This is a genomic window from Rathayibacter sp. AY1H3 (assembly GCF_002932015.1).
The window spans coordinates 1-55,829 of record NZ_PSUU01000008.1 but is presented as its reverse complement, the minus strand read 5'-3'; the positions used below and the strand labels follow the sequence as shown (position 1 = coordinate 55,829).

Genomic DNA, 55,829 nt, shown 5'->3' with positions numbered 1-55,829 from the left:
AGCAGCGGCTTCCGGCCGACCTTGTCGACCAGGAAGATCGCCACGAAGGTGACGACGACGTTCACGACCGAGGTGAAGACCGAGATCGCGAAGGAGTTGGACTCGTCGAATCCGACCGCGCTCCAGAGCGAGGTGGAGTAGTAGAAGATCACGTTGATGCCCACGAACTGCTGGAACACCGACAGCAGGATGCCGACCCAGACCACGGGGAGCAGGCCGAGGGCGGGACCGCGGAGGCTGGAGCGCTTCGCGTTCTCGGAGTCCTCGTCGATCTTCTTCTGGATGTCCGCGAGCGCCTCGTCGACCTCGTCGCGCGGCGTGACCGTCGCGAGCACCGCGCGGGCGTCCTCGGAGCGGCCGCGGGTCGCGAGGTAGCGGGGCGACTCCGGCAGGGTCAGGGCCAGGAGGCCGTAGATGACGGCCGGCACAGCGCAGGCGATGAACATCCAGCGCCAGGCGGCGACGCCGAACCAGAAGGGCTCGGAGGCGCCGTCCGCGCCGTTCGCGATGAGGGTGTCCGAGAGCAGGGCGGCGAAGATGCCGAGCGTGATCGCCAGCTGCTGCAGCGACGCGAGGGCTCCGCGGATGGCCTTGGGCGCGATCTCCGAGATGTAGGTCGGAGCGATCACGGAGGCGATGCCGATGCCGAGGCCGCCGACCACGCGCCAGAGCACGAGGTCCCAGACCGCGAACGCCGCGCCGGCGCCGATGGAGGAGATGAAGAAGAGCCCGGCGCCGAGCAGCATGACCTTGATGCGGCCCCAGCGGTCGGCGAGGCGGCCCGCGAGGTACGCGCCGAGTGCGCAGCCGAGCAGCGCGGAGGCGACGGCGAAGCCGATCAGCGCGGCCGAGAGCTGGAACTCGCCCTGCACCGCCTCCACGGCACCGTTCACCACCGACGAGTCGAAGCCGAAGAGGAAGCCGCCGACCGCCGCCGCGATCGCAAGGCCGATCACCTTCCTCTTCAGCTTCGCCGCCGAGGGGTTCGGGATGTCCGCTCTCCCGCTGGTCGTGTCAGATCGTCCGCTGGTCATGGTCGTCTCCGATTCTCGCCGCCGGTGGGGGCGGGGTGCCGCTCCCGAGCCGGATCACCGGCACGTTACTCCTCGCCGCGGCACCGCCGGGACGGGTTGCGCTCTCCCCCGGCCGATGTCCTCCCTCCACAGCCGGGCCCGTCGCGCTCTCCTCCCCTGATCCGCTCGGCCGACCACCGGTCCCGGACCGGCTCCAGGAGGGTGGCCGCATGCTCCGATCCCGACTCCTGCGCCCGGGCGTGTTCGCCCTCGCCGCTCTGCTCGTCGGGGCGCCTCTCGGCGCCTCGCCCTCCGGCACCTCGTCCCCCGGCCGGTCCGACCCGCGGTGGACCTCCCCCGTCGCGGGCTTCTCCGTCGTGGAGCCGTGGGGCGCGCCGGCCCACCGCTACGCCCCCGGGCACCGCGGGATCGACCTCGCGGCAGCGGCCGGGCAGCCCGTGGTCGCCGTCGCGGCGGGCACCGTGTCGTTCTCGGGCAGGGTGGTCGACCGGTCCGTGGTGAGCATCGTGCACGCGGACGGTCTGGTCTCGACGGTCGAGCCGGTCGACGGATCGGTGACGGCGGGGCAGGTCCTCACCGCGGGCCAGCCCGTCGGAGCAGTGGGTGCGAGCGGCCACTGCGACGGGAGGTGCGTGCACCTCGGCGTCCGCGAGGGTGGCGACTACGTCTCGCCGATGCGGTTCTTCGGCGGGATCCCCCGGGCGGTGCTTCTGCCGATGGACGATCTCGCGCTGAACGGACCGGCGCCCACGCGGATCCGCGATTCGGCCGATACCGTGTCGGACTCCGTGGTCGACGCTCCGTCGGCGGCACGGATCCGCGGATCGAGCGGTTCGGAGTCAGGCCCGCGGGTGCGCGAGCCGGTAGGCCTCGCGGATGCGCTCGGTCGAGACGTGCGTGTAGATCTGCGTGGTGCCGAGGCTCGCGTGGCCGAGCATCTCCTGGACCGCCCGGAGGTCGGCCCCGCCGTCGAGGAGGTGCGTGGCGGCAGTGTGCCGGAGGGTGTGCGGGCCGGAGGGGCCGGAGCCCTGGCCACCGTCGAGCAGGCGCGCGACGACTCCGTAGACGGTGCGCGGGGTGAGGCGGGCGCCTCGGCGGCCGAGGAGGAGGGCGTCGGTACGCTCAGCGATCAGCGCCGGGCGGGCCTTCTCGAGGTATGCGACGAGCGCTTCCTTGGCGGGGACGCCGAACGGGACGACGCGCTGCTTCGAGCCCTTGCCGGTGACGAGGACGGTGAGCCGGGAGAGGTCGAGGTCGCTCGTGTCGATGGCGACCAGCTCCGAGACGCGGATCCCGGAGGCATAGAGCAGCTCGATGATCGCGAGGTCGCGGATCGCGACGGGATCCTCGGTCACCCCCTGCGCCGAGACGATGTCGATGACGTGCTCGGTCTGCGGCTGCGTGAGCACCCGGGGAAGGGATCGCCCGGCCTTCGGGGTGCGCAGCCGCGCCGCGACGTCGGTGGCGAGCCGTTCGGAGCGGTGGGCCCAGGACGAGAAGGAGCGCACCGCGGCCGTCCGCCGCGCGAGGGTCGCTCGTGCGACTCCGGTCCGCGACTCGTGCCAGAGCCAGTCGCGCAGCAGCTCGAGGTCGAGCTGGTGCATGCGGTCGGTGTTCTTGGTCTTGGCGAACTCGACCAGCTTCGCGAGGTCGCCGCGGTAGCCCTTCGCGGTCGCGGGTGAGAGCGAGCGCTCGTCGAGCACGTAGCGGAGGAAGTCGTCGACCGCGCCGGCGAGCGAGTCGTCAGGCATAGGGCATCCGCGACCAGAGGTCGATGCGGCCCCGCTCGTCGAGGCTCTCGAGCTTCTCGATCAGGTCGGTGCCGAAGCGGGTGGCGATCGGGGCCGTCGCAGTAGGGACCAGTGAGGACACGACGGTCTCGGGGTGGACGTGCACGAGCGAGAAGCTCTGCGCGCCGTCGATCCCACGGAGCTCCCGCTCGGGAGCACTGAGATCCATCGTGTAGCTGGTCGCACCGGCGACGAAGACGGGGACCCCGGCGAAGGTCGCGGCCGTCGGGTAGTGGAGATGCCCGCCGAGGATCGCGCGGACGTCGGTCCCCCGGACGATTTCTTCGAGCCGGTCCATGCCGCGCAGTTCGAGCACCGTCATCGCGCCGAGCGGAGTCGGCAGCGGCGGGTGGTGCAGGGCGAGGACCGTGCCGAGCGGCGCCGGGGTCGAGAGCATGTCCGCAAGGGTGTCGAGCTGGACGTCGGTGAGCGCGCCGTGGTGGAAGCCGGGGACGGCGCTGTCGAGGGCGACGAGGCGGAGCCCGCCGAGGTCGACGACCTGGTCGATCGGGGTATCGGCGTCGCCCGTCTCGTCGAAGAGGATGCTGCGGAAGGCACGGCGCTCGTCGTGGTTTCCCATCACCCAGACGATCGGGCACCCGAATCGCTCCCCGAGCGGGTCGAGCGCTGCACGGACCCGGCGGTACGCGTCCTCCTCGCCCCGATCGGCGACGTCTCCGGTGACGACGATGGCATCGAGCGCTCCCCCGCGCTCCACGAGCCGCTCCACGGCCTGCGCGAGCCGGACCACGGTGTCGACCCGCCCATAGAGCGGAGCGCCTTCCGCGAGGAAGTGCGTGTCACTGAGGTGCGCGATCACACGGTCGGCCGCCCGAAAGTGTCCGAGCTGCGGCCTCGCCGCCAGTGCTGTCTCGTCGCTCATTGCCACTCCCCTTCGCCGATGCGTCTTCAGCGTAGGGCGGACGACCGACACCACCCGCGGGGCGGACGGCGCGGGAGAGCGACCGACCCGGTCGACGTGTCGCTCCAGCGCCCGGCGCTATCTGAGGTGCGCTCTGCCTAAGCGAGTGACCGATGCCGCGGTACCGGTCGGGCGAACAATCGGTAGCGCGAGACGTCTACTCAGACCACCTGAACGAACGACCCGGCCAGCGGGCGCTCTACGCGCCCCGATCACCGCGGTGCCGTTCGCCACCCTCCGTCCTCTCCGCGCTCGACGAAGCCGTCGGCGAGGAGCGCTCCGAGCATCGCCAGAGCGTCGGCCACCGAGCACCCTGCCGCGCGCGCGATGAAGTCGGTGTCGTGTGCGCCTCTCCCCCGCAGGGCGTCCATGATCCGGGTGGCGGGCCCAGAGGGCTCGGACCCCTCCGATGTCTGCTCGCCCACTCCGAGGAGTTCGAGGACGTCGGCCGCCGACGTGACGCACGTCGCCGCGTACTCGCGGAGGAGACGGTGGCAGCCCGCGGAGGAAGCACTCGTCACCGGCCCAGGAACCGTCCCCAGCGGGCGCCCGAGTGCGGCAGCATGCCCCGCGGTGTTCAACGAACCGGAGCGGGCGCCTGCCTCAACGACGACTGTGGCCGCCGCCGATGCAGCGATGAGCCTGTTCCTCTGCAGGAAGCGCCACCGAGTAGGCGTCGTGCCGGGAGGCACCTCCGTCACGACCGCGCTACCGGGCGTCGCGATGATTCGGTGGAGCAGGTCGGAGTGCGCCGTCGGATAGAGGCGGTCAGCGCCTCCCGCAAGAAATGCGACCGTGCGGCCACCGGTGCCGAGCGCCGCCCTGTGGGCGACAGCGTCGATCCCGAAGGCGCCGCCCGAGACGACGAGAACTCCTCGGTCGGCGCTTCCCGCGGCGAGTTCGGCGGCTACGTGCTCGCCGTACCCGGTGGCCGCCCTCGCACCGACGAGCGCGAGCCGGCGGGGCGTCGCGAGGGCGGAGGCGTCGCCCCGCACCCAGAGGAGGAGCGGCGCGTGCGGACCGAGGTCGTCCAGAGACTCGGGCCAACCGTTCGAGCCCGGCACCAGCAGGTGCGCATCGAGACGGTGGGCGATCTCCAGTCGACGTCGAAGCAGCGCGCGATCCGCCCGTGGGCGCCACCGTTCGAGTCCCGCCGCGAGGGCGGCCAGCTCGAGCGGTGGCTCCTCGATCGAGGCAAGGATGTCTGCCGGGGTCGAAGTGGTAATGACGTGGGCGAGCGCCGTGGCTGCGCCGACACCGTCGATCACGGTCGCCGCGACCGCGTCACCCGGTTCGGTGAGCGAGCTCCAGGCGGCGCGAGCGAGCACCTCGACGGGATCCGCCTCGGGGCCGTCCGCGAGCAGGGGACAGACCGCACGGATCTCCGTGCGGTCGAACAGCTCCGCGGTGCGCATCATGCCGCTCCTCCCCGCAGTACCAGGGCTCGGCCAAGATGCGCCGCCGCCGGCCGGTCGACACTGTCTAGGTCGGCGAGAGTCCACCCGAGGCGGAGCACGCGGTCGTAGCCGCGCATCGTCACGAGACCTCTCTCGAGCGCGCGGTCGAGCACCCGCGACTCGCTCGCGGTCGGGCGGTACTCCGTCGAGCGGAGCCAGCTGCCCGCGACCTCGGCGTTGGTCGACCAGGGTGTCCGACGCCATCGCGCGGCGGCACGGGCGCGGGCCGCGACGACGCGTGCGCGCGCCTCCGCGGTCGAGAGGCCGGGCTCGTCACGACGAGCCGCCAGCTGAGCTGCACCGATCCGCCGGACCGTCAGCCGGATGTCGACCCGGTCGAGCAGCGGACCGCTGAGCCGGGCGAGATACCGGCGCCGCAGCGCGGGAGCGCAGGTGCACGTCTCCCCCGGGATCCCGTGCTGACCGCACGGGCACGGATTCGCGGCGAGCACCAACTGCACGCGAGCCGGGAACTCCGCGACGGCGTTCGCGCGGTGAATTCGGATCACGCCGGACTCGAGAGGCTGACGCAGCGCGTCCAGCGCCACGGCCGAGAACTCCGGAGCCTCGTCGAGGAAGAGGATGCCGCGGGTGGCGCGCGCGACGGCGCCTGGCCGGATGCGTCCGCTGCCGCCACCAACGATCGCCGCCGCGGATGCTGAGTGGTGCGGGCTCTCGAAGGGTGGCCGCCGTACGAGGTCACCGCCGGTCCGGGAGCCGGTCAGCGAGCGCATGCATGTCGCCTCGAGAGCTGCCTCGTCGTCGAGGTCGGGAAGGATCCCCGGCAGGCGCGACGCGAGCATCGTCTTGCCCGCGCCGGGCGGCCCGAGCAGGAACACGTGGTGTCCGCCCGCCGCCGCGGCGATCATCGCCTCCGCCGCCTCCTCATTGCCGATGACATCAGAGAAATCGAGCCGCGCCTCCGACTCGATCGATGCTGCGGGAGCCGCGGTCTCTTCCGGCAGAACCGGGACCTCCCACTCAGCGCCGTGCCAGACCGCGGCCGCGGCGAGCGAAGAGACCGCGATCACCTCGACTCCGTCGACGAGCTCGGCCTCGAGCCGGTCGTTGGAGGGGACCATCACCCGCCGACGTCCCTCCCGCGCCGCCGCGAGCACCGCCGGCAACACCCCCGGCACCGACCGCAACCGGCCATCCAGACCCAGCTCACCGACATGAACAACCGACGCCACCGACTCCGCATTCACTTCCCCCAGCGCCGCCAACGCTGCGAGACCGATCGCGAGATCGAACGCCGACCCGTGTTTCGGCATCGCCGCCGGAGACAGGTTCACCGTGATCTTGTACTCCGCGATCACCGAACCCGAGTTGATCGCCGCCGACCGCACCCGCTCCTTCGCCTGCGACAACGCCGCATCCGGCAACCCGATGACCATCACCCCCGGCGTCCCGTCCGCCGAATGCGCCTCCACCCCGACCACCGCACCAGTGAACCCCACGAGCCCCACGGCCGACGTCCTCCCGATGCCCATCAGGCCACCGCCCGCAGATGACGCACCTGCGTCGGCACGCCCTCCGGCGCGATGATCCCCACCGCATCGATCCGCAGATGCCGCGACCGCTCATGATGCTCATGCGCCCACGCATACGCCAACCGCCGCAACCGCGCCGCCTTCGCCCGCGTGATCGCCTCCACCGGCAACCCGAACCGCGTCGACGACCGCGTCTTCACCTCCACCACCACCAACGCCGCACCGTCACGCGCCACGATGTCCAACTCGCCCTCCCGCACCCGCCAATTGCGATCCAGGATCTCGAACCCGTGCGCCCTCAAATGCGCCGCCGCGATCTCCTCGCCACGCCGCCCCAACTCGTCCTTGTCCATACAGAACCTCCCGCTCAAAGAGTCGCGGAGCGGACGGCAAGAGGTGCGGACCGACAGTGAATCTCGGGACAGAAACATCTAATCTGCAGCTGTGGAGGAGACCTGAGGAAGCATGCTGCCATGGCACGAGACCCACCGAAGGGTGGACACCGCAAGGTCAAAGGAGGTGGATCTCGATACGCCGCCGGAGGTGGCTTCTCGATCAGCAGGCCGAGGGGGTGTTCGTAACGCGAACGTCCTAGCCGTCATCGATCGATCGCACCCACACGCGTCAATCAAATGTCCAAGCCTCGCTCTCCGCCACCGTTCGAACGGCAACGCAAGCGTAATCCGCAAGAATCGACTGATATGCGAGCATTGCGAGGACGCGAGGTAGGGTACCCCTGTGCTCCAGGATCAAAATTTGGGCGACATTCGAGGGGATCGTTGTGGAACGCCCGATGGGCGAACGGTCAGCATGGCGCAATCGAAGTCCAGCTTCGGTAGAAGCTATTGCCGCAAGCTTATCAACCCAAACCTGAATCTGCTTGCGTCCGCGAACACGATCCCACCCGGGAAACTTCGCAAAATCATCGACATTGCCCGCTCTTTCAATGGCTCTTTGAATTCGAATGTCGTCGAGCGCGCTACCCACAACCATTGGCAGCTGAACTGCGCCCAGAGCAAAGTACAGGGCTTGCGAAAGCCGTGCGCTAGTACCCTCCTCCAGGGCGATTGGCGCTCGACCCTTTCCTCCTCGACTACGCCTTGCCACTATCAGAGCTTCCGTCAGTCGAAGGAAGGCGTCATCAGAGAGTGAGACAAGCGTTTCGCCTAAGACGGGCACCAGTGCTTTCAGTGTCCGAGACGGAGCCCATGCCAGCACCAAAGCAAGCCAGAACAGGCGCTCGTCGCCTACCGACTCCTCTATCCGAGAATGCCACCAGCTGGACTTTCCCCGCCACTGCCGAGCGATGAGGGCGCGCTCAAACAGAGTTATGGAAGGATCCGCTAAATCTCTTTCAACTTGCGTGCCGAGCTTAAATAGTCCCGCATTTACAACTGCGAGACGGTAGATCGCCCACTGTTCACCTAGCGCCGTTTCCAGGCTAGCAACAAGTTCGATCCAAAGTTTTGGCTCAAGCTGGAAGTCGCGGGTTCGAAAACTGTGCTCCTTACTAGCAATGAGCTCGACGACCGAACGCACATTTACAAGTTCCGCCTCGCGAACCGGATAGCTTGGCTTATAGTTCTCTTCGCTGAGTAGGAAGACCTGAAACGGGTCGCCATCGAGCAGCCGGTTCAGGTAACCAATGTCTGATGACACCGATCCAATCGCCTTACCACCAGACTCAAGAAGCACGTGCAACGCGAGCATAGCAAGTTGTTCAGATCGAGCGAGAAGGTCCTGGTATCCGCGGAGGAGCGGCACCACGCGCTTAGACAAAGTCGCGCGATCGGGTGAGTCGTCGAGAATCAACGCCTCAACGTCCTCGTGCTGCGCCAGTGCGCCAGCCGTGGCCGCAACGTTGAACCGTCGGGTACGCTCGGCCCCCGTTGACTCTGCTACCCATTCACGAAACTCCCTCCAGAGCGTCCATCCGCCGTTTCGCGAAAGAAGGCTCACGACGGGAGCGGAGGTGTGGCTCTGCCCTAGCACGTGTCGCTCGAAGAGAAGACGAGCCAAAGTATCTCGCCCGCATTCCCGGTCCAGCTTCACGACCTCAGCTCCCGTGGCGCGCGCGCTCGCAAGAAGTTCAACCCCGATGGGGTCGAAAACTAGTTCGACCACTTGGTCCTGAATGTACTTTTTGGTCTTGAATACCCAATCAGCAAGAAGAGCAGCGCCAACTGCGCGTGCCGTGAGGCTTTTAGCCAAGTTCTTAGAAGCGACTAGCTCTCGAAGACTCTCACTCAGGGCGCCAATTTCACCACTTGTATAGAACCCCGCATAAAAGCGGGTGACGTTCGACCAGTACGGATTTATCGCCATAGCCTCGAAGCGCTGAGATCGATCACCGTGCACTTCCCGATGTCTTCGAGAACTATGCGGAGCGGTCTCGTACAGATACTTCGCCGCAAAGAATTCTCGTAACGGTTGCACTTCGAACTCGTAGAGTCCCTCGACGCGCTGAACAAGCACCCAGACCCGCTCGATTCCTTTTTCGAACAAATCGTCGAGGATTCCCTGCTCATGACGGCCCGCAGAAAGGTAGCGAGATATCAGGTGCTTCAATTCGGTTTCACTGATGCTTCCCGCCGACCTGTCAGCCTCAGCACCCGCTTGCAGAGTCCAGGCGACGTACTCGACAATCTCGGAAAGGAGGCTGCGATGTGTACGAACAATTGCGCTTTTCTCCGCCTCTCTCGTCATAAACAAGTTTACATACTCGCTATAAAGATCCGTGCGTACGTCGGGCAGAGAATGCCCAATTGACTGTATGAGGCTGAGAAGGATTGTCAACTGCATCGGGTTCTTCGTGAGCTCTTTAACGTGCCCGAGGTCGAGCTTCTGGTTTAGGATCGACTGCACCTCAATGGCGCGATCGCTGCTAAGGCCCCTAGCAACGACCCACTTCCGCGAGTACTTCTCGATTATCTCGCGAGATATGGGAGCGAGATTTACTCGAACAAAGTCTTTGCCGAACGACGCCGATCTACCGAACAACGAGGGCCTGGTGGTTACTACCACCTGTACGTCTGCGCCATTTTCATGGAGCCGATTGAGCGCCTTGTTCACAGCCGAAATTAGCTTCTCGCGGAGCTTTAGGTCCGCGACTTCGTCTAGTCCATCAAGAAAGAGCAGGACTGGCACCTGTGAGCAAACCAATACAAAGTCGTTCGCAGAAAACTCCAAGCCGCCGGATTGAATCGATATCACGGAGGCGACAAAGCGCTCGAAGCTGAGAGTTTCGTTCTCCGTCCGCGCTTGTCCGAGATAGCTGGCACCGTCGAGGTAAGACGCCAAGTCACGCAGGTCGACTTTGATCGGAAAGCGGAACGTAGACGACCGGTGAGGCTCGGAGAGAGCATCGAGAAATTGCGTTCGATTCAGGTAGCGCGCCCTGTGAACTTGGCAAACATACTGCGCCAGCGTAGATTTCCCCTGACCCGGAGCTCCTTGCAGCATGACCCGCGGCGCGCTCCTTTGCACCTCTGCATCCAAAAGTAGATCCGCGGTACTCACGACGATTGCATGCGCTGAGTCGGTTCCATCTTCCAATCCACCCGGCAGGCCCGTATAGGTGGCCATGCTCCTTAGTCTAACCTGTAAAGGTTTGTCGCGGTCACGGCCGCCACCAGACCAGATGATACTCGCTACATCAGCCGGGACGTCAACAAACAATGCGAGCAGCGAGTTGGCTAGTTCGACCTGCCTGAACTTGACATCTTCATCAATACGAAACTGCTCCGCGGCAAATGCTCTCATTGCACTTGCAATTTCATCCTGCCGAGGCCCGCTCATGATGTGTTTTATCAGAGTAAGTGTGTCGTCGCCGGTTAGGATGGATGGGTACCGAAGCTTGAGAGAGCTTGCGGCTCCATCTACCCGACGGTCGAGGTCGTCGCGCCAAAGACATTGTGCAGGTATCGTGACATGGTCGGTGAGCCACTTTTGCACCTTGTCAATTTTTCCGACTTCTGGATGAGCGCTACCGCGAGCATTTGTCAGCATCACGTACTCGTCTGCGCCCGAAGCGATAAGGCTTTGAATCTTGGGAAGCTCTTTTTCAAGAGTCTCAATCATCCAGGAGGCCGCGTCCTCCTCGTCACGGCGCTTGAACTTGACCTGGCAGACTACGGTCGGGGCGTCAGGCGCAACTTTCGGACGGACGGCGTCACGCCCTCCGTCCTTCTGAGCGACCGGGAAACACTGCAAGTTTGGATACTGAAACAGGAGCAGCGCCTGTGCGAACTCCTGAAATCGTTCCGGATCCAGCTGTTCGTACAAGTAGCCCATTGTGTCCCCGCGTCGCATGTCGAAGTTTTCCTGTAAGCATACATACAGTTGAGAGACTCATCGATGGATCCCGCGGCGAAGATGCAACACCGAACCTGCGTACACCGCGCTTTCCCCACGTGTCGAAGTCAGAGTCCGCCTTCCGGAGACGATACTTCGCTCTCCCTCGCTCCTTTACGAGACGTGTCATTCACAACCGCGGCGACGTGGCAGATACCTGCCCCGCCGCTTCGCAACGCCGCCCGAACTCGTCCCTGTTCATGCAGAGCCTTCCGCACGAAGAGTCGCGGAGGGGACGGGCGGATGGGAGGCCTGCGGTTGGTCTCGGGAAAGGAGCGTCCGACCTGCGGCTGTGGAGGACGGCGGAGGGGGCGTGCTTCAAAAGCGCGAGGCCCAATGAAGGACGGACGCCGCAAGGTCGAAGGAGGTGTAGCTCGATACGCAACCGGAGGTGCCATCTCGCTCAGCAGGAACAGGAAGGGCCGATCAGCAGGCAAGGGGAAGCGCCGGCCTTCAAGCGCGCTGAACTGCGGTAGAGCTAGGAACCCGACTGAGAGCCCTACTCGTCGAGCGCGAGCTCCTTGGGGAGCTCGAACTCCTTGCGGGACAGCTCCTCGACGTTGACGTCCTTGAACGTCAGCACGCGCACCGACTTCACGAAGCGGTCGGAGCGGTAGACGTCCCAGACCCACACGTCGCGCATGGTCAGCTCGAAGTAGAAGTCGTGCTCGGTGTCGCGGCGGACCAGGTCGACCTCGTTCGCCAGGTAGAACCGGCGCTCGGTCTCGACGACGTACGAGAACTGCGAGACGACGTCGCGGTACTCCCGGTACAGTGCCAGCTCGACCTCGCGGTCGTAGTCCTCGAATTCGTCCTCATCCATCGTTGGACAATCCTACGCCGAGCCGACGGGCCCGAGCGCCGGGAGCGGCTCCTCGACGCTCTCCCGCGACTTCGACAGCCAGGTCACCCGGTGCAGCGGGGACGGGCCGACCCGCTCGATCCCCGCCCAGTGCGCGGCGCTGCCGTAGCCCTTGTTGCTGTCCCAGGCGTAGTCGGCGAAGTCGTCGTGGTGGCGCACCATCTGACCGTCCCGGCCCACCTTCGCGAGCACGGAGGCGGCGGAGACGGCGGCGCAGTCGCGGTCGGCCTTCACACGGGTGACGATCGTCAGCTCTGCCGCCCACTCGCCCAGCGCGGGCGTCAGCCAGTCGTGGGCGCCGTCGAGGAGGACGACGGCGGTGGCGAGGTCGACGCCCTGGTCGGCGAGGCGCTCGATGCCCCTCGACGCGGCGCGGCCGAGGCCGGCGATGATCCCGGTCTCGTCGATCTCGTCCGCCGAGGACTCGCCGATCGCCCAGGCCGAGACCCACTTCGCGACTCCCGGCAGGAGCGCCTCGCGGCGGGCGGGAGCGAGCATCTTGGAGTCGCGGAGCCCCCCGGGGAAGCGCCCGCAACGGCTGCCGATCGACACGACACCGACCGACACCGGGCCGGCGATCGCGCCGCGGCCGACCTCGTCGCAGCCGATGACCGTCTCGTAGCCCTGCCGGAAGAGGCGCCGCTCCTGGGTCAGCGTCGGCTCGGCGACGACCACCTAGCCCTGCCCGCTCTGCGCGTCGTCCGAGCCCTCCTCGGAGGCCTCGGTGTCGACTCCGCGGAACACCGACGGGTAGTCGTCGAGCCACGCCCACTGCTGCACGGGCCAGGTCACGAGGATCGCGCGGCCCACGACGTTGTCGATCGGCACGAAGCCGCCGCCCGGCTTGTCGGTGTTGTAGCGGGAGTCGGCGGAGTTGTAGCGGTTGTCGCCCATCACCCAGAGCGAGCCCTCGGGCACGACGACGTCGAAGGGGGTGGCCGAGACGGCCTGCACCCCGTCGGGCAGCTTCACGTAGGGCTCGTCGATCGGGTTGCCGTTGATCTCGACCTGGCCGAGCGGCGTGCAGCAGGTCACGTGATCGCCGGGCAGGCCGATGACGCGCTTGATGAGGTGGTCGTTGCTGTCGGGAGCGGTGAGGCCGACGAGCGCGAGGGCGGAGTCGACCGCGGCCTGGAACGGCGGCACGGAGGGCTCGGAGCTCGGCGAGAGCCATCCGCCGGGATCGCGGAAGACGACGACGTCGCCCCGCGAGATCGGCACGACTCCGGGCACGAGCTCGTTCACGAGGATGCGATCGTTCTCGACGAGCGTCTGCTCCATGGAGGAGGAGGGGATGTAGAACGAGCGGATCAGGAAGGTCTTCACGAGGAAGGAGACGAGCACCGCGACCACGAAGATGATCAGCACGTCGCGGAGGAAGAGCAGGACACCCCGGCGCTTGCGCGGGCGCTTCTCGGACGGATCCGCCGAGTGGCGGGCGTGGTCCTCGCCTCCGGGGAGGCGGACCGGGGCCGTGCTGTCTGTCATCGCTCGCCGTCGCCCCTACTGTGCATCACCGGGTGGACTCCCCGGACGGATCGCCCCCGAGAAAAGGAGGAACCCCGGTCCATCATAGGTGGACCGGGGTTCCCGAGAAGTCGTGCGGAAGCCGCTCAGGCGTCGCGCTTCTCCTTGATCTTGGCCTTCTTGCCGCGCAGGTTGCGCAGGTAGTAGAGCTTCGCGCGACGGACGTCACCGCGGGTGACGACCTCGATGTGGTCGATGACCGGCGAGTGCACGGGGAACGTGCGCTCGACGCCGACCTGGAAGCTCACCTTGCGGACGGTGAAGGTCTCGCGGACGCCCTCGTTGGAGCGGCCGATGACGACGCCCTGGAAGACCTGGATGCGCGAGCGGGAGCCCTCGACGATGTTGACGTGGACCTTGACGGTGTCGCCGGCGCGGAAGTCCGGGACATCGCTGCGGAGGGACGCCGCATCGACGGAATCGAGGATGTGCATGCTGTATCGCTCTCCGTGCCCGCCACAGGTCGAACACCGTTTCGTTGATGGAAGTCGGTCGTGCCCACGTCGTCGCGGCTCCCCTGTGGCAGAGCCTGCGCGAGGCACAAGCGCTCATTCTGCCATGCCGCGTCGATCCGAGTCAAAGCAGGCTCGTCTGGAGGGCAGGGTCACCCGGAGGGCAGAGCCGCGCAGAGGGCGGGTCCGTCGAGAGGGCCGAGCCGTGGAACAGGGCGGGGCCTCGCAGTGGGACAGCGCCTCGCGGGACGCCCGACCCCTCAGAGGACGATGGTCTGCCCGTCCTGCGGGCGCTCCGGGTCGAAGCCCTCGCCGGCGACGGGGCGGTGAGCGCCCTCGGCCTGCACGGACGCCGCCTCCGAGAAGGCGAGGAGAGTGGCCCTCGCGTCGGCGAGGAACCGCCACCCCGAGTGCCAGAAGGCCGCCACTCCGAGGACCACCGAGAGCAGGCCCAGCGCCCAGGCGCCGGGCGGGAAGAAGCCGAAGGCGATCAGGGAGAGGTGCCAGGCGCCGACCACGGCCACGTCGCCCCACGCGGGAGTGCGCGTGGGCCGAACGGTCACCCGGAATGCGACGATCGCGGCCACAGCCGCCAGCGCGACCGCCAGAATGGGGAGGGCGATCACCAGGCCGAGCACGGTCCAGCCGCTCGATCCTCCGAAGACCCCGTAGCCGAGGAGGATCCACAAGGGCAGCACGATCGCCGCCGGGAACTGCCAGGAACCGAATGCCCGTCGCGTGCGCATGCACCGACCGTACCCACCACCGCTGAGCGACGGCTCAGCGGACCCCGAGAGGATCAGGATGATCGAGCTACGCACCCCCGCCGAGATCGAGGAGATGCGTCCCGCCGGCCGCTTCGTCGGCGAGGTACTGAAGGCCACCTCCGCCGCTGCCGCGGTCGGCGTGAACCTGCTCGAGCTCGACCGGCTCGCCCACGACATGATCCGCACGGCCGGCGCCGAGTCCTGCTACATCGACTACCACCCCTCTTTCGGCGCGAGTCCCTTCGGCAAGGTCATCTGCACCTCCGTCAACGACGCGGTGCTGCACGGCCTGCCCTTCGACTACCGGCTGAGGGACGGCGACCTGCTCACCCTCGACTTCGCCGCCTCCGTGAACGGCTGGGTCGCCGACTCGGCCATCAGCGTCGTGGTCGGGACGCCGCGCGAGGAGGACCTCGCCCTCATCGACACCACCACCCGCGCGCTCGAGGCCGGCATCGCCGCCGCGCAGCCCGGGAAGAAGATCGGCGACATCTCCGCGGCCATCGCGGCCGTCGCACACGCCGAGGGCCTGTCCATCAACACCGACTTCGGCGGCCACGGCGTCGGCCGCACGATGCACGGCGATCCGCACATCCCCAACGACGGACGCGCCGGCCGCGGCTACCCGCTCCGCCCGGGCCTCGTCGTCGCGATCGAGCCGTGGTTCCTGCAGACGACCGACGAGATCTACACGGACAAGGACGGCTGGACCCTCCGCAGCCGTGACGGCTCTCGCGGCGCCCACATGGAGCACACGATCGCCATCACCGAGACGGGAAACATCGTCCTGTCAACGCGGGACTGACCAAGCGGTGGACAGTACTGCTATCCGATAGCGATACTGTCCACGTGCGAATCTCGGAGCTCAGCCGCAGCAGCGGCGTCAGCCTGCCCACGATCAAGTACTACATCCGGGAGGGGCTGCTGCCGCCGGGCGACGCCGCCGGCCCCCAGCGGGCGGAGTACGGGGACGCCCATGTCGCCCGCCTGACGCTGCTCCGGGCGCTCATCGAGAGCGGCGGCGTCGGTATCGCCGGCGCGAAGCGGATCACGGCCGCGCTCGACGCGGGCGTCGGTCCGACAGCAGCGTTCGAGGTGGCGCAGGACGTGGTCTCCGTGAGCGCCGACTCGACCGCGTCCGCCACCGAGGCGTCGACGCGGCGGATCGCCGAGGCCGCGGGCTCCGACCACTGCGGCCACCCTGCCGTCGCGACGGCGGCACGGGCGCTCGACGCGCTCGAGCTCTCCACCGGACCGATGAGCGCCGGCTGGCTCGAGACCTACGCCCGCGCCGCCGCCCTCGTCGCCTCCGCCGACCTCGACGAGCTGCAGGCCCGCGAGAGCGTGAGCGAGCAGGCTGCCGTCGCCGCCGTCGGCACCGCGCTCGGAGACGTGGTGCTGCAGTCGCTCCGGCGCGTCGCCCAGGCGCGCGAGACGCAGAGCCGCTTCGGCTCGACGGAGGTGCCCCGATGAGCGCCGCGACCGAGACGCCCGCGCCCACAGCCTCCGCTGCTCCGCACCGGCCGCTCCTGGTGCTCGCTGCCGCGATGGCGGTCGGCGCCCTCCTCTGCGCGATCGCGCTGGTCGTCGATCCCCGCGAGCTCGGCGGGCAGCCGCTCTGGGGCAAGCCGCTGAAGTTCTGCCTCTCGATCGCGCTGTACGCCGTGACGCTCGCCTGGCTGATCGGGCTCGTGCCCCGCCGGCGCCGCCTCGCCCGAGCGCTGGGCACGGTCGCGGCGGTCGGTCTGGCGGTCGAGATGGTCGTGATCGGAGGCGCCGCCCTGGTCGGCGAGCGCAGCCACTTCGACGTCTCCACTCCCCTGCACGCCGCGCTCTGGGCCTCGATGGCCGTCTCGATCGTGGTGGTCTGGCTGGCGACGCTGGTCCTCGCCGCCCTCCTGGCGCGGGTGCCGCTCGGCGACCCTGCGCTGACGCTCGCCGTCCGCGTCGGACTCGTGATCGGGCTCGTCGGGATGGCCCTCGCGTTCCTGATGACGGGGCCCTCGCCCGGCCAGATCAGCGACTACCAGGGCGTCGTCGGCGCGCACGCCGTCGGAGTCGCGGACGGCGGACCCGGCCTCCCGCTCCTGGGCTGGAGCACCATCGGGGGCGATCTGCGCATCCCGCACTTCGTCGGGATGCACGCTCTGCAGGGGCTCCCGCTGCTCGCGCTGCTGCTCGGACGGCTGGCACCGCGGATCCCCGTGCTGCGCCCCGGATCCACCCGGCTGCGGCTCGTCGCACTGGCCTCGGCGGGCTGGGCGGCCGCGGTCGCCCTCACCTGCTGGCAGGCGCTGCGCGGACAGGCGCTGACCGCACCGGACGCGCTGACCCTCGCCGTCGCTACTGTGGCCGTGATCGCCCTCGCCGGAGGGACGATCCTCACCCTCGCACGAACGGAGGCCCGCGCATGAGCCGGCTGCACCGCGGCTGGACGCCGCTCGGGATCGTCTACCTCGTCCTCGCCCTCGCCGGGCTGATCGGGACCTGGACCTGGAACGTGAGGGCGATGCAGGAGGGCGCGGACGTCCTCGCCGGCCTCGCCGCGGGCGGGCCGTGGGTGTCGTCGTTCTCGACCGACCTGCTGGTCGTCGCGATCGCGGCCGTCGCCTTCATGGTGGTGGAGGGCCGCCGGATCGGGATGCGCCGCGTGTGGATCCTGGTGCTGCTCGCGCCGCTGGTCGCCCTCGCGTTCGCGTTCCCCCTCTTCCTCGCCCTCCGCGACCGGCACCTGGCCCTCGCGGCCCGGTGACCGTGCGGCGCGGGGCTAGGGAAGCAGTTCGGGGCGGACGCGGCGCGTGCGCTCGACGCTCTGCTCGTGGCGCCAGGCGGCGATCGCCCCGTGGTTGCCGCTGAGGAGCACCGGAGGGACGTCGAGGCCGCGCCAGGAGGCCGGCTTGGTGTAGCTCGGGTACTCGAGCAGCCCGTCGGAGTGGCTCTCCTCGACCAGGCTCGCCGGATTGCCGACCACGCCCGGGACCAGGCGTCCGACGGCCTCGATCATCGCCATCACGGCGACCTCTCCTCCGTTGAGGACGTAGTCGCCGAGGCTGATCAGCCGGACCCGCGCGCGCTCGGCGGTGTGGTCCACGACGCGCTGGTCGATGCCCTCGTAGCGGCCGCAGCCGAAGACGAGGGTGGACTCCTCCGCGAGCTCGCGGGCGGTCGCCTGGGTGAACAGCTCGCCCGCGGGCGACGGGAAGATCACGACGGGGTCGTCCGCGCCGTCGAGGATCGTGTCGAGCGCCTCGCCCCACGGCTCCGGTCGCATCACCATGCCGGCGCCGCCGCCGTAGGGCGTGTCGTCGACGGTGCGGTGGCGGTCGTGGGTGAAGTCCCGCAGGTCGTGCACGCCGAGCTCGATCAGCCCGCTCTGCCGAGCACGGCCGAGCAGGCTGATGTCGAGCACGCCGAAGAACTCCGGGAAGATCGTGACGATGTCGATCCTCACGACCGGGGCTCCTCCTCGGAGGCGGCCGGGGGCTCGTCGTCGGCGGGCTCCTCGAGAGCGGCGTCCGCGTCAGCGGAGTCCGCGTCATCGGAGGCGTCCGTCGCGTCGGCGTCCGCAGGCGCGCTCAGCGCCGGGTCCGCGAGGTCGACACCGCTGAGGTCGACCGCGGCGGGCTCCTCCTCGGGGGCCTCCTCGAACAGGCCGATCGGAGGCGTGACCGTGACGATCCCGGCCGCGGCGTCGACGGAGGGGACGATCGCGTTCACGAACGGCACCATCACCTCGCCGGAGGGGGTGCCGACGATGAGCAGGTCCTGCGCGGGGAAGTGGTCGACGCGGCGGACGGTGCCGACCTCGACGCCGTCGCGGACGACCTTCATGCCGACCAGCTGGTAGTCGTACCAGGAGTCGTCCTCGCCCGGCTGGGTCTGCACCTCCTCGTCGATCCAGAGGATCGCCTTCAGGAGGGTCTCAGCGGCGTTGCGGTCGTCGACGCCTCGGAAGAATGCGACGGGGTGGCTGTTGTACCAGCGAAGCTCGACGAGCTCGAGCTTCTTGCCGTGCCACTCGGAGGTGCGCGGGACCTGCAGCGTGAACGTGGATCCGGGGGTGAAGCGCTTGTCGGGCTCGTCCGTGTAGAGCTCGAGCTTGATGGCGCCCTTGAGCCCGTGTGCCTTGGTGAGTCGGGCGACGCGGAGCTGCGTCGTGCCCGGTCCGGTGACCGACACCTCTACTTGTCGGTGTCGACGACGTCGACGCGCACGCGGCGCCCGTCGGCGAGCGCGGCGACGAGAGTGCGGACGGCCTTGGCGGTGCGACCGGAGCGTCCGATCACGCGGCCGAGGTCCTCGGGGTGCACGCGCACCTCGAGGACCTCTCCGCGCGGGGAGCTCGTGGCCACGACACTGACCTCATCGGGGTTCTCGACGATCCCCTTGACGAGGTGTTCGACGGCGGGAGCGAGCACTGACTACGCCTCGGTGGAGGTCTCGTCGGCGGTGTCCTCGACCGGGGCGGCCTTGGCCGGAGCCTCGGACTTCGGCTTGAGGACGGGCTTCTTCTTCGCGTCGACGACGAACGGAGCCTTGGGCTCCTTCACCTGGACGGTGCTGACGGCGTCGGCGTCGCCCTTGAAGCGGCCCCAGTCGCCGGTCAGCTTGAGGATCGCGGCGACCTGCTCGGTCGGCTGCGCGCCGACTCCGAGCCAGTACTGCGCGCGCTCCGAGTCGACCTGGATGAACGAGGGCTGCTCGGTCGGGTGGTACTTGCCGATCTCCTCGATCACGCGGCCGTCGCGCTTGGTGCGCGAGTCGGCGACGACGATGCGGTAGTAGGGCGCCCGGATCTTGCCGAGGCGCTTCAGACGAATCTTGACAGCCACAATTCTCCTGTGTGGTCGTTGACCGGTGTCCGGTCGATGATGGATGAACTGAGCCGTGAGCGTGGGGGCACACCCGGCGGAAGCTCGAGGGGGTTTCGTCGGCGGTGAGTAGAGGGTCGACCGCCTCGGACCCGACGGATCATTCTGCCAGAAAAACCGCCCCGGTGCGGGCCCGGCACGCCGCCGACCAGCGGCACCCTCGCGGGAGCGGGCCGCGCGGGACCCGGATGGCCTCCGCCGGGGCTCGGAGTCCGCCCCGGCCGCAGGTGGCAGGATGGCGAGGCGCGTCCCGATCGGCGGACGCCCGGATCCGATGAGGACCACGCCATGGAGATCAGCTTCGCCGCATCAGACCGCTCGACGCTCGGGATCGAGTGGGAGGTCGCGATCGTCGACCGGCAGACGGGCGATCTCGCCAACGTCGCCGATGTGGTGCTGGAGGCGCTCCGCAGCGACGACGGCGCCCCGCACCAGCACATCACCGGCGAGCTCCTGCGCAACACGGTCGAGCTGGTCTCCGGAGTGCACACCTCCGTCCGCGACGCCGTCGCCGACCTGCAGGACCAGCTGCGGCAGGTGCGCGAGATCACCGACCCCATGGGACTCGACCTCGTGTGCTCGGGCACGCACCCGTTCGCGCAGTGGTTCGACCAGGCCATCACGGACAAGGAGCGGTACCACCGCCTCATCGACCGGACCCAGTGGTGGGGCCGGAACATGATGATCTGGGGCATCCACGTGCACGTCGGCATCGAGCACCGCGACAAGGTGCTGCCGATCCTCAACTCCCTGCTCGACTACTATCCGCACCTGCAGGCGCTCTCGGCGTCGAGCCCGTTCTGGGGCGGAGTCGACACGGGCTACGCCTCGAACCGCGCGCTGATGTTCCAGCAGCTGCCGACGGCGGGCCTGCCTCCGCAGTTCGGTGCCTGGGCGAACTACGAGGAGTACGTCGACGACATGATGCGCACCGGCGTCATCGACGACCACACGGAGGTCCGCTGGGACATCCGCCCCTCGCCGCAGTGGGGCACTCTCGAGATGCGCGCGTGCGACGGCCTCTCCTCCGCGGAGGAGATCGGAGCGGTCGCCGCGCTGATCCAGTGCCTCGTCGAGCACCTCTCGTCGCGGCTGGACGCGGGCGAGGACCTTCCGACGATGCAGCCCTGGTACGTGCGCGAGAACAAGTGGCGCGCGGCCCGCTACGGACTCGACGCCGAGATCATCCTCGACGCCGCCGGAGCGGAGCGGCTGGTCACCGACGACATCCGGGACCTGCTCGTCACCCTCGCACCGGTCGCCGAGCGTCTCGACTGCGTGAAGGAGCTCGGCGACGTCGAGCTGATCCTGGTCGCGGGAGCGAGCTACCAGCGCCAGCTGCGGACGGCCGCGGCGAACGACGGCGACCTGAAGGCGGTGGTCCGGGCACTCGCGGGCGAGCTGCGCGACGGGCTCCGGGATCCCCGCTCATGACGCGTCCCGCCCTCCTCGCCGCAGCCGCGATCGGCGCACTGGCCCTCGGTCTCGCCGGCTGCTCGTCCTCGACGACGACCGGCCCGGCGACCGCGTCCCCCGCCGGCACCGCCACTCCCCTCCCGACCGTCACCGCCGATCCGCTGCCGCTCTCGATCGGCGGCTCTCTTCCCGTCGGCTCCCGGGTGACGATCGTCGGCGACAGCATCGTGCGCGGTCTGACGGTCGACCCGGAGCAGGCCTGGCCCGCACTCGTCGGCGACGACCTCGGCTGGGAGGTCACGAACCTGGGCTGCGACGGCGGCGGCTTCATCGAGCCGGGCGACTGCGGCGTCGCGATCGGCGACCGCGCGGAGGAGATCGCCGACACTCGGCCCGACGCGATCGTGCTGATCGCCAGCAGCAACGACCTGGGCTGGGATCCGGAGGACGTGGACGCCGCGATCGGGCCGGCGGTGGACGCGATCGTGTCCGCCTCGCCCTCGGCCCGGCTCATCGCGCTCGACTCGGTGTGGGGCCCCGACCCGCGCCCCTCCGATCTCGACGAGTACGACGCGGCGCTGGTCGAGGCCGTGACGGCCGCCGGCGGCGGTGCGCTCGAGTACCCGGACCCCCTCCGCGAGGACGGGCTGCTCGGCGAGGACGGCGTGCATCCCACCGTCGAGGGCCAGCGCGCCCTGGCCGACGCGTTCGAGGTGGCGGCCGAGAAGTCCGGCCTCGCCCGGGCGGTGCCGACCGGCCAGAAGGCGACGGACGCGCCGCCGGCCTGACTCCGACGCGGGGCGCCGCCCTGACGGCGCCCCGCCGGGTCAGCGCGCGGTGCTGTTCCGGCCGTCGCGCCAGCCGAGCAGGTCGCGCACGGGCGCGAGGTCGATGTCCGGACCGGTGATGCCGAGCGTGAACAGGCGGGCGCCCAGATCGTACTGCTGGTCGAGCACGTCGAAGGAGGCGTCGCCGACACCGCCGCGCACGCTCGCGCCGGTCGAGATCTCGATCGCCGCCGGGTCGCGGTCGACGCGGCCGCACCACTCCGAGAGCACGCCGAGCTTGCGCTCGAGCGTCGGGACGTCCGAGAAGCTGTGCCAGATGTCGGCGTGCTCGGCGACGATCCGCAGCGTCTTCTTCTCGCCGCCGCCGCCGATCATCACCGGGATGTCGCGGGTGGGCGCCGGGTTGAGCATCGACCACCGGCTGCGGATGCGCGGCATCGCCTCGGAGAGCTCGTCGAGGCGGGAGCCGGGAGTGCCGAACTCGTAGCCGTACTCCTCGTAGTCGCGCTCGAACCAGCCCGAGCCGATGCCGAAGATCAGACGGCCCTCGGCGCCCTTGGCGCTGATGTGGTCGACCGTGCGCGCCATGTCGGCGAGGAGGTCGGGGTTCCGGTAGCTGTTGCAGGTGACCAGCGGGCCGAACTCGATGCGGCTGGTCTGCTCGGCCCAGGCCGCGAGCATGCTCCAGCCCTCGAAGTGCAGGCCGTTCGGCTCTCCCGAGAGCGGGAAGAAGTGGTCCCAGTTGAAGGCGATGTCGACGCCGAGGTCCTCGAGCTCGGCGAGCGTGTCGCGGATGACCTCGTAGGGGACGTGCTGCGGTGCGATCTGGACGCCGATGCGGACGGGGCGCGCGTGTGCGGTTGTCATGCCCTCACGCTAGCGAGCGGTGCGCCTCACGGGGATCCCCGCTGCGCCCCCCGGAGGGACGGCGCGCTACTCCCCCGCCGGGTCCGGCGACGCCGAGGGCGCCTCGTCGCTCGTGGAGCGGGCGAGCTTGACGACGGTGGCCCCCTCGTCGTCGAACAGGCGGAGCCGTCCGCCGTCGATCGAGGCCATCGCCGCCTCCGAGAAGATCATCGGCAGCGCGACGCCGTCGCAGGCGATCAGCGTGCTCGGCCCGGCCGAGACGGTGAGGGCGCCCTCCTGGTCGATCGACCACTCGCCCTGCGCGCCGTTGCAGCCGTCGGAGCCCGTCCAGGTCCCGTCCTCCGCGATCAGGAGGAACGGAACGTCGGGCGCGTCGTAGGAGACGCCCGTCACCCAGCGGCCGACCAGGTCCTCCGGGGAGGGCGCCGTCATCGCGTCGACCCCGGAGCCCTCGGCGCAGCCGGTGAGCCCGAGCACGGCCGCGAGGACGAGGATCCCGCCCGCGCGTCCGGCCGCGACCCGCCTCATCGCCCGAGGAGCTTCTGCAGCTGCTCGAGCTCCTCCGGCGTGGGCTGGGCGCCCTTGCCGGCGCCGCCGCCCAGGCCGAAGCCGGAGCCGCCCGCATCGCCCGGGCGGGGCCCGGAGGTGATCGCCGCGTTCTCGGCCGCGCGCTTCGCGGGGTTGCCGGACTTGCTGCTCTTCTTCTTCTGCGGCTTCGGGCGGCCCTGGTAGCCGGCGCCGGGCACCGGGCCCATCCCGGGGACCGAGGGCATGCCGCCCTTGGCGACCGTCTTCATCATCTTGGCGGCCTGCTCGAAGCGCTGGACGAGCTGGTTGACGTCCGTGACCGTCATGCCGGAGCCGCGGGCGATGCGCAGGCGCCGCGAGCCGTTGAGCAGCTTCGGGTTGACCCGCTCCGCCTTCGTCATCGACTGGATGATCGCCTCGGTGCGCACGATCTCGCGCTCGTCGAACTGGTCGAGCTGCTCTCGCATGCCCTTCGCGCCGGGCAGCATGCCGATCATCTTCTTGATCGAGCCCATGTTGCGCAGCTGCTGCATCTGGCCGAGGAAGTCGTCGAGGGTGAACGTGTCCCCCATGATCTTCTCGGCGATCTTGCGCGCCTCGTCCTCGTCGAACGCGGACTGGGCCTGCTCGATGAGCGTCAGCACGTCGCCGAGGTCGAGGATGCGGCTCGCCATGCGGTCGGGGTGGAACTGCTCGAAGTCGTCGAGCGACTCGCCCGTGGAGGCGAAGAGGATCGGGCGGCCGGTGAGCGAGGCGACCGAGAGCGCCGCGCCTCCGCGGGCGTCGCCGTCGAGCTTGGAGAGGACGACTCCGGTGAAGTCGACGCCCTCCTGGAAGGCCTTGGCGGTCGCGACCGCGTCCTGGCCGATCATCGCGTCGATGACGAACAGGACCTCGTCGGGGTTCGTGACGCGGCGGATGTCGGCGGCCTGCTTCATCATGTCGGCGTCGACGCCGAGGCGTCCGGCCGTGTCGATGATGACCGTGTCGTACTGCTTGTCGGTCGCGAAGCGGATCGCGTTCTGGGCGACCTTGACCGGGTTGCCGACGCCGTTGCCCGGCTCCGGCGCGTAGACCGCGACTCCGGCCTGCTCGCCGACGACCTGCAGCTGCTGAACGGCGTTGGGGCGCTGGAGGTCGGCCGCGACGAGCAGCGGGGTGTGGCCGTCCTTGCCGAGGTACTTGCCGAGCTTGCCCGCGAGGGTCGTCTTGCCCGCGCCCTGGAGGCCGGCGAGCATGATGACGGTCGGCGGGCGCTTGGCGAACTCGAGCCGGCGCGACTGTCCGCCGAGGATCGCGACGAGCTCCTCGTTGACGATCTGGACGACCTGCTGGGCCGGGTTGAGCGCCTTGTTGACCTCGTCGCCGAGGGCGCGCTCGCGCACCTTGCCGGTGAACTCCTTCACGACCTCCAGCGCCACGTCGGCGTCGAGGAGGGCCCGCCGGATCTCGCGGACGGTGCCGTCGACGTCCGACGCGGAGAGCTTGCCCTTCGTGCGGAGGTTCTTGAAGGTCTCGACGAGTCGATCGGAGAGGGTGCCGAAAGTAGCCATGATGCCCGGAATTCTACCGGAGGCCCGGAGGGTCGGCGGGCGCGGCCGCCGATCGGCTCGCGATCGACGCGATCACCGCGGAGCGGATTAACTGGTCCGGGTCCAAGAACAGGGTTAGGGTGGCCCGGTGATCGAGACACTGGTGGCGGGCGACTCCGCGGACCCCCTGGACTACTCCGACGGCTGGGAGCTGCAGCGCCGCCTGCACGCCGAGGTGGTGGCGGGCTCGAGGCCGGACACCCTCGTGCTCTGCGAGCACTCCTCCGTCTACACCGCCGGCAAGCGCACCGAGGCGCACGAGCGCCCGGACGACGGCTCGCCCGTGGTCGACGTCGACCGCGGAGGGCGGATCACCTGGCACGGCCCGGGCCAGCTCGTCGGCTACCCGATCGTGCGGCTCGGCGAGCCCGTCGACGTGGTCGCCTACGTCCGCTCGCTGGAGGGGGTGCTGATCGCCGCTCTCGACGACCTGGGCGTGCAGGGGCGGCGCGTCGACGGGCGCTCGGGAGTGTGGATCCCGAGGGACGGCGGCGCCGACAAGATCGCCGCGATCGGCATCCGCGTCGCCTCGGGCGTGACGATGCACGGATTCGCCCTCAACGTCTCGAACAGCCTCGAGCCCTACGCCCGCATCGTCGCCTGCGGCATCGCCGACGCCGGGGTGACCACGCTCGAGCGCGAGCGCGGCGAGGCTCCGCCCATGGAGGCGGTGCGGGCGCGGGTGGCGGCGCGCTTCTCGGAGGCGGCCCCCGCCTTCTCCGCCCGCATCGAGGAGGTCGCCGCGTGAGCGCCGAGGCCGGCGGCCGCAAGCTCCTGCGGCTGGAGATCCGCAACGCCGAGACGCCGATCGAGCGCAAGCCCGAGTGGATACGCACGAAGGCCTCGATGGGCCCGGAGTACCTGCAGCTGCAGTCGCTGGTGAAGAGCGAGGAGCTGCACACCGTCTGCCAGGAGGCGGGCTGCCCCAACATCTTCGAGTGCTGGGAGGACCGAGAGGCGACCTTCCTCATCGGGGGCGCCCAGTGCACCCGCCGCTGCGACTTCTGCCAGATCGACACCGGGAAGCCCGCGGACTACGACGCCGACGAGCCCCGGCGCGTCGGCGAGTCCGTGGCGCGGATGAACCTGCGCTACGCGACCGTCACCGGAGTCGCCCGCGACGACCTGCCGGACGAGGGCTCCTGGCTCTACGCCGAGACCATCCGCCAGATCCACGCCCAGGCTCCGGGCACGGGGGTCGAGATCCTGGTCCCGGACTTCACCGGCCGCGCCGAGCACCTGCAGAGGGTGTTCGACGCGGAGCCGGAGGTGTTCGCCCACAACGTCGAGACGGTGCCGCGGATCTTCAAGCGCATCCGGCCGGCCTTCCGCTACGAGCGCTCGCTCGACGTGCTCACTCAGGGCCGGGAGGCGGGGCTGATCACGAAGTCGAACCTCATCCTCGGCATGGGCGAGGAGCGGGAGGAGATCTCGCAGGCGCTGCAGGACCTCCACGACGCCGGCACCGACATCGTGACCATCACGCAGTACCTCCGCCCGACGCCGCGGCATCTGCCGGTGGACCGCTGGGTGCACCCGGAGGAGTTCGTGGCGATCAAGGAGGAGGCCGAGGACATCGGCTTCCTCGGCGTCCTCGCGGGGCCCCTGGTCCGCTCCTCCTACCGGGCCGGCCGGCTCTGGGCGCGCTCGATGGAGTCGAAGGGGCTGCCGGTCCCGGAGCACCTGCGCCACCTCGCAGACGCGGCACTGGGCTTCTCGCAGGCCGTGTAGCCCGCCACCGGGACGGCGCCGGCGCGTCGTCCCGGGCGGGGCCGCTCAGCTGACGAGCTGCTGGGCGAAGATGTGCGGGGTGAAGCCGGTGAGGTCGCCGATGCCCTCGCCCTGGCCGACGAGCTTGATCGGGATGCCGGTGCGCTCCTGGACCGCGAGGACGAAGCCGCCCTTCGCGGAGCCGTCGAGCTTGGTGATGACCAGGCCGGTGACGCCCGCGTGCTCGATGAACGCCTCGGCCTGGCTCAGCCCGTTCTGACCGGTCGTCGCGTCGAGCACGAGCAGGATCTCGGAGATCGGGGCCTGCTTCTCGATGACGCGCTTGATCTTCGTGAGCTCGTCCATCAGCCCGCCCTTGGTGTGCAGGCGGCCGGCCGTGTCGATGATGACCATCTCGACGCCGGTGTCCTTCGCGAACTGCACGGTCTGGAAGGCGACGGACGCCGGATCCTGGCGCTCCTGCTGAGGGCGGACGATCTGGGCGTCGGCGCGCTGCGCCCAGGTGGCGAGCTGGTCGACCGCCGCCGCGCGGAAGGTGTCGGCCGCGCCGACCACGACGCTCCGGCCGTAGTTGCGGAGGAACTTGGCGAACTTGCCGATGGTCGTGGTCTTGCCGACGCCGTTCACGCCGACCACGAGGATCACGGCGGGGCGCTCGCTGAGCTTGAGGGTGGTGTCGTACTTCGACAGACGCTCCTCGAGGGACTCGCGGAGCATCCGCTGCAGGTCGCGCGGGTCGGTGGTGGAGTAGCGGGCGACCTTGGCGCGGAGGTCGTCGACGATCTCCTCGGTGATGTCGGGGCCGAAGTCGGCGGTGATCAGCGCCGTCTCGAGGTCGTCCCAGGTCTGGTCGTCGATCGTGCGCTTCTCGAACAGGCCGCGCAGTGCGCGGCCGAGCGACCAGGAGGTGCGTTCTGCCATGGGTCCAGGCTACCGGCGGGCGCGCCTCCGAGCGGTCGGGGCGGCGGGTTCAGGCCGGGGGCGCGGCGACGCGCTGGCCGACGACGGCCGAGACGCCGTCCTGCCGCATCGAGACGCCGTAGAGCGCGTCCGCGATCTCCATGGTCCGCTTCTGGTGGGTGATGACGATCAGCTGGCTCGAGGTGCGCAGGTCCTCGAAGATGCTGAGCAGTCGGCCGAGATTCGCGTCGTCGAGGGCGGCCTCCACCTCGTCCATGATGTAGAAGGGGCTAGGCCGCGACTTGAAGATGGCGACCATGAACGCCACGGCCGCGAGCGAGCGCTCCCCTCCGGAGAGGAGCGACAGCCGCTCGATCTTCTTGCCGGCCGGCCGCACCGCGACCTCGATGCCGGTGGTGAGCAGGTTCTCCGGGTCGGTCAGGCGGATGCTGCCGGTGCCGCCGGGGAAGAGGACGGGGAACACGTCCGCGAACGCCGCCTGCGTGTCGTCGAATGCGGAGGCGAACACCGTCTGCATCGTCTCGTCGAGCTCCTCGATGATGGTGAGCAGGTCCCGCCGGGTCCCGGTGAGGTCGGCCAGCTGCTCGGTCAGGAACGCGTGCCGCTGCTCCAGCGCGGCGAACTCCTCCAGCGCGAGCGGATTGACGCGGCCCAGCTGCCCCAGCTGCTTCTCGGCCTTCTCGAGGCGGCGGCGCTGCTCCTCGCGGACGTAGGGCCGCGGCTCCTGCTCCTCGTCCGTCTCGTCGGGGACGCCGACTCCGGGACCGTACTCCTCCACCAGCACGTCCTCGGCGAGCCCGAGCTCGGACGCGGCGCGCTCGAGCAGACCGGTGAGCTGCAGCCTCTTCTCGTAGATCTGCAGCTCGAGGCCGTGCACGCTCTCGGTGACGGACTGGAGCCGGTCGCGCACGCTCCCCTCCTCGCGGCGGAGCCCCTGCAGCTCGGCGTTCTGCTGCGAGCGCGCCGCCTCGGCCGCGACGAGCTCGGCCCGGGCCTGCTGGACGGAGCGGTCGACGGAGGCGAGGACGGCGGGGAGCGCGGCGGTCACCTCGGCCGCCGCGTCGCGCTGGCGACGGCGGATCACGGCGCGGCGCGCGGCCTCGTCGGCGGCGGCGCGGTCGGCGGCCAGCTGGCGGGCCAGCGCCTCCCCGCGGGACTGCTCCGCCCACACCCGCTCCTTGGCGGTCTCGACGCCGAGCCGCGCCTCGATCTCGCGCTCGCGTGCGGTGTCGACGTCGCGCTGCAGACCGTCGCGCGCGCTCGCGTCGAGCACCGGCCGGGGCCTGGCGCGCGCGGCGTCGAGCGCCGACCTCGCCTCCTGGGCCGCGCGCTCGGCGTCGCCGACCCGGTCCGAGGCGACGGCCAGCGCCCTCGAGCCCCGGCCGTGCTCGGCGGTGGCCGCCTCGAGCTGGGCGCGCACGCCGCCGAGCCGCTCGGTGTGGGCGGCACGGGCGGCGTCGTGCTCGCGGAGGGCCGAGAGCGCGCTCGCGGCCTGCTCCTTCGCGCCGCGGAGCGCTCCGGTCTGCTCGGCGAGCTCGAAGCGGAGCCGGTCGATCCCGCCCTCGACCTCCTCCAGCCGGGCGGCGGCGGAGTCGCGCTCGGAGACGAGCTCGATCCGGCTGCGCTGCCCGCCGGAGCCGGCGCTCTGCACGGCGTCGGAGACGGTCGCGCCGTCGCGGGTGACCAGGACGGTGCCCGGATCGATGCGCTCCCTCAGGCGCCGCGCCGCGGCGAGGTCCTCGACCACGAGCACGCGCTCGAGGAGCGAGAGGACCCCGGCCGGCGCCGAGACGAGGTCGCCCGCGCGTTCCGCCCCCTCGGGAACGGTGAGAGCGACGTACGGCCGGGCGGCGTCGGCGACCAGCAGCTCGACGCGTCCGAGGTCGCGCTCCAGCGCGGCGTCCAGAGCCGCGTCGGCCCGGGTGGTCGACTCGACCAGCACGGCGTCGGCGACCGCGCCGAGGGCGGCGGCGATCGCGGCCTCGGAGCCCGGCCGCACCTGGATCCGCTCGGCGACCCGGCCGCGCACCCCCTCGATCCGGGCGGCGATCAGCTCGGCCGAGCCGTCCGAGACGTCGAGGGCCAGCGACAGGGCACCCGTGCGGGCGGCCAGCGCCTCGCGCTCGCGCTCCAGGGCGTGCAGCTCCTCGCGCAGCCGCTCGATTCCGGCCTCGGCGGCCGAGACCGCGGACTGGGCGAGCTCGTAGCCCTCGTCGAGGCCGCCGTCGGGGCCACGGCCCGCGTCGTCCAGCTCGGCCTCCAGAGCGTCGAGCGCCCGCCGCGCCGCCTCCTTCCGCCGGTCGGCCGCGTCGAGGGTGTTCTGCGCGCGCAGGACCTCGCCCCGGACGGACGCGAGACGGGAGGCGGCGGTGTCGGCCTGCCCCGAGAGGGTGGAGAGCTCGAGGTCGTAGCGCGAGACGAGGGCCGCCTGCGCGGCGATCTCCTCGTCGACCGCGTCGAGGGCGGAGCGGGCGGCGACGGTCGTGCGCTGCGCCTGGACCCACGCCGTCTCCGCGTCGAGGACGGCCTGCCGCAGGCGCTCCAACTCGACCCGCGCCTCCTCCACCTGCGCCGGCGTCACGCGCGGCTGGATCTGCGGCTGCTCGGACTCGAGCTCGAGCATCGCGAGCCGCTGCCCGGCGAGGGCCGAGAGGTTGCGCAGCCGCTCCTGCACCGACTCCAGCTCGAACAAGGTGCGCCGGGCGTCGTCGACCGCGTCGCCGACCACCTCCGCCTCGATCCGCGCTCGCCGGAGCGTCGCCTGCTCGAGCCGCTGCTGCAGGACCACCCGCTCGCTGTGCCGCTCGCTCTCGGTGCGGGCGAAGCCGTCCAGAGCGGTCCGGAGCTCGACCACGTCGTCGGCGAGCAGGCGCGCCCGGGCGTCGCGCACCACGGCGGCGATCGTCTGAGCCTGCCGTGCGACCTCGGCCTGGCGCCCGAGGGGCTTGAGCTGGCGCCGGATCTCGCCCGCGAGGTCGGAGAGGCGGGTCAGGTTCGCCTGCATCGCCTCGAGCTTGCGGAGCGTCTTCTCCTTGCGGCGTCGGTGCTTGAGGATCCCGGCGGCCTCCTCGATGAACCCGCGCCGCTCCTCGGGGGTCGCGTGCAGCACGGCGTCGAGCTGTCCCTGCCCCACGATGACGTGCATCTCGCGCCCGAGACCGGAGTCGCTCAGCAGCTCCTGCACGTCGAGCAGCCGGCAGCCGCGTCCGTTGATCGCGTACTCGCTGCCGCCGTTGCGGAAGAGGGTCCGGGTGATCGTCACCTCGGTGTACTCGATCGGCAGGGCGCCGTCCGAGTTGTCGATGGTGAGCGCGACCTCGGCGCGGCCGAGGGGTCCGCGGGTGGAGGTGCCCGCGAAGATGACGTCCTCCATCTTGCCGCCGCGGAGCGTCTTCGCCCCCTGCTCCCCCATCACCCAGGCGAGCGCGTCGACGACGTTGCTCTTGCCCGAGCCGTTGGGGCCGACGACGCAGGTGACCCCCGGCTCGAAGGCGAACGTGGTCGGCTGAGCGAAGGACTTGAACCCCTTGAGGGTCAGGCTCTTCAGGTACACCCGGCCGCCTCGCTCCCGTCCACAACGCCTCCACGGTAGCCGACGGCCGCGGCCGGGCCTGGAGGCGGAGCCCCGACCGGCCGACGGACCGCCGCGATCCCGCACCGGAACAGGCGCAGGAGGCCGCCGCGGGCGCCGGGACGTGCACACTGGGGTGGTGAACCGCACCTCCGACCCGGCGCTCCGGATCCGCGAGCTCGCGATCCCCGAGGCCGTGGGCGCCCACGGCTGGAGCGACTTCCTCGCCCTGACCGCGATCGGCGATGCGGTGGGGACCGCCCCGGACTGTCGGGCCGTCTACACCTGGAACGCCGAGGAGAACCGACCGATGCTCGCCGTGAGCGAGGCCGTCGGCTTCACCCCCGTCGCCCACGAGGGCCAGTGGAGGAAGGAGCTCTCATGACCCCGCTCGTCGAGCCCGGACCGCCGCTGACCGCCGCCGAGCGCGAGAGGTTCGCCCGGCAGATCCGCCTGGCGCCCCTCGGGGAGCTCGGACAGCGGCGCCTCCGGAACGCGCGCGTGCTGATCCTCGGCGCGGGCGGCATCGGCTCGCCGGTGATCACGGCGCTCGCCGCTGCCGGGATCGGGCGGCTCGGCATCGTGGACGGCGACGTCGTCGAGGTCTCGAACCTGGCGCGGCAGACGGCGCACGACGACTCCTCGGTGGGCCGGTCGAAGGCGGAGTCGGCGGCGGCGACCGCGCGGCGGCTCTCCCCCGGCATCGACGCCCGGGCCTTCCCGGTGTCGCTGACCTCGGCCAACGTCGACGCCCTCGTGGCGGGCTGGGACGTCGTGGTCGACGGCTTCGACACCTTCGGCGCGCGCTACCTCGCCTCGGACGCGACGACGCGCGCCGGGATCCCGCACGTGTGGGGGTCGGCGCTCGGCTTCGACGGGCAGCTCTCGACCTTCTGGGCCGGCGCTCCGGGCGGAGGGGTGACCCTGCGCGCGCTGCACCCCGAGGCCGAGGACGCGGGCGACAGCTGCTCGACGGTGGGCGTGCTGGGCGCGCTCTGCGCGCTGATCGGCTCGGCCATGGCGGCCGAGGTCGTGAAGCTCGTGACCGGGGCGGGCGAGCCGCTGTTCGGTCGCGTCCTCGTGCACGACGCCCTCGACTCCTCCTGGGCCGAGCTCCCTCTCGAGCGGCGGGTGCCGCCGGTCCCGGAGCGGCGGGCCGCGGCGGGCTCGATCACGGCGGCCGAGCTGCGGGAGCGGCTGGCCGGGCCGACGCCCCCGACCGTCGTCGACCTCCGCGAGGACGACGAGGACCGGACCGTCGCGGTGCCCGGTGCCGTGCGGATGCCGATGTCGCGCTTCGACCCCGTCGCTCTGCCGGCCGGTCCGCTCGTGCTGCACTGCGCCTCCGGGGTCCGATCGCGTCTCGCGGCGGAGCGCGCGGCGGCGGCGGGCGTGGCGTCCGACTCGCTCGACGGCGGGATGGCGTCGTGGCGGGAGCGGTGACCCGTGCCGCGGCCGCGTGCGCCGCGGAACGGGTGGGGTGAGGCGCACCCAGCGCCCTGCCGATCGGCGACCCGGGATGTTCGGTGCTCGCAGCGGAGAGGATCCGTCCTTCTCCGCGGATCAGGGCGGAGCAGTGTCCGAAGCTGATCGGCGGTGGCGTGCTCGCGGCCGCCGTTCCGAGGAGAGCACCCATGCCGACGCCTTCACCGCACTCCGCGCGGCAGGCGGCGCTGCTCGATCCTCCCGACCCGCTCGACCCCGGCGCGGAGGCGTGATGCCCGAGGTCTGGAGTCCCGCCGAGAGGCGGCTGCGTCGGCTCGGCTGGATTCCGCGGCGCCCCCTGCCGCGAGGTGCCGTCTGCGACGCGATCGTCTCGCCGCGCCTCAGCCTCAGCCGCGCCTGGCTGCAGACCGGGGAGTTCGAGGTCCTCCCCCATCCCGGAAGGCTCCGCGTGCTCTTCAGCCTCGACGGGACCGGCCGCCTCTCCGCCCGGGGCCGCGACCACCGGCTCCCGGCCGGCAGCGCTCTCGTGACCCGCGCCTCGACGGTGCAGTACGCGGCGGCGCTCAGTCCGTGGGCGCGCTTCGAGTGGCAGCTGCGCCCCTCGGTGCTCCGCGCGAGCGAGTTCGCCTCGCTCACGGACCGGGTCCTCGCCCTCCCCGAGGCCTACTGGCGCGCACTCACCGGTGCGGCGAACACTGTCCTCACTTTCGGCGTCGAGCCCTCGGACGCGGCCTTCGAGCACTTCGAGATCGCGAGCGAGCACCTCCTGGCCTCGGCCTTCTCGGCGCTGCTGCCCTCCTCCGACCGGGAGGACCGGTCCCCCGCCGCCGTGTACGCGAACGGCACGCGCCTGATCGAGCGGCACTACCGCGACCGCTCCTTCACGGTGGAGACGCTCGCGGAGAGTCTCGGCGTGTCGGTCAGCCACCTGCACCGGGCGTTCTCGGCCGCCGGCACCACCCCTCGTCAGCGGATCGAGCGCGCGCGGGCCTTCGAGGCGCAGCGCCTCCTCGACGAGCTCGGCCCGCGGGCGGCGACGGACCTGGACCGCGTGGCGCGGTCGGCCGGCTTCAGCTCGCGGATCCACATGCAGCGGACCCTCCGCCGGATCGACGACGCGGGCTGACGTGCGCCGCCGCGTCCCCCGCGCCGGACGGGCTCCCGGCGAGGAGGCGCCCTGAGTGGCTCCCCCGGTCCGGCGGCGCGACGGAACGTCCACGGTCGGGCATGGAACCTCGTCGCGGCCCGTTCCGCGTCGACCGGAGGCCGGACGTTCGGCAGGATCGGCGCGTCCACCACCCCTCGCACGAAAGAAAGAAAAGGAACACCATGACGGACACCAACGCCCTGGACCCGACGGCAGCGCACTCGCGCTCCCTCCCACCGCGGATCGACTCGACCGGCGGGGGGCCCGCCCGGCGGACGATCATGTCGGGTGCGGCCTGGTCCGTCCCCGTCGTCGCCGCGGCGGTCGCGACCCCCGCGGCCGCCGCGTCCACCGGCCTCACCCTCGCCTTCGACGCCCCGGCGTACTCCTTCCCCGCCTGCACCACGAGAACGGTCTCCGTCCTCGCCACGACCAACGGCGCTCCCGCTGCCGGCGACACGGTCACCATCACTCTCCCCGCCGGCCTGACCAGCGGCGGCGCGCAGACCGTCAGGGCGACGACCGGCGCGGACGGACGCGTGAGCATCCCGGTCACGGCCGGGAACGTGGCGCAGAACGGCATCACCCTCTCCGCCGTCTCCGGCGCCGCGGGCGCGACGGCGACCGCGAGCACCACCGCGACCACGGGGACCGCCGTCCGGTACGTCACCGACGGCGGACGGACGACGACGGAGTCGAACGGCAACGTGCCCTCGGGAGCCAAGACCGTCGGACCCCGGTACTACCTGACGGAGTCGGGCGAGCTCTATCACGGCGGGGGGCGGATCGCGCGCGGCGTCACCAGCGTCCAGGGCTTCCGCGACGAGCAGAACCGCGACGTCGCCGACTTCGTCGTCGACGGCGTCTTCTACCGCTTCGTCACCGGAGAGGCCGCGCCGAAGGCCATCGGGAGCGGCGTGCCGGCCGGATCGACGGTCCATGCGCCCGCCTTCTACGTCACACCGAACGGCGAGCTGCGGCGCGCCGGCGGAGCCCTCGTGACCACCGGAGTGACGAGCGCGGACTCCTTCCGCGACCAGAGCAACAACGACGTCATCGACGTGATCGTCGGCTCGGAGCTCGTCCGCTACATCTCCTCCACGAAGAACCAGGTCTACGCCAGGAACGTTCCGGCAGGATCGACGGCCTTGGCGCCCTCCTACCACCTGACGCCGGACGGGCGCCTCTTCAACAGCAGCATCCTGGTCGCCACCGGGGTGACCAGTGCCGACGCCTACCGCGATCGACAGAACCGTGACGTCGTGGACGTGATCCAGAACGGCGCTCTCGTCCGGTACGGCGCGTTCGCGGACAGGACGCAGCCGCAGATCCGCGTCGCCTCCGGTGTGCCCTCCGACGCCACCATCTTCGCGCCGGACGCCTACGTGACCCGGGACGGCCGGGCCTTCGTCAGCGGCGTGCTGGTCGCCACCGGAGTCTCCTCGGCGTTCGGATTCCTCGACTTGCAGAACCGCAACGTGCTCGACACGATGACCAACGTCCTGTGCCCGTGACGCACGGGATCGGCCGCTGATCCGGTCCTGCCCCGCCGCACGCGGGTCCGAGGGAGGCGTCCCGCGGGTCCCTGTGCGGCGGGACAGGACCAGTCCGTCCTCGGGATGCAGCGTCCTCCAGAAGCGCGGACGCACCTGCTGCGGACCGCGCGGATCGGACGCACCGGTCCGGACGAGGACGGCTCGTCACGGAGCGCTCTTCGGGGTCAGCCGCCGGCGAACGGCGGCAGGACGTCGACCGCGGCATCGGGACGCAGCGGCGTGGCCCTGTTCGCGGTCGACACGCCGTCGACCAGGTAGGTGCACCGTGCGAGCACGTCGGCGGCCGAGGGCGCGGAGGCGACGAGTCTCTCCTCGAGAGCGCCCAGGTCGGGCACCTCGTCGAGCTCGTCGGAACCACGGCCGAGGGCGGCCTTGGCCGCCGCGAAGTAGCGGACCCGCATGCTCATCCGCCGATCGCGCTCATCGTGCGCTCGGGCTGCACGAAGCCCGCCCGGTTCATCTCGTGTCCCGCGGGCTTGGCCCACATCGCCCCGCGCCAGAGCTGGGCGACCTCGTGGTCGTCCGCGCCCGCGCGCATCGGGCCGAGCAGGTCCGTCTCCTCGTTCGAGAAGAGGCAGCTGCGGACACCTCCCTCGGCGGTGAGCCGGGTGCGGCGGCAGTCGTCGCAGAAGTTCTCGGTGACGGACGCGATGATCCCCACCTGGCCGAGCACCTCGGACCCCCCGGCCTCGCGGACGTCGAAGAGCTCGGCGGGGGCGCCGTCACGGGGGGCCGCGTGCGGGCTGAGCGAGAAGCGCTCCGAGAGCAGCGCCCGGATGTCCGCGGCGGTGATCATGGTCGCGCGGTCCCAGCCGTGGTCGGCGTCGAGCGCCATCTGCTCGATGAAGCGGAGCTGGTGGCCTCCCGCGAGGGCCCAGGCGAGCAGCTCCGGGGCCTCGTGGTCGTTGATCCCGGGCAGGAGCACCGCGTTGATCTTGGTCTGGTCCAGGCCGGCGGGACCGAGCGCGTCGATGCCCGCGAGCACGCGGTCGAGGAACGGGCGACGGGTGACCTTCGCGAAGGTCTCGGCGCAGATCGAGTCGAGCGAGACGTTGACGCGGTTCAGGCCGGCGTCGGCGAGCGCCGCCGCCCGACCGGACAGGCCGATCGCGTTCGTGGTGAGCGAGATCTCGGGGCGCGGGTCGAGGGAGGCGACGTCGCGGATGATGTCGACGAGGTCCTTGCGCAGGAGCGGCTCGCCGCCGGTGAAGCGGATCTGGCGGACGCCGAACTGCTCCACGGCGATGCGCGCGAGGCGGAGGATCTCCTCACGGCTGAGCAGGGACGCGGGCGGCTGGAACGGCAGGCCCTCCGCCGGCATGCAGTAGGTGCAGCGCAGATTGCACTTGTCCGTCAGCGAGATCCGCAGATCGTCCGCGACGCGCCCGTAGGTGTCCAGGAGGAGCGGGGTGGCGGGGCGGTCGGCCGGGAGGACCGCGCTGCGCTGTCGGGGCCGGAAGCCCGGGATCCCCAGTGCTGTGCTCATCCGCTCACACTACGCCGCGGAACCGGGCGCGACCCGGCAAGATGGACTCGGTCCCGCCGCCGGTCGGGCTCCGCCGCTCGCGAGAGGACACGATGACCTCGATCGACCTGCACGCCGCCCGGGTGCGGGCGCTGCTCGCGCCGCTGGCCACGCGGGGCGCCCGCGAGACGCTGAGCCTGGAGCCGGCCGCCGTCGCCGCCGATCCGGGCGCGTACGACCGGCGGGTCCTCGCCCGCTCCGTCGACTCCCCGCTCGACCTGCCGCGCTTCGACAACTCGCAGATGGACGGCTTCGCGGTGCGGGCGGCCGACCTCGACGCGGCGGCGCCGGAGCATCCCGTCGCCCTGCCCGTCTCGGCGCCGATCCCGGCGGGCGACCGGGCGCCGCGGCACGAGCCCGGCACGGCGACACCGATCATGACCGGCTCGCCGCTGCCGGAGGGGGCCGACGCCGTCGTCCCGGTCGAGCGCGTCGATCCTCCGCGCTTCCCCGCGGCGGGCAGCGTCGCCTTCGCGCATCCGGTGGTGCCGGCGACCTTCGTCCGCGCCCGGGGCAGCGACGCCCGCCGCGGCGAGCTCGCCCTCCCGGCCGGCACGGTCCTCCGCGCGGCCCACTACGGACTCCTCGCCTCCCTCGGGTTGACCGAGGCGGAGGTGCTGCCGCGACTCCGGGTGCTCGTCGTCCCCACCGGCAACGAGATCCGTCCCGCAGGCGCCGTCCTCGAGGAGGCGCAGATCCACGACGCGAACGGCGCCCTGCTGGCCGAGGCCGTCCGCGAGGCGGGCGCGCTGCCCGTCGTCGCCGCCTGCACGAGCGATCGGGCCGAGGACCTCCTGTCGCTGCTCGAGGAGCACGCGGGCGCGGCCGACCTGGTGATCACGGTCGGCGGTGTCAGCGCGGGCGCCTACGAGGTCGTCCGCGACGCGCTCGGCCCGGCGGGCTCGGAGTTCGGCCACGTCGAGATGCAGCCGGGCGGCCCGCAGGGCCTCGGTCTCGTGCGCGTGGCCGAGGGGCTGCACCTGCCGGTCGTCTCGCTTCCCGGGAACCCGGTGAGCGCCCTGGTCTCGTTCGAGGTGTTCCTCCGGCCCTTGCTGCGCTCGCTCGCGGGACGGACGCCCGCCGAGCGGCCGCGTCTCCGTGCGCGCCTCGGCACGGCGCTCGATTCGCCCGCGCACCTGCACCAGATCCGCCGCGGAGTCCTCGACGACGAGGGCCTCGTGCACCCGGTGGGCGGGCCCGGCTCGCACCTGCTGGCGTCCTACGCCCGCTCCACCGTGCTCATCCACGTCCCCGTCGGGACGGACCACGCAGCGACCGGCGACACGGTCGAGATCTGGAGGATCGATGACTGAGAGCGATCGGCTCACCCATGTGCGCGGCGACGGAGCCGTGCACATGGTCGATGTGAGCGCGAAGGAGGTCACGGCGCGCACCGCCGCCGCCGAGGGCTACGTCGAGACCTCACCCGAGGTGGTGCGGCTCCTCGAGCAGGGCGAGCTGCCCAAGGGCGAAGCGCTCGGCGTCGCGCGGATCGCCGGGATCCTCGGCGCGAAGGCGACCTCGACCCTCATCCCGCTCTGCCACCCGCTGGCGCTGGACGGCGTCGACGTGGACCTCGAGCCGCAGGACGGCCGCGTCCGGATCGAGGCGCGCGTGCGCACGACCGGGCGCACCGGCGTCGAGATGGAGGCGCTGACCGCGGTCAGCGTGGCCGCTCTCACGGTCTACGACATGATCAAGGCGGTCGATCGCGGTGCCGCGATCACCGGTATCCGTGTGCTCGCGAAGGCGGGCGGGAGGAGCGGCTCGTGGACGAGCGGAGGAACCCCGTGACGCGGCGGGCGGTGGCGGTCGTCGCCTCCACCCGTGCCGCCTCCGGCGTGTACGAGGACCGGACGGGACCGGCGCTGGAGGCCTGGTTCACCACCCGCGGCTGGGAGTCGCGGGTGGTCGTCGTGGCCGACGGCGACGCGGTGGGCGAGGCGATCGCCGACGCGATCGGCAGCGGAGTCGACGTCGTCGTGACCACCGGCGGGACGGGCGTCGCCCCGAGCGACGTCACCCCGGAGCAGACCGCCCCCCTCCTGGAGCGGCCCCTGCCCGGCCTCGCCGAGGCGGTGCGCGCCAAGGGCGCCGCCCACGTCCCGACCGCCGTGCTCAGCCGCGGGCTCGCCGGCGTCAGCGGCCGCACCGTCGTGGTGAACCTCCCCGGCTCCCCCGGCGGCGTCCGCGACGGGATCGACGTGCTCGACCCGGTGATCGGGCACCTCCTCGATCAGCTCGGAGGCGGCGACCATGCCCGCTGAGCCGGTCGCCCTCGCCCGGCTCGCGGCCGAGGCCATCACCGTCGACGAGTGCGAGCAGGCGGTCGACTCCCCGACGCACGGCGCCGTCGTGACCTTCGCGGGCGTCGTCCGCGACCACGACGAGGGCCGCGGCGTGCTCCGGCTGTCCTACGAGGCGCACCCGGACGCCCCCGCCGCACTCCTCGCCTCCGCCCGCCGCATCGCCGAGCGCTGGCCCGACGTCCGGATCGCCGCCGTGCACCGGGTCGGCGACCTCGTGGTCGGCGACCTCGCCCTCGCCTGCGCCGTGGCCTCGGCCCACCGCGCGGCGGCCTTCGAAGCCTGCGCGGCACTGGTCGACGACATCAAGGCGTCGGTGCCGATCTGGAAGGAGCAGTCCTTCGTCGACGGCAGCTCGGAGTGGGTCGCGAGCCTCGGCTGATCTTCCTTCGAGCCCGTCCCCGCCGGGCTCGGCGCAGTCGGCCGGAGAGGGTGGTCACGTTTCGCAGAGCGGGGAGCGATCGCCTAGATCGATCCGCTGGCACGCGGATCGATCGTTCGGCTCGGGGGTGTTTCACACCGAGCCCGTCCCCGCCGGGCTCGGCGCAGTCGGCTTTCCGGCGTGGATGCGATTCGCAGAGCGGGGAGCGACCGCCTAGACCGATCCGCTGGCACGCGGATCGATCGTTCGGCTCGGGGGGAGAGCGAGGGGGTGGCGGGTCGACATCGGGAGGTCGCCCACTGATCCGCAAGGTCGGGGCCCGGGGTGTGGCGCAGCGGATGGCGGATCCGCCGGGGGGACGGGGAGCGGAGCCGCGGGAGGACGGGGTGGGGAAACACGGGCGTCACACGGGTGGGGTTCACTGGGGGGAGACGCCCGACGGGCGCGGGACGGAGGCGCTGCATGGACCTGAACACGATCCAGCGCGTCCGGGTGGTGCGCGAGCGCTCCGAGCTGGCGGGCCGCGGGCCGCGCTCAGCGGTCATCGGAGGCGGCTCCTGGGTGTTCTCCCTCCCCCACGACCACCTCGACGAGCTCCTCGACTTGCAGGGATTCGCGTGGGAGCCGATCGTGCGCACGGACGCCGGGCTCTCGATCGCGGCGACCTGCACGCTCAGCGAGCTCGCCGCGATGCCCGACGCGGGCGACACCGCCCATCCGCTCTTCTTCCAGTGCTGCACGGCACTGCTGGGCTCCTTCAAGATCTGGAACGTCGCCACTGTCGGCGGCAACATCGCCAACGCCCTGCCCGCAGGACCGATGATCAGCCTCGCCGCCGCGCTCGACGCCACCGCCCTCGTCTGGCGGGCCGACGACTCGGACGTCGCCGTGCCGGTCGCCGAGCTCGTGACCGGCAACATGACCACTTCCCTGGCCCAGGACGACGTCATCCGCTCGATCGAGATCCCGCTCTCCTCCCTCCGGGCGCGCACCGCGTTCCGCAAGACGGCGCTCTCCCCTCTCGGACGCTCCGGCGCCGTCGTCATCGGCCGCCTCGACACCGACGGCGCGTTCGTGCTCACGATCACCGCGGCGACCGTCCGGCCGGAGCTGCTCCGCTTCGCCGCCGTTCCCTCCTCGGCCGAGCTCGCCGCGGCCGTCGACGGCGTCGCGACCTGGTTCACCGACCCGCACGGAGCCGCCGACTGGCGCCACGCCGTCGTCCGCGTGCTCGCCGAGGAGATCCGCACCGAGCTGACCGGAGGGGCCCGATGAGGTTCACCGTCAACGGAGAGCCGGTCGACGCCTCCCCCCGCCCCGGCCAGGTGCTGCGCACCCTCCTCCGCGACCACGAGCACTTCGAGGTGAAGAAGGGGTGCGACGCCGGCGACTGCGGCGCCTGCTCCGTCCTCGTCGACGGGACGCCGTTCCACTCCTGCCTCTACCCCGCCCACCGCGTCGAGGGGCGCGAGGTGACGACAGCGGCCGGCCTCTGCACGCCCGAGGAGCCGAGCGCGGTGCAGGAGGCGTTCGTCGAGGCCGGCGCGTTCCAGTGCGGCTTCTGCACGGCCGGCATGGTGGTCACGGCCACGGCGCTCGACGGAGTCCGCGCCGAGGACGTGCCGCGGCTGATGAAGGGCAACCTCTGCCGGTGCACGGGCTACCGCCCTATCCGCGAGGCCGTGACGGGCGCCTGCGCGTCCGGGCACGGCGCGCACGCGGCCGAGCCGTCCGGAGCGGATCGCACGGAGGCCTCGGTCCGCGGACGGCACGCGGCCCCGCCGTCGGGTCTCACCCCCGTCCGCCGCACCGGTCGCCCGTCGGCCGAGGAGTCCCGGGTCGGCCGCTCGCTCGGCGCGCCCGCCGGCCGGCGGATCGTCCAGGGCCGCGAGCCGTTCACCCTCGACGTCGCCGTGCCCGGCCTGCTGCACGTGAAGGTCGTCCAGAGCCCGCACGCCCACGCGCGCATCCGCTCGATCGACACGACCGCCGCCCGCGCGATGCGGGGCGTCGTCGCGGTCCTCACCGCCGAGGACGTCCCGGACGTCCTCTACTCCACCGCCCGCCACGAGTCCCGGCTCGACGACCCGGACGACACCCGCATGCTCGACACCGTCGTCCGGTTCCGCGGGCAGCGCGTGGCCGTGGTGGTCGCGGAGTCGGTGGCCGAGGCGGAGGCGGCCTGCCGCGCCGTCGAGGTCGACTACGAGGTGCTGCCCGCCGTCTTCGACCCGGAGGAGGCGCGCTCCCCCGGCGCGCCGCTCCTGCACGCCGACAAGGATCCGATCGCCTCGCGCATCGCCCGGCCGGAGGCGAACGTCGTCGCGGAGCTCCACGGAGAGTACGGGGACGTGGCCGCCGGACTCGCGGAGGCCGACGTGGTCGTCGAGGGCCGGTACTCGACCTCCCGGGTCGCGCACACGGCGCTCGAGACCCACGGCACCATCGGCTGGCTCGAGGGCGGAGAGCTGGTGCTGCGGACCTCGACGCAGGTGCCCTTCCTCGTGCGCGACGAGATCGCGCGCCTGTTCGACCGCGATCCGTCGACCGTCCGCGTCTTCACGGCACGGGTGGGCGGCGGCTTCGGCGGCAAGCAGGAGATCCTGACGGAGGACGTCGTCGCCCTCGCCGTGCTCGCCACCGGCCGGCCCGTGCAGTTCGAGTTCACCCGGAGCGACGAGTTCACGATGGCCCCCTGCCGACACCCGATGCGGGTCGGCGTCACGCTCGGCGCCCGGCGCGACGGACGGCTGACCGCCCTCGCCGTGGACGTGCTCTCGGACACCGGCGCCTACGGCAACCACGGACCCGGCGTGATGTTCCACGGCACCTCGGAGTCGGTCGCCGTCTACAGCGCGCCCAGCAAGCGCGTCGACGCGCAGGCCGTCTACACGAACAACCTCCCCTCGGGGGCGTTCCGCGGCTACGGCCTCGGGCAGGTGATCTTCGGCATCGAGTCGGCGATGGACGATCTCGCCCGCGAGCTCGGGATCGACCCGTTCGAGCTGCGGCGGATCAACGCGGTGCGCCCGGGCGAGCCGCTGGTGGTCACGCACGTCGAGGGCGACGACATCGGCTTCGCCTCCTACGGGCTCGACCAGTGCCTCGACCTCACCGAGGCGGCACTGGCCGGCGGCGGCGGCTCCCCCGCCCCCGACGGACCGGGGTGGCGGACAGGGCAGGGCTCGGCACTGGCGATGATCGCCACCATCCCACCGCGGGGCCACTTCTCGGAGGCGACCGTCACCGTCGACGCCGAGGGAGTGCTGACCATCGGCGTCGGCACGGCCGAGTTCGGCAACGGGACGACCACCGTGCACACGCAGCTGGTCGCGAGCGCCTTCCGCGCCTCGGCCGACCGGGTGCGGATCCGCCAGTCCGACACGGACGCGGCCCGCTACGACACCGGAGCGTTCGGCAGCGCCGGCACGGTGGTCGCGGGCAAGGCCGTCCACTCGGCCGCGACGCGCCTCCTCGCCGAGCTGCAGGCGCTCGCCAAGCGGCTGACCGGGCACGACGAGACCTTCGAGCCCGACGACGAGGGCCTGCTCGCTCCGGACGGCACCCGGGTCGCGTTCGCCGATCTGGTCCGTGCGGCCGGCGGACCGGTCACCGCGACCGGGAGCGAGGACGGCGCTCAGCGCTCGCTCGCGTTCAACGTCCAGGGCTTCCGCGTCGCGGTGCACGAGCCGACGGGCGAGGTGCGGATCCTGCAGTCGGTCCAGGCGGCCGACGCCGGCTTCGTGATCAACCCGGCGCAGTGCCGCGGGCAGGTCGAGGGCGGAGTGGCGCAGGCGATCGGCTCGGCGCTGTACGAGGAGGTGATCCTCGACGGCGAGGGCACCGTGACCACGGCGATCCTCCGGAACTACCACATCCCGCAGATGGCGGACGTGCCCGAGACCGAGGTGCTCTTCGCGGACACCGCCGACGAGCTCGGGCCGTTCGGCGCGAAGTCGATGAGCGAGGCGCCCTACAACCCGGTCGCCCCCGCACTCGCCAACGCCGTCCGCGACGCGATCGGCGTGCGGCCGACCGAGCTGCCGCTCTCCCGCGACCGGATCTGGCGGCTCCTGCACCCGGACGCCGCCCCGGTCGCGACCGTCGAGGCGGAGGCGCCGCCCGGTTGAACGACGACGGGCTGAGCGCCGATCGGCTGCCGCAGCTCAGACGCGCGACGCCAGCTCCGTGCTCGCCCGGGCGACCTCGCGGGCGATCGCGTCCTCGTCCGCGTTCACCAGCCGTCCCTCCCGCACCGTCGGGCGACCCTGCACCAGGATCAGGCTCAGCGGGGGCTGCGCTCCGAATGCGAGCGCCGCGACCGGGTCCGCGATGCCCGCGTGCTCGATCCCGTCGATCCGCCAGAGCGCGAGGTCGGCGAGCTTGCCGACCTCGATCGAGCCGATCTCGTCCTGCCGGCCGAGCACCCGGGCCCCGCCGATGGTGGCGACCGAGAGCGCCTGCCGGGCGCTCATCCGGTCGGCGCCGGCGCGCAGGCGGTTCATCAGCACCGCGGCGCGGATCTCGGAGCCGAGCTGACCGGACTCGTTCGACGCCGCGCCGTCCACGCCGAGGCCGACCGGGGCTCCCGCAGCCAGCAGCTGCGGGATCGGCGCGATGCCCGCCGCGAGCCGGCCGTTCGAGGACGGGCAGTGCGCGACTCCGGTGCCCGTGGCCGCGAACTTCGCGATCGCGTCGGCGTCGAGGTGGACGCAGTGCGCCATCCAGACGTCGTCGCCGAGCCAGCCGAGCGACTCCAGGTGGTCGGTGGGCGAGAGGCCGAACGCCTCCCGCGTGTAGGCGTCCTCCTCCACGGTCTCGGAGCCGTGGGTGTGCAGCCGGACCCCGAGCTGACGGGCGAGGACGGCCGACTCGCGCAGCAGGTCGGTGGTCACCGAGAAGGGCGAGCACGGGGCGATCGCGACCCGCACCATCGCGTCGGCGGAGGCGTCGTGGTACCGCTGGACCGCCTCTCCGCTGGCCTGGAGCGCGGCCGCCGTGGTCTCGACGGCGAAGTCCGGCGGGAGGCCGCCCCGGGACTCGCCGAGGTCCATCGACCCGCGGGTCGCGTGCAGCCGGAGGCCGAGGGTGCCGGCCGCGTCGACGATGCCGCCGACGATGTCGCCGGAGCCCCGTGGGAAGACGTAGTGGTGGTCGGCGACGGTGCTGCAGCCGGACCGGGCGAGGACGCCCATCGCGCCGAGGGCGGCGGAGCGGGTCAGGTCGGCGTCGATGCGGGACCATGCGGGGTAGAGCGCGACGAGCCAGTCGAAGAGGATCGAGTCCTGCGCCCAGCCGCGGGTGAGCCACTGGTAGAGGTGGTGGTGCGTGTTGACGAGCCCGGGAGTGAGCAGGTGGCCGCGGCCGTCGACCCGCGTGAGCGCGATCGCCTCCTGCGCCGGCAGGCCCGTCGGGGACCGTCCGTCGAGGGCCCACGCCGGAGGGTCGCCGGCTCCGACGGCGACGATGCGGGAGTCGTCGACGACGACGTGGCCGACGGGGTGCTCGGTCCCGTGCGCGTCGACGGTGGCGACGTGGGCTCCGGTGAGGACGTGGCGCTGCATGCCCCGAGCATGGCAGCGCGGTGTTTCGCGGCCGTTTCCCGCCGGAGTGCGAGCAGGCCGGCGCGATCACGACGGCGCGCCGTTAGGGGAGGACGTGCGGCTCAGCGCGCCGCGTGGATCGGGCCCGAGCGCCCCGCGAGCGGCTCCCCGGACGTCCCCGTGCGCGCGGCGAGGACCTCCGCGAGGATCGACACGGCCGTCTCCTCCGGCGTCGACGCGCCGATGTCCAGGCCGATCGGCGAGTGCAGGCGGGCGAGGGCCTCCTCCGTCACTCCCGCCTCGCGCAGCAGCCGCAGCCGCCGCTCGTGGGTGCGCCGCGATCCCATCGCGCCGACGTAGGCGACCGGGAGCGCGAGCGCGGTCTCGAGCAGCGGGATGTCGAACTTCTCGTCGTGCGTGAGCACCGCGATCACGGTGCGCGAGTCGACCTCGGCGCGGGCGAGGTGGTCGGACGGCCACTCGACGAGGACCTCGTCGGCGCCGGGGAAGCGCTCGGCGGTCGCGAACACCGGACGCGCGTCGCAGACGGTCACGCGGTAGCCGAGCAGGGCGCCGGCGGAGCAGAGCGCGGCGGAGAAGTCGACGGCGCCGTAGATCAGCAGGCGCGGCCGCTCGGCGTGCACGACGTAGGCGATCTCGAGCTCGGCACCTCGGCAGGCGGTCTCGACCGTGGCCGAGCGGCCGGAGGCCAGGCGCGCCTCGCGCTCGGCGAGGATGCGGCGGGCGGTGTCCTCGTCCAGGTGCGGGCCGACGACGTCCTGGAGGCGCGTCGCTCCGGTGAGCACGAGGCCGATCAGCTCCTCCGGGCCGCCGACGACGATCGCCAGCGCGGCCGAGCGGCCGGCGCGGGCGGCGCGCAGCTCGGCGAGGACCGCGGTGGAGCCGGAGTCGACGACCTGGCCGAACACGCGCAGCTGCCCCCCGCAGGACAGGCCGGCGGCGAAGGCCGCCTCGTCGTCGAAGCCGAAGTGCTCGGACGCGCTGCTCGAGGTGCCGAGCACCTCCTGGGCCAGCGCGTACGCCTGCGCCTCGACGCAGCCGCCGGAGATCGAGCCGATCGCCCGCCCCTCCGCGTCCACCGCCATCGAGGAGCCGAGAGCGCGGGGAGCCGAGCCGAAGACGTGCGTGACCGTGACGACCGCGACGCTCCCGCCCCCCTCGACGCGCTCGAGCAGGGGGGCGGCGATGTCGAGCACGACGGCCTCCTCTTCTCGGACGGGAGGCGACGGCGCCGGGGCAGCGGGGAGGCCGGGCGGAGCCGCCGACGGGCGCTCACACGCAGGAAACATGCCGAGTATAGGGTCGATCCATGCCTGACGACGCTCCCTTCCTCGACCTCGTGATCCGCGCCTCCGACGTGCTGACCGAGAACGGCCGGCGTCCGGCCAGCATCGCGATCGCCGAGGGCCTGATCGTCGCGGTCGGCGAGCGGGACGCCCCCTGGCGGACCACGGAGGAGATCGTCCTCCCCGAGGGCCAGGTCCTGATCCCGGGGATCGTCGACACCCACGTGCACGTCAACGAGCCGGGCCGCACGGAGTGGGAGGGCTTCGCCTCCGCCACCCGCGCCGCCGCCGCCGGGGGCGTCACCACGATCATCGACATGCCGCTGAACTCGATCCCGCCGACCACCACGGTGGCGGGGCTCGAGGCCAAGCGCGCGGCCGCCGGGCCGCAGGCGCAGGTGGACGTCGGCTTCTGGGGCGGGGCGATCCCCTCGAACCTCGGCACGCTGCGCGAGCTCCACGACGCGGGCGTCTTCGGCTTCAAGTGCTTCCTCTCGCCGAGCGGCGTGGACGAGTTCCCGCACCTGAGCCGGGAGCAGCTCGTCGAGGCGATGCGCGAGATCGCCGCCTTCGACGGACTGCTGATCGTGCACGCCGAGGACCCGGCCGAGCTGGAGGCGAGCGCGCTGGAGCCCGACGCCTCCTACGGCGCGTTCGTCGACTCCCGCCCGCCCGCCTCCGAGCGCAGCGCGATCCTGCACGTGATCGAGGCCGTCCGCGAGACCGGCTGCCGCGCGCACATCCTGCACCTCTCCTCCGCCGACGCGCTGCCGCTCCTGCGCGAGGCCAAGGCCGAGGGGCTGCCGATCACAGCCGAGACCTGCCCGCACTACCTCACCTTCGACGCCGGCTCGATCCCCGACGGCGGCACACAGTTCAAGTGCTGCCCGCCGATCCGCGACGAGCGCAACCGCGAGCTGCTCTGGAAGGGGCTGCTCGACGGGACGATCGACATCATCGCCTCGGACCACTCCCCCGCCACCGCCGAGCTGAAGCTCCCCGCCGGCGGCGACTTCGGCGTCGCCTGGGGCGGGATCTCGGGACTCGAGCTGAGCTTCCGCGCGGTCTGGACCGGGGCCCGCGAGCGGGGCATCCCGCTCGAGCAGGTCGTCGCCTGGATGTCCACGGCGACCGCCGCGTTCGCCGGGCTCGGCCAGAAGGGCCTGCTGCACGCGGGATCCGACGCCGACCTGGTCGCGTTCGACCCGGAGGCGCAGTGGCGCGTGGACGTCGACGCCCTCTCGCACCGGAACCCCGTCTCGGCCTACGAGGGCCGCGTCCTCCGCGGCGCCGTCCCCGCCACCTGGGTCGGCGGCCGACGCGTCACCGCCGCGACGGTCCCGCCCGCCGGGCGCCTCCTCAGCCGCCCCTGACCTCGACCCGCCGATGCCCCGCCTCCCTGACGACACCTCGGGGGGCTCGACCGCTCACGCCGAGCGCCGCCGTGTCATCGGCAGGTTTCGAGTGTGTGAACGGGGGCGGGTCGGAGCCGCGGAGCGGGCGGATCGCACAAGACTCGGAGTCCCGGCGGCGGCTCCTCGGGATGCTCCGCCGGTGCGCGGAGCCCCCGGCAGGCGCGAGGCTGGCAGACGGGCTCGCAGGAGCCGCGAGCAGGACGGGCACCACCGCGTGACCGGGCCCGGCCGCACGGAACGGACAGGAGCGGACATGTCGATCATCCTCGGGGACCACCAGTACGGGAAGGCCGAGAACCGCGTCGTGCGGATCTACCGCGAGACCCCGCGGCACGAGATCCACGACGTCAACATCTCCACGGCCCTCCGCGGCGACTTCGAGGCCGCGCACCGAGAGGGCGACCAGTCGGCCGTCCTGCCCACGGACACGCAGAAGCAGACGGCGTACGCCTTCGCCAAGGAGAAGGGCCTGCGCTCGATCGAGCCCTACGGCCTCGAGCTGGCCCGCCACTTCGTCGACGGCTACGAGCCCGTCCACGGCGCCCGCATCGAGATCGAGGAGTTCGCCTGGGAGCGCGTGCTGGTGGACGGGCGCGAGCACGACCACACCTGGGTCCGGAAGGGCCAGGAGACGCGGATCGCGTCGGTCACGGTCGAGGGCTCGGGCGACGAGCGGCGGATCTGGATCACCGGCGGCTTCAAGGACCTCACGATCCTGAAGTCCACGGGGAGCGAGTTCCACGGCTTCCTCACCGACCCCTACACGGTCCTCCAGCCGACGAACGACCGGGTGATGGCGACCTCGCTGGTCGCGAAGTGGCGCTTCGCCCTGAGCGAGGACGAGATCGCGGCGATGGACTGGGAGGCGGTCTACGCGGGCGTCAAGGCGCTCATGACGAGCCGCTTCGCGACCGTGCACTCCCTCGCCCTCCAGCAGACGCTCTTCGAGATGGGGAAGGCGGTCCTGGAGGAGTACCCGCAGATCGTCGAGATCCGTCTCTCCGCGCCGAACAAGCACCACTTCGTCTACGACCTCTCGCCCTTCGGCGTCGAGAACGACAACGAGGTCTTCCACGCCGCCGACCGCCCCTACGGGCTGATCCAGGCGAGCGTCACCCGCGACGACGCGCCGCCCGCGGGATCCGCCTGGACCGCCTACACGGGCCTGGTGTGACCGGCGCCGGGGGCGTCCACCGGGGGCACGTGCTGCACGTCGCCGGGGGTGCGACGCTCGCGACCGCGCGGGAGTCGCTGGTGTCGATCCCGGACGGCGCTCTCGCCGTGGACGAGGACGGCACGATCGCCTGGGTCGGTCCGTACCGCGAGCTGCCGGACCGCTTCGCGCTCCTGCCGGTCTCCGGCGACGCCGCGTCGGTCCTGCTGCCCGGCTTCGTCGACGCGCACGTGCACTTCCCCCAGACGTTCTCGACCGACGGCTTCGGCGGCGGCCAGCTGCTCGAGTGGCTCGACCGGACGGTGTTCCCCTCGGAGGCGCGGCTCGCCGACCCGGAGTTCGCCGACGTCGTCGCGCGAGCCTTCACCCGGCGGCGGGTGGCCGCGGGCACGACCGCCGCGATGGTCTTCGGCTCCGCGTTCCCGGCCGCGCAGGACGCCCTCTTCGAGCGCACCCGCGAGGCGGGGCTGCGGATCGTGTCGGGGCGCGGGATCCAGACCACGGGCCCGGCCTCGGCGGCGCCCCTGATCACCTCGGAGGAGGAGGCGCTGACGCTCGCGTCGGAGGAGATCGACCGCTGGCACGGGAGGAACCCGCTCCTGCAGGTCGCGCTCGTCCCGCGGTTCTCGCTGTCCGTCACTCCCCGGACCCTCGGAGCGCTCGGCGACCTCTACGACGACGTCCGCGGACGCGGCGTCTACGTGCACAGCCACCTCAACGAGAACGACCGGCCCGGCGACGGCGAGATCGCCGCCGTGCTCGGCTCGTACGGCACCCGCAGCTACCTCGACACCTACGACGGGCTCTTCCTCCCCGGCTCCGCGCGCGGAGGATCCTCCCTCCTCGGGCCGCGCACGATCCTCGCCCACGCCGTGCACTGCCAGGACGCGGAGCTGCACCGGATGGAGGAGACCGGCACCTCGATCGCCCACTGCCCGACCTCGCAGCAGTTCCTCGGCTCCGGCACCATGCCCTGGCGCCGGACCGTCGCCTCGGGGGTCACCGTTGCCCTCGGTTCGGACGTGGGCGCGGGCGACGAGTGGCTGCTGGCGCGAGTGGCGAACGACGCCTTCAAGGTGCACCTCTCGGAGCCCGGCGACGCGGCCGTCGCCCTGCATCCGGCCGAGCTCCTGTTCACGGCGACGCTCGCCGGCGCGCGGGCGCTCGACCAGGAGGACCGGTTCGGCAGCCTCGACCCCGGGAAGGACGCGGACTTCCTCCGCATCGAGCCCGACCGGTGGGAGCCGCTCGCCGACGTCCTCGCCCACGGGATCCGCGCGGACGACGAGGAGGAGGCGACGGCCCAGCTGCTCTTCGCCCTGCTGATGACCCTGCGCGAGCCGGCGATCGCCGCGGTGCACGTCCGGGGCAGGCGGATCGCGCCTCCGGAGTGACGGGGCCGGCCGGGGCGGCGCGGTGCGGACCGCGCGCACTCGGCCGTCAGCGCAGGCGCAGCGCCAGGAACAGGTCGGCGCGGTCCGCGGTGTCCGACAGGTCGCGCTGCGTCAGCTCCTCCACCCTCGCGATGCGGTACCGCACCGTGTTCAGGTGCAGGTGCGTCTGCTCCGCCGTGCGCACCCACGAGCCGCCGCAGTCGAGGAACGCCGCGAGCGTGGCGACCAGCTGCGAGCCGTAGCGCGCGTCGTGCTCGATGAGCCGCCCGAGCACCAGCTCGACGAACACCGAGCGCAGGTGGTCGGGGACCGCGCTCAGCAGCTGCACGGCGGAGGTGACCTCCCCGGAGTCGCTGACCCGCACCGGAGCGTCGTCGCCCGGAGAGCCCGGCAGCAGCATCCCGTAGCGTGCCGAGCGGAGGGCGCCGCCGAGCGCGGGCAGCGGAGTCGCGGCGCTCGTCCCGACGCGCAGCACGGCGCCCGGCCACGCGGCTCCCGCTCGTCGCAGCGCCGAGGTGACGACGGCGAGCGGATCCGCGCCGGTGGGGATCGCATCGGTCGCCTCGGTGGGCAGCACCGCCACCGCGCAGCCCTGGGCGTCGCGTCCGACCACGGCGCGGCCCAGGTGCGCGGCGGCGTCGACCAGGACACGGCGCGCCAGGTCCGGGGGCGCGTCGCCCTCGAACTCGGCGGCGACCACGGCGCACCGCCCGGCGCCGCCGAGTCCGAGCTGCCGCAGGTACACCGCGGCCTCGGGCTGCTCGCTGTCCTCCTCCACGAGCTCGAGCAGGCGGTCGGCGAGAGCGGAGTCGGCCGAGAGCGCCGCCTCCCGCTGCAGCCGGTAGACCCCCACGACTCCGGCGAGCTCGGTCACGGCGTCCAGCACTGCGGCGGGCCAGTCGTTCCAGTCGCCCCCGACGACGACCAGCCAGGAGGTGGCGCGGTGCTCGCCCGCTCCGGCGACGGTGAGGACCGACAGGGCGCCGCCGCGGGAGTCCGCGACCACGACCGGGCTGCGCCGGGCCGTGAGCGCCGCGTGCACGACCCGCTCGATCTCCCCCAGCCCCAGGGGCGAGGCGGAGGCCGCGGTCCGGCCGGTCGCGGTCAGCACCGACACGGGGAGTCCGAGCTCGCGCGAGGTGCGCGTGACGAGCTCGTCGAGCTGCTGCCCCCGGTAGACCTCGGTCAGCAGCTCCCGCTGGCGGGCGAGGGCGGCCGTCAGCCGGGCCACGCGGTCGCCGGCGAGGGCGTTCGACAGGTGCGCCGTGATCGCGCCGAACGACACATCGGCCGGCACGGCGATCAGCGGGACGTCGTGCTCGCGGCAGGCGACGACGAGGTCGTCCGGCACGAAGCCCAGCAGCCCCTCGCCGGCGAGCAGAGCGCTGGCACCCGAGTCCGCGACCGCGGCGACGAAGGCCGCGCTGTCCTGGGCGTCCCGACGCCAGACCAGACCGGTCAGCACCAGCTGGTCGCGCGAGATGTAGCGGCGCGGATCGAGGAGATCGGTCGTGAAGATACCGTCGACCGGCCGCGCGAGCGCCCCGTCGCCGGCGACCAGCACGCGCAGCCGCAGCTGCGGCGCGTCGAGGACGTCCTGTAGCTGCATCAGCTGCCCCGGTAGGTCGAGTAGGCGAAGGGGCTGAGCAGGAGCGGGATGTGGAAGTGCGCCTCCTCGTCGTCGAGGCGGAAGGCGACGACGACCTCGGGGTAGAACGACTCGGTGCCCGAGGCGGCGAACCAGGCGCCGGTGTCGAAGACGACCCGGTGGACCCCGGCGGCCAGGCGCTCCGGCCCGAAGGCCGCCACGCGGCCGTCGTCGTCGGTGCGGGCCTCGGCGAGGCGCTCCCAGCCGGAGCCGACACGGGCGTCGAGAGCCACCGGGACCCCGCGCGCGGGGCGGCCGCGGACGGCGTCGAGCACGTGGGTGGTGACGTGGCTGGCGTGCCCGCTCATCGTGCGGCCTCCGCCCGGACGAGGCGCCCGTCGTCGAGGCCGCGGACGCGCAGCACCGTGATCTCCCGCAGCTGCTCCGCGACGATGCGGGCCTCCGTCTCGTCGTCGAGCCCGAGCCTCCGCTCCAGCTCCGCGACGACCTCGGCCCGGTCGCGGCCGGCCGCGCGGAGGAGGAACACGCGCCCGAACCGCTCCTCGTAGGCGCGGTTGCCGGCCAGCAGCCGCCGGGTCAGCTCCTCGTCGCCCGTGCGGCTCGCCGCCTGCTCCGCGGCCGAGAACGCGGAGGAGCGCCCCGCGCCCGCGTGCCGCTCGCCGATCCGGGGGTGGTCGGCCAGCGCCGCCTCCACCTCCTCCTCGGTGAGCGTGCGCGCGGCCCGCTCGGCCGCGTCGGCGAGCGCGTCGGCCGACGGGTAGGGCGCGCCGGAGGCGACCTCGTCGGCCCAGCGGGGGACGGCGAGGCACGCGAGCAGCACGTCGCGGGCGGTCTCGGATCGGGTGTCGGTCATGCGGTCTCCTTCGTCCGGCGGAGCAGGGGCTCGGCCTGCGGCACGATGGTCGGATGGATCTGGTCGGGAGTCGGGACCTCGTCGGGCTGGTGCTCGCGGCGGGTGCGGGGCGCCGGGCGGGCGGCCCGAAGGCGCTGCGGTGCGACGCGGCGGGAGTTCCCTGGGTGGAGCGAGCCGTCGAGAGGCTCCGCGCGGTGGGCTGCGAGCGGGTGCTCGTGGTCCTGGGCGCGGAGGCCGGACGGGCGCGCCTCCTGGTGCCGCCGTCCGCGGACGTGGTCGTCGCGGCGGAGTGGGAGAGCGGCCTCTCGGCGTCGCTCCGCGCGGGTCTCGCCGCGGCCGAGGGCGTCGCCGCGCTGGTCGCCCTGGTCGACCTGCCCGAGGAGCCGCCGAGCGTGGGGGCCCGGCTGCTCGCGGAGGCGCCGGTCGCGCCGGACGTGCTCGCCCGCGCGGTCTTCCGCGGTCGGCCCGGTCATCCGGTGCTGCTGGGACGGGACCACTGGCCGGAGCTCCTCGAGGGCGTGCACGGCGACTCCGGCGCGCGCGACCTGCTCCGCGCGAGGCGCGCGCGCGGGGTGGAGTGCGGCGATCTGTGGTCGGGAGCCGACCGCGACGGGCCGGACTGAGCGGTTCACGCCAGGCCCGCGTCGTCGAGGGCGGCGGCCAGCGCCCGCCAGGCCAGCGTCGCGCAGACGGAGCGGACGGGGTTGCCCGCCACCGCGAGCAGCGCCTGCTCCTCGCCGGCGAGTGCACCCTCCCGGTGCGCCATCGCCGCGAGGAACGCGTCGATCCGCTCCCGCATGTCCGACGCCGGCAGCCCGTCGAGACCGTCCACGAGCAGCGACGCGGATCCCCGCGAGACCTCGCACCCCCGCCCGCTCCAGGCGAGGCGCACCTGCTCCGCGCCGCCGTCGACGCGCAGCTCGATCCGGTCGCCGCAGGTGGGGGTGATCAGCTCGGCCCGGCCGAGGGCCGGAGTCGGGTCGGCCTGCCCGACGGGGTCCTTGGCGTGCGCGCGGATCAGCTCCGCCGCCTCGCTCACGGCCGGTCCTCCAGCTCGGCGAGCTCCGCGTAGGCCGTGCTGATCCCGGCGATCCGCTCGCGCGACTCCCTCGGCGACGCCCCGAGCACTCCGGAGGCCACGAGCGCGACCGCGCTCATCGCCGCCGCGTAGCTGTCCAGCGCTGTGCCGCTGTCGACCGGGCACTCCAGCCAGACCGCCGCGTGCTCCGCGTAGCGCCGGGCGGGCGGATCCGCGAGGAGCACCACGGGCACCTCGCGCGCGGCGAGCGTCCCGATGAGGGCCGCGAAGGAGGCGGGGCGGCGGCGGAAGCCGACCAGCACCACGACGTCCTCGGCTCCGAGCCCCTCGAGCTCCTCACCGAGCGACTGGCCGGGCTGCGGGGCGATCCGGACGCGTCCGCGCGCCTGCGCGAGCTGCTGGCGCAGGTGCAGCGCCACCGGGTAGCTGTTGCGCAGTCCGATCACGACGACCTCGCGTGCTCCCGCGATCAGCCGCACCGCCTCCTCCAGCCGCCCGTCGCCGAACGCGGCGGCCAGCCGGGCCAGGTTCGCCCGCTCGCTCTCGAGGTGCGCGGCGAGCGGATCCCCCTGTCCCTGCGCGGGACCGACCGGCACACCGGAGGACCGCAGCGCCCGGGCGTGCTCGCGCACCTCCTGCGAGTTCGAGAACCCCAGGCGGCGGAACAGCCGCGAGACCGTGGCCTTGGACACTCCGCTGTGCTGGGCGAGCTCGGTCGCCGTGTAGACGGCCAGGTCGCCGAGGTGGTCGAGGATGAAGTCGGCCGCCCGCTGCTCCTGCCGCGACAGCGCGGCGTAGCCGGCATCGATGCGGTGACCGATGCTCGTCAGAGGGGCCGGGGCGGGGGTCACGCGGTCGGCGTCTCGTCGGCGAGCGCCAGCACGGCCGCCTCGAACGCGCTGAGCGCGGTCGCGACGTCGGCCTCGGTCACGTTCTCGTCCGGGTGGTGGCTGACGCCGCCCTCGCAGCGGAGGAAGAGCATCGCGTACTCGGCGAGGTCGGCGACCGCCATCGCGTCGTGGCCGGCCTTGGAGAACAGCACCATCGGCTCCGCGTCCCCGGTCGCGCGGATGCCCGCGCGCACGACGTCCTGCAGCCGAGAGGAGGCGACGACCGCGGGGGCCGAATGGGTCTCCTCCACCGTCAGCGCGAGACGGCGGCGCGACGCCGACTCCGACATCGCGTGCTCGATGGCGTCCCACGCCGTGTCGCGCTGGGCGTCGGTCTCGGCGCGGAGGTCGAGGCTGAACTCGACCCGGCCGGGGATGACGTTGACCGCGCCCGGGAAGGTCTCGAGCCGGCCGACCGTGGCGATCACGCCCTGCTCCCGCGCGATGCGCTCCACCGCGAGCACGGCCTCGGCCGCCCCGGTGAGCGCGTCGCGGCGGCGGTCGAGCGGAACTCCGCCCGCGTGCCCGGCCTTGCCGGTGAGGGTGAGTGCGAAGCGGCGGGCGCCCGCTATCGAGGAGACCACGGCGAGGGCGCGGTCAGCCTCCTCCAGGTAGGGGCCCTGCTCGATGTGCGCCTCGAGGTAGGCGAGAACGTCCTGCGCGTCGCGCGCGGCGGTGCGGATGCGCGAGGGGTCCAGCCCGAACTCGTGGAACGCCTCGACGAGCGTCGTCCCGTCGGCGTCCTCGAGCTCCCACCAGTGCTCGTCCCAGGTGCCGGCGAGGGCGCGGGAGCCGAGGAGCGCTGTGCCGAAGCGGGTGCCCTCCTCGTCGCCGAACGCGACGACCTCGACGGCGAACGGCAGGCGCCGGCCCGCCCCGTGCAGGCGCGACACCACGGCGATCGCGAGCATCACGCCGAGGATCCCGTCGTAGCGGCCCGCGTCGGGCACCGTGTCGAGGTGCGAGCCGAGCAGGAGCGCCGGGAGTCCCGGAGTCGAGCCCTCGTAGCGGCCGCACTGGTTGCCGGCCGCGTCCTGCCAGGTGCGCATGCCCACCTCGGTCATCCAACGCGCGGCCATCGCGTTCACCCGGGCGTGCTCGGGCGAGAGGTAGACCCGCTCGATGCCGTCGCGGCTGGAGGAGACCGCCGCGAGCTCGTCGCAGCGGGCCATGATCGCGGCGGCGTCGAGGGCGGGGGCGGCGGTGGCGGCGGCGTCGAGGGCGTCGCGTTCGGCGACGAGGAGGGCACCCGCTTCGGCACAGCGCTCCTCGGCTCCCGCGCCCTCGCCGGCACCTGGGAC

The 55,829-nt window shown here is 72.1% G+C and carries 53 protein-coding genes and 1 pseudogene (1 of these 54 running past the window's edge); 23 read left to right on the top strand and 31 right to left on the bottom strand.

Features of this window, described 5'->3' with window-relative positions:
* Window positions 1-1,034, bottom strand: partial view of a sugar porter family MFS transporter gene (locus C5C33_RS05125; RefSeq protein ID WP_104260586.1) — the 5' portion only. Its footprint begins 448 nt before the window's first position; the window shows 1,034 of its 1,482 coding nt (coding positions 1-1,034); its start codon is at window positions 1,032-1,034; its stop codon lies beyond the left edge, outside the window.
* A 209-nt stretch (window positions 1,035-1,243) separates the two neighbouring features.
* On the opposite strand from C5C33_RS05125, the pseudogene C5C33_RS19210 reads away from it, so the two are divergent.
* Window positions 1,244-1,696, top strand: a pseudogene (locus C5C33_RS19210) (murein hydrolase activator EnvC family protein); the annotation flags it as partial.
* A gap of 177 nt (window positions 1,697-1,873) precedes the next feature.
* Here C5C33_RS19210 and C5C33_RS05115 read toward each other — a convergent pair.
* From C5C33_RS05115 to C5C33_RS05065, 11 genes are all read right to left on the bottom strand, one after another.
* Window positions 1,874-2,785, bottom strand: a complete 912-nt coding sequence (locus tag C5C33_RS05115; protein WP_104260585.1) for a tyrosine recombinase XerC — start codon at window positions 2,783-2,785, stop codon at window positions 1,874-1,876.
* Window positions 2,778-3,707, bottom strand: coding sequence for a phosphodiesterase (locus tag C5C33_RS05110; protein ID WP_104260584.1), 930 nt, complete (start codon window positions 3,705-3,707; stop codon window positions 2,778-2,780). The genes C5C33_RS05115 and C5C33_RS05110 overlap by 8 nt, the downstream gene beginning before the upstream one ends.
* Before the next feature lie 251 nt (window positions 3,708-3,958).
* Entirely contained in the window at window positions 3,959-5,164 is a 1,206-nt protein-coding gene (dprA, locus tag C5C33_RS05105) for a DNA-processing protein DprA (RefSeq protein WP_258069182.1), read from the bottom strand.
* Window positions 5,161-6,696, bottom strand: coding sequence for a YifB family Mg chelatase-like AAA ATPase (locus C5C33_RS05100; protein ID WP_104260583.1), 1,536 nt, complete (start codon window positions 6,694-6,696; stop codon window positions 5,161-5,163). Before C5C33_RS05100 ends, dprA begins: the two co-directional genes overlap by 4 nt.
* The gene (locus C5C33_RS05095) at window positions 6,696-7,049 is read right to left on the bottom strand and encodes a YraN family protein (protein ID WP_104260582.1); all 354 of its coding nucleotides are present in this window, start codon (window positions 7,047-7,049) and stop codon (window positions 6,696-6,698) included. Before C5C33_RS05095 ends, C5C33_RS05100 begins: the two co-directional genes overlap by 1 nt.
* A gap of 271 nt (window positions 7,050-7,320) precedes the next feature.
* Window positions 7,321-10,980, bottom strand: coding sequence for an NACHT domain-containing NTPase (locus tag C5C33_RS05090; RefSeq protein WP_181136192.1), 3,660 nt, complete (start codon window positions 10,978-10,980; stop codon window positions 7,321-7,323).
* Window positions 10,981-11,548: 568 nt separating this feature from the next.
* Window positions 11,549-11,872: a DUF2469 domain-containing protein gene (locus C5C33_RS05085; protein ID WP_055792576.1), complete on the bottom strand. Its 324-nt coding sequence runs from the start codon at window positions 11,870-11,872 to the stop codon at window positions 11,549-11,551.
* A gap of 12 nt (window positions 11,873-11,884) precedes the next feature.
* Window positions 11,885-12,586 (bottom strand): ribonuclease HII, encoded by a 702-nt coding sequence (locus C5C33_RS05080; protein ID WP_104260580.1) that lies wholly within the window; start codon window positions 12,584-12,586, stop codon window positions 11,885-11,887.
* Complete coding sequence (gene lepB / locus C5C33_RS05075) at window positions 12,587-13,399, bottom strand: signal peptidase I (RefSeq protein ID WP_104250528.1); 813 nt, start codon at window positions 13,397-13,399, stop codon at window positions 12,587-12,589.
* Window positions 13,400-13,524: 125 nt separating this feature from the next.
* Window positions 13,525-13,872 (bottom strand): 50S ribosomal protein L19, encoded by a 348-nt coding sequence (rplS, locus tag C5C33_RS05070; protein WP_104223904.1) that lies wholly within the window; start codon window positions 13,870-13,872, stop codon window positions 13,525-13,527.
* Window positions 13,873-14,150: 278 nt separating this feature from the next.
* Window positions 14,151-14,636, bottom strand: coding sequence for a hypothetical protein (locus tag C5C33_RS05065; protein ID WP_104247628.1), 486 nt, complete (start codon window positions 14,634-14,636; stop codon window positions 14,151-14,153).
* A gap of 58 nt (window positions 14,637-14,694) precedes the next feature.
* Between C5C33_RS05065 and map the strand changes: the two genes are divergently transcribed.
* Genes map through C5C33_RS05045 form a run of 4 tightly spaced genes read left to right on the top strand, consistent with a single transcriptional unit; the run spans window position 14,695 to window position 17,409 of the window.
* Complete coding sequence (gene map / locus C5C33_RS05060; protein ID WP_104260578.1) at window positions 14,695-15,462, top strand: type I methionyl aminopeptidase; 768 nt, start codon at window positions 14,695-14,697, stop codon at window positions 15,460-15,462.
* 44 nt (window positions 15,463-15,506) lie between these two features.
* Window positions 15,507-16,130, top strand: a complete 624-nt coding sequence (locus C5C33_RS05055; protein WP_104226873.1) for a MerR family transcriptional regulator — start codon at window positions 15,507-15,509, stop codon at window positions 16,128-16,130.
* Complete coding sequence (locus C5C33_RS05050) at window positions 16,127-17,071, top strand: hypothetical protein (protein ID WP_104260576.1); 945 nt, start codon at window positions 16,127-16,129, stop codon at window positions 17,069-17,071. Before C5C33_RS05055 ends, C5C33_RS05050 begins: the two co-directional genes overlap by 4 nt.
* Window positions 17,068-17,409, top strand: a complete 342-nt coding sequence (locus C5C33_RS05045) for a DUF2834 domain-containing protein (protein ID WP_104250523.1) — start codon at window positions 17,068-17,070, stop codon at window positions 17,407-17,409. Before C5C33_RS05050 ends, C5C33_RS05045 begins: the two co-directional genes overlap by 4 nt.
* A 15-nt stretch (window positions 17,410-17,424) precedes the next feature.
* Here the strand turns inward: C5C33_RS05045 and trmD are convergent, their stop codons facing one another.
* Genes trmD through rpsP form a run of 4 tightly spaced genes read right to left on the bottom strand, consistent with a single transcriptional unit; the run spans window position 17,425 to window position 19,489 of the window.
* Window positions 17,425-18,108, bottom strand: a complete 684-nt coding sequence (gene trmD, locus C5C33_RS05040; protein ID WP_104226875.1) for a tRNA (guanosine(37)-N1)-methyltransferase TrmD — start codon at window positions 18,106-18,108, stop codon at window positions 17,425-17,427.
* Complete coding sequence (gene rimM, locus C5C33_RS05035; RefSeq protein ID WP_104260575.1) at window positions 18,105-18,836, bottom strand: ribosome maturation factor RimM; 732 nt, start codon at window positions 18,834-18,836, stop codon at window positions 18,105-18,107. The genes trmD and rimM overlap by 4 nt, the downstream gene beginning before the upstream one ends.
* Window positions 18,837-18,838: 2 nt before the next feature.
* On the bottom strand, window positions 18,839-19,075 hold the full coding sequence (locus C5C33_RS05030) for an RNA-binding protein (protein WP_068210678.1): 237 nt from the start codon (window positions 19,073-19,075) through the stop codon (window positions 18,839-18,841).
* 3 nt (window positions 19,076-19,078) lie between these two features.
* Window positions 19,079-19,489: a 30S ribosomal protein S16 gene (gene rpsP / locus C5C33_RS05025; RefSeq protein ID WP_104223912.1), complete on the bottom strand. Its 411-nt coding sequence runs from the start codon at window positions 19,487-19,489 to the stop codon at window positions 19,079-19,081.
* A 327-nt stretch (window positions 19,490-19,816) separates the two neighbouring features.
* On the opposite strand from rpsP, the gene C5C33_RS05020 reads away from it, so the two are divergent.
* Together C5C33_RS05020 and C5C33_RS05015 are read left to right on the top strand one after the other, a co-directional pair.
* Window positions 19,817-20,962: a glutamate--cysteine ligase gene (locus C5C33_RS05020; protein WP_104260574.1), complete on the top strand. Its 1,146-nt coding sequence runs from the start codon at window positions 19,817-19,819 to the stop codon at window positions 20,960-20,962.
* Window positions 20,959-21,732 carry an SGNH/GDSL hydrolase family protein gene (locus C5C33_RS05015; protein WP_104260573.1) on the top strand — a complete coding sequence of 258 codons (774 nt, stop codon included), beginning with the start codon at window positions 20,959-20,961 and terminating at the stop codon, window positions 21,730-21,732. The genes C5C33_RS05020 and C5C33_RS05015 overlap by 4 nt, the downstream gene beginning before the upstream one ends.
* Window positions 21,733-21,771: 39 nt before the next feature.
* On the opposite strand, the gene C5C33_RS05010 is transcribed toward C5C33_RS05015, so the two are convergent.
* The 3 genes from C5C33_RS05010 to ffh form a co-directional block, all read right to left on the bottom strand.
* Window positions 21,772-22,599: an LLM class F420-dependent oxidoreductase gene (locus C5C33_RS05010; RefSeq protein ID WP_104223915.1), complete on the bottom strand. Its 828-nt coding sequence runs from the start codon at window positions 22,597-22,599 to the stop codon at window positions 21,772-21,774.
* A gap of 66 nt (window positions 22,600-22,665) precedes the next feature.
* Window positions 22,666-23,127, bottom strand: coding sequence for an META domain-containing protein (locus C5C33_RS05005; protein WP_104260572.1), 462 nt, complete (start codon window positions 23,125-23,127; stop codon window positions 22,666-22,668).
* The gene (gene ffh, locus C5C33_RS05000) at window positions 23,124-24,680 is read right to left on the bottom strand and encodes a signal recognition particle protein (protein ID WP_104226882.1); all 1,557 of its coding nucleotides are present in this window, start codon (window positions 24,678-24,680) and stop codon (window positions 23,124-23,126) included. The genes C5C33_RS05005 and ffh overlap by 4 nt, the downstream gene beginning before the upstream one ends.
* A gap of 127 nt (window positions 24,681-24,807) precedes the next feature.
* On the opposite strand from ffh, the gene lipB reads away from it, so the two are divergent.
* Together lipB and lipA are read left to right on the top strand one after the other, a co-directional pair.
* A complete protein-coding gene (gene lipB / locus C5C33_RS04995; RefSeq protein WP_104226883.1) occupies window positions 24,808-25,467 on the top strand; it encodes a lipoyl(octanoyl) transferase LipB in 660 nt (219 codons plus the stop codon).
* Window positions 25,464-26,450 (top strand): lipoyl synthase, encoded by a 987-nt coding sequence (gene lipA / locus C5C33_RS04990; protein WP_104247634.1) that lies wholly within the window; start codon window positions 25,464-25,466, stop codon window positions 26,448-26,450. Before lipB ends, lipA begins: the two co-directional genes overlap by 4 nt.
* Window positions 26,451-26,495: 45 nt before the next feature.
* Here lipA and ftsY read toward each other — a convergent pair whose 3' ends face one another.
* Together ftsY and smc are read right to left on the bottom strand one after the other, a co-directional pair.
* Window positions 26,496-27,371 (bottom strand): signal recognition particle-docking protein FtsY, encoded by an 876-nt coding sequence (gene ftsY / locus C5C33_RS04985; protein ID WP_104260571.1) that lies wholly within the window; start codon window positions 27,369-27,371, stop codon window positions 26,496-26,498.
* 49 nt (window positions 27,372-27,420) lie between these two features.
* The gene (gene smc / locus C5C33_RS04980) at window positions 27,421-30,924 is read right to left on the bottom strand and encodes a chromosome segregation protein SMC (protein ID WP_104260570.1); all 3,504 of its coding nucleotides are present in this window, start codon (window positions 30,922-30,924) and stop codon (window positions 27,421-27,423) included.
* A gap of 157 nt (window positions 30,925-31,081) precedes the next feature.
* Between smc and C5C33_RS04975 the strand changes: the two genes are divergently transcribed.
* From C5C33_RS04975 to C5C33_RS04960, 4 genes are all read left to right on the top strand, one after another.
* Entirely contained in the window at window positions 31,082-31,327 is a 246-nt protein-coding gene (locus C5C33_RS04975; RefSeq protein ID WP_146085748.1) for a hypothetical protein, read from the top strand.
* Entirely contained in the window at window positions 31,324-32,385 is a 1,062-nt protein-coding gene (locus C5C33_RS04970; RefSeq protein WP_104260568.1) for a ThiF family adenylyltransferase, read from the top strand. The genes C5C33_RS04975 and C5C33_RS04970 overlap by 4 nt, the downstream gene beginning before the upstream one ends.
* A gap of 274 nt (window positions 32,386-32,659) precedes the next feature.
* A complete protein-coding gene (locus C5C33_RS04965; protein WP_104226887.1) occupies window positions 32,660-33,514 on the top strand; it encodes an AraC family transcriptional regulator in 855 nt (284 codons plus the stop codon).
* 203 nt (window positions 33,515-33,717) lie between these two features.
* The gene (locus C5C33_RS04960; RefSeq protein WP_104260567.1) at window positions 33,718-35,049 is read left to right on the top strand and encodes a hypothetical protein; all 1,332 of its coding nucleotides are present in this window, start codon (window positions 33,718-33,720) and stop codon (window positions 35,047-35,049) included.
* A 206-nt stretch (window positions 35,050-35,255) separates the two neighbouring features.
* On the opposite strand, the gene C5C33_RS04955 is transcribed toward C5C33_RS04960, so the two are convergent.
* On the bottom strand, window positions 35,256-35,498 hold the full coding sequence (locus C5C33_RS04955; RefSeq protein ID WP_104247637.1) for a MoaD/ThiS family protein: 243 nt from the start codon (window positions 35,496-35,498) through the stop codon (window positions 35,256-35,258).
* The gene (moaA, locus tag C5C33_RS04950; RefSeq protein WP_104226889.1) at window positions 35,495-36,577 is read right to left on the bottom strand and encodes a GTP 3',8-cyclase MoaA; all 1,083 of its coding nucleotides are present in this window, start codon (window positions 36,575-36,577) and stop codon (window positions 35,495-35,497) included. Before moaA ends, C5C33_RS04955 begins: the two co-directional genes overlap by 4 nt.
* Window positions 36,578-36,669: 92 nt before the next feature.
* Between moaA and glp the strand changes: the two genes are divergently transcribed.
* The 6 genes from glp to C5C33_RS04920 all read left to right on the top strand — a co-directional run bounded on the left by glp (window position 36,670) and on the right by C5C33_RS04920 (window position 43,434).
* Entirely contained in the window at window positions 36,670-37,929 is a 1,260-nt protein-coding gene (gene glp, locus C5C33_RS04945) for a gephyrin-like molybdotransferase Glp (RefSeq protein ID WP_104260605.1), read from the top strand.
* On the top strand, window positions 37,922-38,410 hold the full coding sequence (moaC, locus tag C5C33_RS04940) for a cyclic pyranopterin monophosphate synthase MoaC (RefSeq protein ID WP_104260566.1): 489 nt from the start codon (window positions 37,922-37,924) through the stop codon (window positions 38,408-38,410). The genes glp and moaC overlap by 8 nt, the downstream gene beginning before the upstream one ends.
* Entirely contained in the window at window positions 38,386-38,883 is a 498-nt protein-coding gene (locus C5C33_RS04935; protein ID WP_244229433.1) for a molybdenum cofactor biosynthesis protein B, read from the top strand. The genes moaC and C5C33_RS04935 overlap by 25 nt, the downstream gene beginning before the upstream one ends.
* Window positions 38,873-39,304, top strand: a complete 432-nt coding sequence (locus C5C33_RS04930) for a molybdenum cofactor biosynthesis protein MoaE (protein ID WP_104226891.1) — start codon at window positions 38,873-38,875, stop codon at window positions 39,302-39,304. The genes C5C33_RS04935 and C5C33_RS04930 overlap by 11 nt, the downstream gene beginning before the upstream one ends.
* A gap of 462 nt (window positions 39,305-39,766) precedes the next feature.
* Window positions 39,767-40,579 (top strand): FAD binding domain-containing protein, encoded by an 813-nt coding sequence (locus C5C33_RS04925; protein ID WP_104260565.1) that lies wholly within the window; start codon window positions 39,767-39,769, stop codon window positions 40,577-40,579.
* Window positions 40,576-43,434, top strand: a complete 2,859-nt coding sequence (locus tag C5C33_RS04920) for a molybdopterin cofactor-binding domain-containing protein (RefSeq protein WP_104260564.1) — start codon at window positions 40,576-40,578, stop codon at window positions 43,432-43,434. The genes C5C33_RS04925 and C5C33_RS04920 overlap by 4 nt, the downstream gene beginning before the upstream one ends.
* Before the next feature lie 36 nt (window positions 43,435-43,470).
* Here C5C33_RS04920 and C5C33_RS04915 read toward each other — a convergent pair whose 3' ends face one another.
* Window positions 43,471-44,868, bottom strand: coding sequence for an 8-oxoguanine deaminase (locus C5C33_RS04915; protein WP_104260563.1), 1,398 nt, complete (start codon window positions 44,866-44,868; stop codon window positions 43,471-43,473).
* Window positions 44,869-44,969: 101 nt separating this feature from the next.
* Window positions 44,970-46,064, bottom strand: coding sequence for an XdhC family protein (locus C5C33_RS04910; protein WP_219814938.1), 1,095 nt, complete (start codon window positions 46,062-46,064; stop codon window positions 44,970-44,972).
* Window positions 46,065-46,177: 113 nt separating this feature from the next.
* Here C5C33_RS04910 and allB point away from each other — a divergent pair, with 113 nt between their 5' ends.
* The 3 genes from allB to C5C33_RS04895 all read left to right on the top strand — a co-directional run bounded on the left by allB (window position 46,178) and on the right by C5C33_RS04895 (window position 50,137).
* On the top strand, window positions 46,178-47,527 hold the full coding sequence (gene allB, locus C5C33_RS04905) for an allantoinase AllB (RefSeq protein ID WP_104260561.1): 1,350 nt from the start codon (window positions 46,178-46,180) through the stop codon (window positions 47,525-47,527).
* A gap of 295 nt (window positions 47,528-47,822) precedes the next feature.
* On the top strand, window positions 47,823-48,743 hold the full coding sequence (gene pucL, locus C5C33_RS04900; RefSeq protein ID WP_104260560.1) for a factor-independent urate hydroxylase: 921 nt from the start codon (window positions 47,823-47,825) through the stop codon (window positions 48,741-48,743).
* Entirely contained in the window at window positions 48,740-50,137 is a 1,398-nt protein-coding gene (locus C5C33_RS04895; RefSeq protein ID WP_104260559.1) for an amidohydrolase family protein, read from the top strand. Before pucL ends, C5C33_RS04895 begins: the two co-directional genes overlap by 4 nt.
* Before the next feature lie 46 nt (window positions 50,138-50,183).
* Here C5C33_RS04895 and C5C33_RS04890 read toward each other — a convergent pair whose 3' ends face one another.
* From C5C33_RS04890 to uraD, 3 genes are read right to left on the bottom strand one after another with little or no spacing between them, the layout of a single operon-like run.
* Window positions 50,184-51,746: a PucR family transcriptional regulator gene (locus C5C33_RS04890; protein ID WP_104260558.1), complete on the bottom strand. Its 1,563-nt coding sequence runs from the start codon at window positions 51,744-51,746 to the stop codon at window positions 50,184-50,186.
* Window positions 51,746-52,093 (bottom strand): hydroxyisourate hydrolase, encoded by a 348-nt coding sequence (uraH, locus tag C5C33_RS04885; protein ID WP_104251158.1) that lies wholly within the window; start codon window positions 52,091-52,093, stop codon window positions 51,746-51,748. The genes C5C33_RS04890 and uraH overlap by 1 nt, the downstream gene beginning before the upstream one ends.
* Window positions 52,090-52,599, bottom strand: coding sequence for a 2-oxo-4-hydroxy-4-carboxy-5-ureidoimidazoline decarboxylase (gene uraD / locus C5C33_RS04880; RefSeq protein ID WP_104234584.1), 510 nt, complete (start codon window positions 52,597-52,599; stop codon window positions 52,090-52,092). The genes uraH and uraD overlap by 4 nt, the downstream gene beginning before the upstream one ends.
* A gap of 53 nt (window positions 52,600-52,652) precedes the next feature.
* Between uraD and C5C33_RS04875 the strand changes: the two genes are divergently transcribed.
* The gene (locus C5C33_RS04875; protein WP_104260557.1) at window positions 52,653-53,222 is read left to right on the top strand and encodes an NTP transferase domain-containing protein; all 570 of its coding nucleotides are present in this window, start codon (window positions 52,653-52,655) and stop codon (window positions 53,220-53,222) included.
* Window positions 53,223-53,227: 5 nt separating this feature from the next.
* Here C5C33_RS04875 and C5C33_RS04870 read toward each other — a convergent pair whose 3' ends face one another.
* From C5C33_RS04870 to C5C33_RS04860, 3 genes are read right to left on the bottom strand one after another with little or no spacing between them, the layout of a single operon-like run.
* Window positions 53,228-53,638, bottom strand: a complete 411-nt coding sequence (locus tag C5C33_RS04870) for an iron-sulfur cluster assembly scaffold protein (protein WP_104260556.1) — start codon at window positions 53,636-53,638, stop codon at window positions 53,228-53,230.
* A complete protein-coding gene (locus tag C5C33_RS04865; protein ID WP_258069181.1) occupies window positions 53,635-54,489 on the bottom strand; it encodes a MurR/RpiR family transcriptional regulator in 855 nt (284 codons plus the stop codon). Before C5C33_RS04865 ends, C5C33_RS04870 begins: the two co-directional genes overlap by 4 nt.
* Entirely contained in the window at window positions 54,486-55,703 is a 1,218-nt protein-coding gene (locus C5C33_RS04860) for an allantoate amidohydrolase (protein ID WP_258069184.1), read from the bottom strand. The genes C5C33_RS04865 and C5C33_RS04860 overlap by 4 nt, the downstream gene beginning before the upstream one ends.
* Window positions 55,704-55,829 lie beyond the last annotated feature (126 nt).

Coding starts and splice junctions, on each gene's coding strand:
- C5C33_RS05115 (WP_104260585.1), bottom strand. CDS start 2,785: ATGCCTGACGACTCGCTCGCCGGCGCGGTCGACGACTTCCTCCGCTAC.
- C5C33_RS05110 (WP_104260584.1), bottom strand. CDS start 3,707: ATGAGCGACGAGACAGCACTGGCGGCGAGGCCGCAGCTCGGACACTTT.
- dprA (WP_258069182.1), bottom strand. CDS start 5,164: ATGATGCGCACCGCGGAGCTGTTCGACCGCACGGAGATCCGTGCGGTC.
- C5C33_RS05100 (WP_104260583.1), bottom strand. CDS start 6,696: ATGGGCATCGGGAGGACGTCGGCCGTGGGGCTCGTGGGGTTCACTGGT.
- C5C33_RS05095 (WP_104260582.1), bottom strand. CDS start 7,049: ATGGACAAGGACGAGTTGGGGCGGCGTGGCGAGGAGATCGCGGCGGCG.
- C5C33_RS05085 (WP_055792576.1), bottom strand. CDS start 11,872: ATGGATGAGGACGAATTCGAGGACTACGACCGCGAGGTCGAGCTGGCA.
- lepB (WP_104250528.1), bottom strand. CDS start 13,399: ATGACAGACAGCACGGCCCCGGTCCGCCTCCCCGGAGGCGAGGACCAC.
- rplS (WP_104223904.1), bottom strand. CDS start 13,872: ATGCACATCCTCGATTCCGTCGATGCGGCGTCCCTCCGCAGCGATGTC.
- C5C33_RS05065 (WP_104247628.1), bottom strand. CDS start 14,636: ATGCGCACGCGACGGGCATTCGGTTCCTGGCAGTTCCCGGCGGCGATC.
- map (WP_104260578.1), top strand. CDS start 14,695: ATGATCGAGCTACGCACCCCCGCCGAGATCGAGGAGATGCGTCCCGCC.
- C5C33_RS05050 (WP_104260576.1), top strand. CDS start 16,127: ATGAGCGCCGCGACCGAGACGCCCGCGCCCACAGCCTCCGCTGCTCCG.
- C5C33_RS05045 (WP_104250523.1), top strand. CDS start 17,068: ATGAGCCGGCTGCACCGCGGCTGGACGCCGCTCGGGATCGTCTACCTC.
- C5C33_RS05020 (WP_104260574.1), top strand. CDS start 19,817: ATGGAGATCAGCTTCGCCGCATCAGACCGCTCGACGCTCGGGATCGAG.
- C5C33_RS05015 (WP_104260573.1), top strand. CDS start 20,959: ATGACGCGTCCCGCCCTCCTCGCCGCAGCCGCGATCGGCGCACTGGCC.
- C5C33_RS05010 (WP_104223915.1), bottom strand. CDS start 22,599: ATGACAACCGCACACGCGCGCCCCGTCCGCATCGGCGTCCAGATCGCA.
- C5C33_RS05005 (WP_104260572.1), bottom strand. CDS start 23,127: ATGAGGCGGGTCGCGGCCGGACGCGCGGGCGGGATCCTCGTCCTCGCG.
- ffh (WP_104226882.1), bottom strand. CDS start 24,680: ATGGCTACTTTCGGCACCCTCTCCGATCGACTCGTCGAGACCTTCAAG.
- ftsY (WP_104260571.1), bottom strand. CDS start 27,371: ATGGCAGAACGCACCTCCTGGTCGCTCGGCCGCGCACTGCGCGGCCTG.
- C5C33_RS04970 (WP_104260568.1), top strand. CDS start 31,324: ATGACCCCGCTCGTCGAGCCCGGACCGCCGCTGACCGCCGCCGAGCGC.
- C5C33_RS04965 (WP_104226887.1), top strand. CDS start 32,660: ATGCCCGAGGTCTGGAGTCCCGCCGAGAGGCGGCTGCGTCGGCTCGGC.
- C5C33_RS04960 (WP_104260567.1), top strand. CDS start 33,718: ATGACGGACACCAACGCCCTGGACCCGACGGCAGCGCACTCGCGCTCC.
- C5C33_RS04955 (WP_104247637.1), bottom strand. CDS start 35,498: ATGAGCATGCGGGTCCGCTACTTCGCGGCGGCCAAGGCCGCCCTCGGC.
- moaA (WP_104226889.1), bottom strand. CDS start 36,577: ATGAGCACAGCACTGGGGATCCCGGGCTTCCGGCCCCGACAGCGCAGC.
- glp (WP_104260605.1), top strand. CDS start 36,670: ATGACCTCGATCGACCTGCACGCCGCCCGGGTGCGGGCGCTGCTCGCG.
- moaC (WP_104260566.1), top strand. CDS start 37,922: ATGACTGAGAGCGATCGGCTCACCCATGTGCGCGGCGACGGAGCCGTG.
- C5C33_RS04930 (WP_104226891.1), top strand. CDS start 38,873: ATGCCCGCTGAGCCGGTCGCCCTCGCCCGGCTCGCGGCCGAGGCCATC.
- C5C33_RS04925 (WP_104260565.1), top strand. CDS start 39,767: ATGGACCTGAACACGATCCAGCGCGTCCGGGTGGTGCGCGAGCGCTCC.
- C5C33_RS04920 (WP_104260564.1), top strand. CDS start 40,576: ATGAGGTTCACCGTCAACGGAGAGCCGGTCGACGCCTCCCCCCGCCCC.
- C5C33_RS04915 (WP_104260563.1), bottom strand. CDS start 44,868: ATGCAGCGCCACGTCCTCACCGGAGCCCACGTCGCCACCGTCGACGCG.
- allB (WP_104260561.1), top strand. CDS start 46,178: ATGCCTGACGACGCTCCCTTCCTCGACCTCGTGATCCGCGCCTCCGAC.
- pucL (WP_104260560.1), top strand. CDS start 47,823: ATGTCGATCATCCTCGGGGACCACCAGTACGGGAAGGCCGAGAACCGC.
- C5C33_RS04890 (WP_104260558.1), bottom strand. CDS start 51,746: ATGCAGCTACAGGACGTCCTCGACGCGCCGCAGCTGCGGCTGCGCGTG.
- uraH (WP_104251158.1), bottom strand. CDS start 52,093: ATGAGCGGGCACGCCAGCCACGTCACCACCCACGTGCTCGACGCCGTC.
- uraD (WP_104234584.1), bottom strand. CDS start 52,599: ATGACCGACACCCGATCCGAGACCGCCCGCGACGTGCTGCTCGCGTGC.
- C5C33_RS04875 (WP_104260557.1), top strand. CDS start 52,653: ATGGATCTGGTCGGGAGTCGGGACCTCGTCGGGCTGGTGCTCGCGGCG.